This window comes from Bizionia hallyeonensis (assembly GCF_042657385.1).
Lineage (GTDB): Bacteria > Bacteroidota > Bacteroidia > Flavobacteriales > Flavobacteriaceae > Algorimicrobium > Algorimicrobium hallyeonense.
The window spans coordinates 519044-565094 of record NZ_JBHSLA010000002.1; the positions used below are offsets into that span (position 1 = coordinate 519044).

The 46051-nt window shown below is 34.5% G+C and carries 43 protein-coding genes, 3 tRNA genes and 1 other RNA gene (1 of these 47 only partly in view); 29 read left to right on the forward strand and 18 right to left on the reverse strand.

The window, feature by feature from the left end; translation table 11 throughout:
- The 11 genes from ACFPH8_RS07795 to ACFPH8_RS07845 all read left to right on the forward strand — a co-directional run.
- Positions 1–370 carry the 3' portion of an HAD family hydrolase gene (locus ACFPH8_RS07795; RefSeq protein ID WP_376859899.1) on the forward strand. Its footprint begins 296 nt before the window's first position, so only the last 370 of its 666 coding nucleotides appear in the window; the start codon falls outside the window, past its left edge; the stop codon is at positions 368–370.
- A gap of 140 nt (positions 371–510) precedes the next feature.
- Positions 511–594: transfer RNA gene (locus ACFPH8_RS07800), tRNA-Ser, on the forward strand.
- Positions 595–673: 79 nt separating this feature from the next.
- A tRNA-Pro gene (locus tag ACFPH8_RS07805) sits at positions 674–748 on the forward strand.
- 18 nt (positions 749–766) lie between these two features.
- Positions 767–840: transfer RNA gene (locus ACFPH8_RS07810), tRNA-Arg, on the forward strand.
- 149 nt (positions 841–989) lie between these two features.
- Positions 990–1550, forward strand: a complete 561-nt coding sequence (locus ACFPH8_RS07815) for a hypothetical protein (protein WP_376859901.1) — start codon at positions 990–992, stop codon at positions 1548–1550.
- A 131-nt stretch (positions 1551–1681) separates the two neighbouring features.
- On the forward strand, positions 1682–2488 hold the full coding sequence (locus ACFPH8_RS07820) for an SDR family oxidoreductase (RefSeq protein ID WP_376859903.1): 807 nt from the start codon (positions 1682–1684) through the stop codon (positions 2486–2488).
- A gap of 124 nt (positions 2489–2612) precedes the next feature.
- Complete coding sequence (locus tag ACFPH8_RS07825) at positions 2613–3734, forward strand: DUF2914 domain-containing protein (RefSeq protein ID WP_376859905.1); 1122 nt, start codon at positions 2613–2615, stop codon at positions 3732–3734.
- A gap of 99 nt (positions 3735–3833) precedes the next feature.
- A complete protein-coding gene (locus ACFPH8_RS07830) occupies positions 3834–3962 on the forward strand; it encodes a hypothetical protein (RefSeq protein ID WP_376859907.1) in 129 nt (42 codons plus the stop codon).
- Positions 3963–3980: 18 nt separating this feature from the next.
- Positions 3981–4424 carry an RDD family protein gene (locus tag ACFPH8_RS07835; protein ID WP_376859909.1) on the forward strand — a complete coding sequence of 148 codons (444 nt, stop codon included), beginning with the start codon at positions 3981–3983 and terminating at the stop codon, positions 4422–4424.
- A 152-nt stretch (positions 4425–4576) separates the two neighbouring features.
- Positions 4577–5437 carry a hypothetical protein gene (locus ACFPH8_RS07840; protein WP_376859911.1) on the forward strand — a complete coding sequence of 287 codons (861 nt, stop codon included), beginning with the start codon at positions 4577–4579 and terminating at the stop codon, positions 5435–5437.
- Between the two features lie 132 nt (positions 5438–5569).
- Positions 5570–7414, forward strand: a complete 1845-nt coding sequence (locus tag ACFPH8_RS07845) for a PLP-dependent aminotransferase family protein (RefSeq protein ID WP_376859913.1) — start codon at positions 5570–5572, stop codon at positions 7412–7414.
- A 157-nt stretch (positions 7415–7571) separates the two neighbouring features.
- On the opposite strand, the gene ACFPH8_RS07850 is transcribed toward ACFPH8_RS07845, so the two are convergent.
- On the reverse strand, positions 7572–9704 hold the full coding sequence (locus ACFPH8_RS07850) for a prolyl oligopeptidase family serine peptidase (RefSeq protein WP_376859915.1): 2133 nt from the start codon (positions 9702–9704) through the stop codon (positions 7572–7574).
- A gap of 88 nt (positions 9705–9792) precedes the next feature.
- Positions 9793–11841 carry an HD family phosphohydrolase gene (locus tag ACFPH8_RS07865; RefSeq protein WP_465251608.1) on the reverse strand — a complete coding sequence of 683 codons (2049 nt, stop codon included), beginning with the start codon at positions 11839–11841 and terminating at the stop codon, positions 9793–9795.
- A 129-nt stretch (positions 11842–11970) separates the two neighbouring features.
- On the opposite strand from ACFPH8_RS07865, the gene ACFPH8_RS07870 reads away from it, so the two are divergent.
- The 3 genes from ACFPH8_RS07870 to ACFPH8_RS07880 all read left to right on the forward strand — a co-directional run bounded on the left by ACFPH8_RS07870 (position 11971) and on the right by ACFPH8_RS07880 (position 14216).
- Positions 11971–13149 carry an acetyl-CoA C-acyltransferase gene (locus tag ACFPH8_RS07870; protein ID WP_376859917.1) on the forward strand — a complete coding sequence of 393 codons (1179 nt, stop codon included), beginning with the start codon at positions 11971–11973 and terminating at the stop codon, positions 13147–13149.
- A gap of 15 nt (positions 13150–13164) precedes the next feature.
- Entirely contained in the window at positions 13165–13920 is a 756-nt protein-coding gene (locus ACFPH8_RS07875) for a C40 family peptidase (RefSeq protein ID WP_376859919.1), read from the forward strand.
- An 80-nt stretch (positions 13921–14000) separates the two neighbouring features.
- Positions 14001–14216, forward strand: coding sequence for a hypothetical protein (locus tag ACFPH8_RS07880; RefSeq protein ID WP_376859921.1), 216 nt, complete (start codon positions 14001–14003; stop codon positions 14214–14216).
- A 149-nt stretch (positions 14217–14365) separates the two neighbouring features.
- Here ACFPH8_RS07880 and ACFPH8_RS07885 read toward each other — a convergent pair whose 3' ends face one another.
- Positions 14366–15610: a tetratricopeptide repeat protein gene (locus ACFPH8_RS07885; protein ID WP_376859923.1), complete on the reverse strand. Its 1245-nt coding sequence runs from the start codon at positions 15608–15610 to the stop codon at positions 14366–14368.
- A 9-nt stretch (positions 15611–15619) separates the two neighbouring features.
- A complete protein-coding gene (gene gyrA / locus ACFPH8_RS07890; RefSeq protein ID WP_376859925.1) occupies positions 15620–18202 on the reverse strand; it encodes a DNA gyrase subunit A in 2583 nt (860 codons plus the stop codon).
- Between the two features lie 259 nt (positions 18203–18461).
- Here gyrA and ACFPH8_RS07895 point away from each other — a divergent pair, with 259 nt between their 5' ends.
- Both ACFPH8_RS07895 and ACFPH8_RS07900 read left to right on the forward strand, forming a co-directional pair.
- Entirely contained in the window at positions 18462–21023 is a 2562-nt protein-coding gene (locus ACFPH8_RS07895) for an ATP-dependent Clp protease ATP-binding subunit (RefSeq protein ID WP_248399329.1), read from the forward strand.
- An 81-nt stretch (positions 21024–21104) separates the two neighbouring features.
- Complete coding sequence (locus ACFPH8_RS07900) at positions 21105–21473, forward strand: hypothetical protein (RefSeq protein WP_376859927.1); 369 nt, start codon at positions 21105–21107, stop codon at positions 21471–21473.
- Between the two features lie 49 nt (positions 21474–21522).
- Here ACFPH8_RS07900 and hutH read toward each other — a convergent pair whose 3' ends face one another.
- Positions 21523–23034 carry a histidine ammonia-lyase gene (gene hutH / locus ACFPH8_RS07905; protein WP_376859929.1) on the reverse strand — a complete coding sequence of 504 codons (1512 nt, stop codon included), beginning with the start codon at positions 23032–23034 and terminating at the stop codon, positions 21523–21525.
- A 117-nt stretch (positions 23035–23151) separates the two neighbouring features.
- Between hutH and ACFPH8_RS07910 the strand changes: the two genes are divergently transcribed.
- Positions 23152–24189, forward strand: a complete 1038-nt coding sequence (locus ACFPH8_RS07910; RefSeq protein WP_376859931.1) for a TlpA family protein disulfide reductase — start codon at positions 23152–23154, stop codon at positions 24187–24189.
- A gap of 180 nt (positions 24190–24369) precedes the next feature.
- Here ACFPH8_RS07910 and ACFPH8_RS07915 read toward each other — a convergent pair whose 3' ends face one another.
- Positions 24370–25950 carry an NAD(P)H-hydrate dehydratase gene (locus ACFPH8_RS07915; RefSeq protein ID WP_248399321.1) on the reverse strand — a complete coding sequence of 527 codons (1581 nt, stop codon included), beginning with the start codon at positions 25948–25950 and terminating at the stop codon, positions 24370–24372.
- 118 nt (positions 25951–26068) lie between these two features.
- On the opposite strand from ACFPH8_RS07915, the gene ACFPH8_RS07920 reads away from it, so the two are divergent.
- A complete protein-coding gene (locus ACFPH8_RS07920) occupies positions 26069–26584 on the forward strand; it encodes a GNAT family N-acetyltransferase (protein WP_376859934.1) in 516 nt (171 codons plus the stop codon).
- Here the strand turns inward: ACFPH8_RS07920 and ACFPH8_RS07925 are convergent.
- Entirely contained in the window at positions 26581–28215 is a 1635-nt protein-coding gene (locus tag ACFPH8_RS07925) for an aminopeptidase P N-terminal domain-containing protein (RefSeq protein WP_376859936.1), read from the reverse strand. The two genes, ACFPH8_RS07920 and ACFPH8_RS07925, sit on opposite strands and share 4 nt — an antisense overlap.
- A gap of 187 nt (positions 28216–28402) precedes the next feature.
- Between ACFPH8_RS07925 and gcvT the strand changes: the two genes are divergently transcribed.
- The 8 genes from gcvT (at position 28403) to ACFPH8_RS07965 (ending at position 35232) form a co-directional block, all read left to right on the forward strand.
- Positions 28403–29485: a glycine cleavage system aminomethyltransferase GcvT gene (gene gcvT / locus ACFPH8_RS07930; protein WP_376859938.1), complete on the forward strand. Its 1083-nt coding sequence runs from the start codon at positions 28403–28405 to the stop codon at positions 29483–29485.
- Positions 29486–29493: 8 nt separating this feature from the next.
- A complete protein-coding gene (locus ACFPH8_RS07935) occupies positions 29494–30408 on the forward strand; it encodes a glutaminase (protein WP_376859940.1) in 915 nt (304 codons plus the stop codon).
- Positions 30409–30429: 21 nt separating this feature from the next.
- Positions 30430–31260 (forward strand): sugar nucleotide-binding protein, encoded by an 831-nt coding sequence (locus ACFPH8_RS07940; RefSeq protein WP_376859942.1) that lies wholly within the window; start codon positions 30430–30432, stop codon positions 31258–31260.
- Positions 31261–31313: 53 nt separating this feature from the next.
- Entirely contained in the window at positions 31314–31610 is a 297-nt protein-coding gene (locus ACFPH8_RS07945; RefSeq protein ID WP_248399309.1) for a 4a-hydroxytetrahydrobiopterin dehydratase, read from the forward strand.
- Between the two features lie 87 nt (positions 31611–31697).
- A complete protein-coding gene (locus tag ACFPH8_RS07950; RefSeq protein WP_248399307.1) occupies positions 31698–32420 on the forward strand; it encodes a YebC/PmpR family DNA-binding transcriptional regulator in 723 nt (240 codons plus the stop codon).
- Positions 32421–32439: 19 nt separating this feature from the next.
- Positions 32440–33069 carry a hypothetical protein gene (locus tag ACFPH8_RS07955; protein ID WP_376859944.1) on the forward strand — a complete coding sequence of 210 codons (630 nt, stop codon included), beginning with the start codon at positions 32440–32442 and terminating at the stop codon, positions 33067–33069.
- A gap of 78 nt (positions 33070–33147) precedes the next feature.
- Complete coding sequence (locus tag ACFPH8_RS07960) at positions 33148–34632, forward strand: carboxypeptidase-like regulatory domain-containing protein (RefSeq protein ID WP_376859946.1); 1485 nt, start codon at positions 33148–33150, stop codon at positions 34630–34632.
- Positions 34633–34710: 78 nt separating this feature from the next.
- Positions 34711–35232: a hypothetical protein gene (locus ACFPH8_RS07965; protein ID WP_376859948.1), complete on the forward strand. Its 522-nt coding sequence runs from the start codon at positions 34711–34713 to the stop codon at positions 35230–35232.
- 66 nt (positions 35233–35298) lie between these two features.
- Here the strand turns inward: ACFPH8_RS07965 and ACFPH8_RS07970 are convergent, their stop codons facing one another.
- From ACFPH8_RS07970 to ACFPH8_RS07995, 6 genes are all read right to left on the reverse strand, one after another.
- Positions 35299–35847, reverse strand: coding sequence for a 1-acyl-sn-glycerol-3-phosphate acyltransferase (locus tag ACFPH8_RS07970; protein ID WP_376859950.1), 549 nt, complete (start codon positions 35845–35847; stop codon positions 35299–35301).
- Between the two features lies 1 nt (position 35848).
- Positions 35849–36931 (reverse strand): iron-containing alcohol dehydrogenase family protein, encoded by a 1083-nt coding sequence (locus tag ACFPH8_RS07975; RefSeq protein WP_376859952.1) that lies wholly within the window; start codon positions 36929–36931, stop codon positions 35849–35851.
- Positions 36932–37060: 129 nt separating this feature from the next.
- A complete protein-coding gene (locus ACFPH8_RS07980; RefSeq protein WP_376859954.1) occupies positions 37061–37765 on the reverse strand; it encodes an HAD family hydrolase in 705 nt (234 codons plus the stop codon).
- Complete coding sequence (kdsB, locus tag ACFPH8_RS07985; RefSeq protein WP_376859956.1) at positions 37756–38487, reverse strand: 3-deoxy-manno-octulosonate cytidylyltransferase; 732 nt, start codon at positions 38485–38487, stop codon at positions 37756–37758. Before kdsB ends, ACFPH8_RS07980 begins: the two co-directional genes overlap by 10 nt.
- 137 nt (positions 38488–38624) lie before the next feature.
- A complete protein-coding gene (locus tag ACFPH8_RS07990) occupies positions 38625–39191 on the reverse strand; it encodes a DUF4126 domain-containing protein (protein WP_376859958.1) in 567 nt (188 codons plus the stop codon).
- A gap of 11 nt (positions 39192–39202) precedes the next feature.
- Entirely contained in the window at positions 39203–40627 is a 1425-nt protein-coding gene (locus ACFPH8_RS07995) for an ATP-dependent DNA helicase (protein ID WP_376859960.1), read from the reverse strand.
- A gap of 121 nt (positions 40628–40748) precedes the next feature.
- On the opposite strand from ACFPH8_RS07995, the gene ACFPH8_RS08000 reads away from it, so the two are divergent.
- From ACFPH8_RS08000 to ACFPH8_RS08010, 3 genes are read left to right on the forward strand one after another with little or no spacing between them, the layout of a single operon-like run.
- The gene (locus ACFPH8_RS08000; protein WP_376859962.1) at positions 40749–41489 is read left to right on the forward strand and encodes a hypothetical protein; all 741 of its coding nucleotides are present in this window, start codon (positions 40749–40751) and stop codon (positions 41487–41489) included.
- Positions 41473–42294 (forward strand): DUF3822 family protein, encoded by an 822-nt coding sequence (locus tag ACFPH8_RS08005; RefSeq protein WP_376859964.1) that lies wholly within the window; start codon positions 41473–41475, stop codon positions 42292–42294. The genes ACFPH8_RS08000 and ACFPH8_RS08005 overlap by 17 nt, the downstream gene beginning before the upstream one ends.
- A complete protein-coding gene (locus ACFPH8_RS08010) occupies positions 42294–42848 on the forward strand; it encodes an RsmD family RNA methyltransferase (protein WP_376859966.1) in 555 nt (184 codons plus the stop codon). Before ACFPH8_RS08005 ends, ACFPH8_RS08010 begins: the two co-directional genes overlap by 1 nt.
- Positions 42849–42914: 66 nt before the next feature.
- On the opposite strand, the gene rnpB is transcribed toward ACFPH8_RS08010, so the two are convergent.
- From rnpB to ACFPH8_RS08035, 5 genes are all read right to left on the reverse strand, one after another.
- Positions 42915–43234: RNase P RNA component class A (rnpB, locus tag ACFPH8_RS08015), an RNA gene on the reverse strand.
- Positions 43235–43426: 192 nt separating this feature from the next.
- Positions 43427–43975 (reverse strand): hypothetical protein, encoded by a 549-nt coding sequence (locus ACFPH8_RS08020; RefSeq protein WP_376859968.1) that lies wholly within the window; start codon positions 43973–43975, stop codon positions 43427–43429.
- Positions 43965–44456: an RNA polymerase sigma factor gene (locus ACFPH8_RS08025; RefSeq protein WP_376859970.1), complete on the reverse strand. Its 492-nt coding sequence runs from the start codon at positions 44454–44456 to the stop codon at positions 43965–43967. The genes ACFPH8_RS08020 and ACFPH8_RS08025 overlap by 11 nt, the downstream gene beginning before the upstream one ends.
- A complete protein-coding gene (locus tag ACFPH8_RS08030; protein WP_376859972.1) occupies positions 44456–45304 on the reverse strand; it encodes an alpha/beta fold hydrolase in 849 nt (282 codons plus the stop codon). Before ACFPH8_RS08030 ends, ACFPH8_RS08025 begins: the two co-directional genes overlap by 1 nt.
- Positions 45305–45455: 151 nt before the next feature.
- Positions 45456–46051: IS3 family transposase (locus ACFPH8_RS08035; protein ID WP_376859974.1), on the reverse strand; the 596-nt coding region annotated here is incomplete at its 5' end.

Below are 46051 nucleotides of genomic sequence, written 5' to 3' on the forward strand. Positions count from 1 at the left end.
CCATCAAAACAATGTAACGTTGGTGCTGGCTTCATCCGCATCTATGCAAACCATTGAAAGTGTTTTCAACCGATTTGAATTGGACCCCTACTTTAAAGCCAAATTAAGTGGTGCCGATTTAAAAGCATCCAAGCCACACCCCGAAATCTTTTTAAAAGCTGCGGAAAGCTCCGGGTTTAAAAAAGAACAGTGTTTGGTGATTGAAGACTCTACAAATGGTATTAAAGCAGCTAATGCTGCGGGTATTTTTTGTGTTGGATATAAAAGCTTACACTCCAAAAACCAGAATTATGAGACAGCAAATCTCGTGATAGACGATTTTAAAAGCATTTCCTACCAACGTGCAAAAAACCTCTTATCAGTTCACTAATAGGTTGTTAATTGTTGAAATTTTAATCGGTAAATAAAAATTGCATTTTTTCGCGTAAAAAGTTTCAAAAATAGTTGCGTTCTTTATAATGGATGGTTACATTTGCATCCGCATTAAAAGAATGTTCTTTTATATTTAATGGAGAGGTGCCAGAGTGGTAATGGAGCAGATTGCTAATCTGTCGACGCGTAAGTGTCGCCAGGGTTCGAATCCCTGTCTCTCCGCATTTTTTTAGATAACCGTTTTTTCATGTTGCAGACACTCGAAATTTTCGAGTTAAACTGCATTTTTGAAAAAAAGTATCGGGGTGTAGCGTAGCCCGGTTATCGCGCCGCGTTTGGGACGCGGAGGTCGCAGGTTCGAATCCTGCCACCCCGACAAATTTTTTAGAGTTACGGGCTCGTAGCTCAGCTGGATAGAGCACCTCCCTTCTAAGGAGGCGGTCACAGGTTCGAATCCTGTCGGGCTCACTTAAAGACTTACTGTTTTCAGTAGGTCTTTTTTGTTTTTAGGCATTTCAATTAGTTTGCAATAACGTCCCTCCCATTTAAGCTTATTTATCCCAAATGTTAAGCGTAATAATTTAAGTATCTTTGATTTGCTTTTAAGCTCACAAATCATGAAAACGCATTTAGTAACCGTCTTTTTATACCTCGCTATACTTCCCCTTTTTGCTCAAATTATACCTTCCAATCAAAATCCGAAATTTAATTCTAGTTTAAATCCCAAGTTTAATTCCAACATAAATCCGGTATTTAACTCACAAATAAACCCGAAGTATAATTCCAATATCAATCCGAAGTATACAGCCAATATAAATCCCAAATACACGTCTAGCATTAACCCGAAATATAATTCCGATTTAAACCCGGCATTCAACTCAAAATTTAATCCTAAATATAATTTCCAACTCAACCCAAATTACGGGAATTGGGAGGGTTATTATATGTTCAATCAATCGGCTGAAATTATTGGGTTTCTCATTTATGCGAATTCCGATGTGTATTTGTATTATAACAATGATGGTACTTGGATGGGATTTTTTGTGCGTGCTGAATCCAATTTCAACCTGTTTACCTTAAATGGCCAATGGACAGGCAGCTATTTGTGCTCCGATTCCGAAAATGGTTATAACCTTTTTGATGAAGGCGCCAATTGGACTAAAAACTATGTAAAATAACAGCATCTAATCATTTAGATAAACTTAATTTCAAATATCCCATCCGCGCTATTTATAAGCCAATAGTTTTCTATATTTGGGAATAGGCTGTTCTTAATCAAAAATACTAACCAAACAAGGCTTAAAAACTCATGAAAAACTTCAAAGGGAAAACAGTATTAATAACTGGTGGAGCATCTGGAATTGGAAAAATCATGACACGCCTCATGTTAGAACGTCAAGCTCGTGTGGTTATTTGGGATATTAGTCAGGAAAATATAGATTTAACAACCAGCGAGTTGCAAAACAATCCGGCGCTTTTTAGCTATACATTAGATATTTCTAACATGCAACAGGTTCAAGAAACCGCTAAAAACGTCAAGCAAGAAATTGGAATCGTAGATGTGCTTATCAATAACGCGGGAATTATTGTCGGTAAGTTTTTCCATGAACATACGGAAGCCGATATAGAAAACACCATGAAAATTAACAGCCTAGCGCCTATGCATATTTCTAACATATTTCTAGACGATATGCTTCAACAGAATTCTGGACATATATGTAATATTGCCTCTTCTGGTGGTTTAATCTCCAATCCTAAAATGTCAGTTTACGCATCTAGCAAATGGGCCCTTATTGGTTGGTCTGATAGTTTGCGTTTGGAAATGAAACAACTCAAAAAAAACATACATGTTACCACCATCATGCCTTATTATATAAATACAGGAATGTTTGACGGTGTGAAATCTAAAATTCCCATATTAGAACCAGAAGCGGCATCTCTAACCATTATCAAAGCCATAGAAACAAATAAAAGAATGGTAACCATTCCAGGCTATATTTACCGAGTAACTAGATTTGGTCAAGCCGTTATGTCTGTAAATGTATTCGACTGGTTTACGGGCAAGGTATTGGGTATTTATAAAACCATGGAGCATTTTGTAGGGCGCCAAAAATAATCGGGTTATAAATTCAGATCAAGGCAAGTTTGTGGTATAAAAGTTTAACCCATTCCAATAAAAAACGCATCCTGACTACCGTAAAGTGCCAACTGTTATTTAATTTAACCCACAATCTCTCGCTATGCGTTTTAAAAGAACTTACGTTAAATTTAGAAATAGTGCTTTTCGGAATTTTATTCGGAGACATGAAAAATATGCGCCGTTACTGTTCTTTATTGGTGGTTTTATTTTCGATACTTTAACACTTGGCCGTATAGATCGGGTTTACGATTTAACGGTCCTATCCTTACACATGACATTTTTAACTACCATGTTATACTTGTTTAATTTAGCTGAAGATGGCAAATGGATAGGCACCTTTTTAGAACGTTTTCAAGAGTATTTTCCATTAGCCGTACAATTTTCGTTTGGTGGACTTTCCAGCGCGTATGTCATATATTTTTCCCGAAGTGTGTCCATGTCGAAAACCATTTCATTTTTTGTTATCCTTGTTTTACTACTTCTAGCCAACGAAGTATTAAAACGGCGAATCTCCAATAAATACTTACAATTCGGAATTTACTTTTTTATAAGCTTTACCTTTTTTGCGTTCATGATTCCTGTAGTATTCAAGGAAATGAGCACAACCATTTTTATAATTTCCGGATTATTAAGCCTCTCTATTACTTTAGGTTTAATTATTTTGGTATATATAAAAAGTCCGAGTACCAAAGCTGAAATTAGTATAACCAAAGTTATCGGGCTTGTTTTAACCTTATATCTGAGCATCAATTTATTTTATTATTTTAATTTAATTCCACCAGTACCATTAGCTTTAGATGAAGGTATTGTTGCTCATAGTGTTCAAAAAGAAAATGGCAACTATCTGGTTACTTACGAACGTGATGACTGGTATATTTTTTGGCGCGATCACCGATTACAATTCATTCAGCAACCGGATGAAAAGGTATTTGTTTTCACGTCTATATTCGCGCCTACTGCCATAAAAAAAGCCATCTTTCATCGCTGGAAATGGTATAATCCAGACAGCAAGGAATGGGAAGAAACCGATAAAATTGGATTTGATATCACAGGTGGCCGAAATGCCGGCTTTCGTGGCTACACCTATAAAAACAATGTCAAGCCTGGCACCTGGCAAGTAGATGTCATAACCGAAGAAGAACTAGTACTGGGCGTTATTGATTTTGAAATTATTATGAACCCTGATTTACAACCAAAACGGGTGGTTCAACGAAAGTTTTAAGACATACATCTAAAAACACTTACAATTTATGGGTATCCGTAAACTACTTGAAATTATTTATGGTATTTTCATGCTTATCAAAATAATACAGTTATCTATATGGAAAATGAATTTGAACAAGCCATGTCTGAACGTACTGATGAGGAGTTAATTAAGATTGTTACACTTGAAAAAAACCGATACAAACCCATCGCTTTAGAAGCTGCTGAAATTGAAATTGAGAAATGAAAATTAAAGATTAGTGAATTGAATGAAATAATTAGAGAAGCGAAAATAGAAAAAGATAACAAGCAGATTGTTAATTCTAATGTTGTTGGTTCAGGGGTTAGGTTCCTAAATTATTTAATTGATATTATTGCTACATATCTTCTTATACTTATCGTCTTTATAATTCTAGGATTATTTATAACACCATTTAAAGACTCCTTTTTAGCTGTATTATTGACTATCATAACAGTTTTTGGAACAGCCATGAGTTACTACACAATTATGGAAATTAAATTTCAAAAAACATTAGGGAAATTTATAACTAAAACTAAAGTGGTAAAGTTGAATGGAGAAAAGCCAAATCCTTCTGATATAATTAATAGAACTATATGTCGATTCATACCTTTCGATGGAATTTCGTATTTATTTGTAAAAAATGGTTTACATGACTATTTATCGAAAACTAAAGTCATTAAAGGATAATAGTATTAAAAACAATTTAATAAAATATAGGTAAATGATTACTTACGAAAACCTGTTTATGTGAGGCAGCTCTTGTATTTTATAAATTCTATTACTTCCTAAATTTGAAACAGCATCACGAAATCAAAACACTTAAAATCACTTAAAAAATTATGCCAAAAAGAAAGCCATCTGCAAAATTGAATTTATTGCTTATTGTATTAATAGCTTTAATTAGTTATTCCTGTTCAGACGATGACGTAGCTCAAACAGAAAGCCCAAGAAGTATTTCAAAACTAAAGCTTAAAATTTATAATTCGAATGAAGTAGAACGCTACTCAACAAGAGATTATGAAAATAACAGACCTAAAACGGATTCTTTTTACAATAATAATCATGAATTAACGTCTTATTTTGATATGATATATGAATATGGAATGCTGACAGACCGCAAAGGTTATTCGGCAAACGGCACATTAATCTTTAATGTAACTATTTCCTATGACAATATGAACCGGATAATACAAACCACTAACTCTAGTAATGCTTCAAATATTATAACGACAGATTTTACTTACAATTCTGACAATACGATATCAAGCCGACAGGAAAATAATAGCGGATTTTTAAATAAAACTTTTTATATAAATAGTCTGGGACTAATTCATAAGGAATTAAATGATGATGGAACTTCAGAAGTAATATATGATGCTGATAATAACGTCATAAGAAAAACAGAATCTGGAGTTACAAATTATTCTTATGACAATGTTAATCTTCCACCCGACAATTTTCCAGTCAATGAAAATTTCATGTTTGGAGATTATAAAAACAACCGAATTATTTATAACAATTCTATAAATGCTGCTACATATAATGAAGCATCTACACTACGAAAGTTTGGAATTGGATATCAATCTGGTACAAATGTGGTAGTAATTGATTGGGTTTTAGACAGTGATAATTATCCAATTTCAAAAAAATTCTACAGTGATGGTCATTTACAAATAGAATATGAATATCTCTATGATTAAGCGTAAAACATTATACTCAACGAACACAAATTATCATTGAAATACAACAATATTCCTAAAATATTCTAACCAATAACCTTCTTTAAAAAAAGCTATTTTCCGTACCTTGCAGCTCTATTTAAAAGTAAAAACATGCAAGACCCAAAAATGCTAAATTATATTGAAGCTGTTATTGAAAATATGCCAACAGACTGGCTGAATCTAACCACCCATCGACTAGATATTTATGATGAGTCGTTAGCAAAAACGGAATTTCTAAACGCGTTTGAACACTTATATAAAACCAATAATGCTACGACATCCGCATTAAGTAAATTACCAACGGCTTATGATTATATCCGCTTGGGTCACCCCCTATCCTGCGTGTTAGAATGGGGTATTGCAAACATAAACCAGCTTGATGCTAAACATGTCATCAGTTTTGCATCGCTAACCATTCCGGTTTTGGCCATTTTAAGAACCAATCTATTGGAAAATAAAAAAACACAAATCCTTTATACGGGAGACTTACCAGACTGTTTTGATGCGGAAACCATTAAAGAGGTGTATGGTTATAATTTCGAATTAATCCATGTTGATAGTTCAAAGGCGATTCTCGATTTTAAGGGAAGCACCATTTTCATAGCACATCAAGACACCATTACGCAAACAGATTTAAATGCGAATATTGATTTTTACGTGAATCTCCACGACCATTTGGGCAGTATATTACTCGTAAATGGCGAACAAAACGCATCATACATTTCGGATATTCAACATGTACGCCGTCGTGAAACCATTGCCATGACACCTGAAAATTCGCTTATGGCTTTAAAAGCGCTCGTCAACAAAACAGCTTTTCAGGCACCTTCCAATAAAATTGAACCCCATAAAAAACAGGTTTTAAAAAACATCAAAGACATTACAGGTACCACGTCCAAACCTTTGGTGGCTTCTAGTGGTTTATCTATGCAATACGCTATTATGATGGGACTCATTCACGACGCCCAAGAAAATCATAAAGGAAAAGCCATTAAATTTATTGTACCACCAAATTGTTATGGCGGAACCAATGACCAAGCCCGACGTGTGGCAGATTGCTTGGATCAAGTTGACGTTGTAGATTTACCAGTAGATGGTGATAACGATATGGTACAAAGTATTGATACCGTTTTGAAACGCATTGCCAAACAAGATGCGGTTCCATACATTATAGCCGAAATCCCAACAAACCCACGAGTGGAAGTTCCAAACCTTCAAGATTTAAAGGCTGCTTTAAGTAAAGTGCGAAAAACAGCAACGGGTGAAACAGCAATCGATCCTGTTTTTATTTTAGATCAAACCTTTTGTCCGAATGTGCACTTTTTAGGTGACGGGGAAATTCTATCCACGGTAAGAACCATTTCTTATGCCAGTGGCTCCAAATTTCCTAGTGGCGGAAAATGTACTGCGGGATACGCAGTAGGAAATAGCAAAACAGACGCCTTAATGGATAAAATAGCGAAGCATTTGATGCTTTGTGACAATGAAGCAACCACATTGCAATATAAGTTGCTAGCCCAACAATTACCATCCATGAATCAGCGTATTGCAGACGCCTATGTCAACACACGCCACTTTGTAAACTTTATCCATGAGGTTTTACCAGAAGCGAAAATCAATTTTGTATCTGATGACTTGGCAGAGCAAGGTTTTACACCATCCGTATTTTCATTAGATTTACCTACAAAAGGAAACACAGCTGAAGAAAAAGAAGCCCATAAACGCGCTTTAAACTTGAAATTAATCAACTTGATGATTACTGAAATCCCTGAAGAAAGCAAGTTTTGTGTGAGCTATGGTCAGTTAAAGGGTTGCTACTGGACTATTCCAGCAACATCCACCCAGGGCACTACCAAGGAAGGCGACAAAGATTATATTGTTCGTGCGTCTTTATCCGGTAACATGGATTTGGAACGTCATAAAGAGGTGTTTTTAGAGTTTGTTAAGAGCATGTAATATATTGCCATTAAAATATATAATGTCATTCCGACAAAGGAGGAATCTCAATTATCAAATTTAAGATTCTTTACCGTGCAAGCTTCGTTCTGAATAACAAAATCAAAAAGCCCAAACAAAAGTTTGGGCTTTTTCTATAAGATACAATATCAAAAGTTTATTTCAACTCCTTCACTCCCATATTATACAAAGCAAACGCTTGAATATCTACTTGCTCGTTAATAGTAGCTTCAGTAGATTTTCCGGCACCATGTCCGGCATTCACCTCAATTCTAATTAAGGTCGGATTCGCTCCTGTTTGCTTGTCTTGTAATTCAGCGGCAAATTTAAAACTATGCGCTGGTACTACACGATCGTCATGATCACCTGTAGTTACCAACGTTGCTGGATATTGAACACCTGCTTTTACATTGTGCACTGGCGAATACCCTTTAATATAATCAAACATCTCTTTACTTTGTTCGGATGTTCCATAATCAAAGGACCAACCTGCTCCTGACGTAAACGTATGGTAACGTAACATATCTAAAACACCCACTTGTGGAATAGCCACCTTCATTAAATCTGGTCGTTGTGTCATAGTTGCACCAACTAATAATCCACCATTAGATCCGCCTTTTATTGCTAAATAATCAGATGACGTATAGTTTTCTTTGATTAGGTATTCGGCTGCTGCAATAAAATCATCAAACACATTTTGCTTTTGCATTTGCGTTCCTGCATTATGCCATTTTTTACCGTATTCACCACCTCCACGTAAATTAGCAACAGCATACACACCACCATTTTCTAACCACACAGCATTGGCAATACTAAACGACGGCGTTAAACTAATATTAAAACCACCGTAAGCATATAGCATAGTTGGATTCTTGCCGTTTAATTCTGTGCCTTTTTTATAGGTGATAATCATTGGTACTTTGGTACCATCTTTAGAGCTATAAAATACTTGCTTAGACTCATAATCATCCGATTTGAAATCGATATTTGGCTTTTGGTAAACCGTTGATTCGCCAGTTTCAGGGTCATACGCATAAATAGTTCCTGGTGCCGTATAATTTGTAAACGAATAGTATAAGGTAGTTGCTTCCTTTTTACCACCAAAACCACCAACAGAACCAATTCCTGGTAAGCTAACATCACGTACTAAAGTGCCATCAAATTTGTATTGTTTTACAACAGAAACCGCATCTTTCATGTATTCCGCAAAAATATAATTTGCACCTTTAGATACCGATAGTACATTTTCAGTTTCTGGAATCACATCTTCCCAATGGGCTTGTTCAAATTTATTTAAATTGAATTTTACAATGCGTTTATTAGGTGCTTCAAAATCCGTAACCACGAAGAATGTTTGACCTTCATTATTTATAACATTATTACTACTTTCAAAATTATCAACCACTTTTACAATCGGTCCATTTTTCCGTAGGTCTTTAATATACAACTCATTTCCATAGGTGGAATTTGCTGCGGTAATCACCAAATAGTTTTCATCCTGCGTTACAGAACCTCCTACATAACGACGCTTTTCAGTATCGCCAAAAATAATTTTATCTTCACTTTGAGGTGTTCCTAATTTGTGATAAAATAAACGGTGTTGATCGGTTTTAGCTGATAACTCACTACCTTTTGGTTTCTCATAGCTGGAATAATAAAACCCTTCATTTTTGTACCAAGACATGCCACTGAATTTAACGTCCATAATGGTATCGCCAATAATTTCTTTATTTTCAGTTTTTAAAACGATAATTTTTCGCCAGTCACTTCCACCTTCAGAAATAGCATAGGCAGCCATAGAACCATCTTCCGTAAAACTTAAACCACCTAAAGACGTGGTTCCATCTTTAGAAAACGCATTTGGATCTAAAAACACTTCTTGGTTTCCATCTTTATCTGTTCTATATAAAACGGATTGGTTTTGAAGCCCATCATTTTTATAAAAATAGGTGTAATTACCTTCAATAAATGGTGCAGAAATTTTTTCGTAATTCCAAAGCGTTTCCATCCGTTTTTTCAACTTGCTTCGGAACGGAATTTGATCTAAATAATTAAACGTCACTTCGTTTTGAGCTTTTACCCATGCTTTGGTATCTTCAGCATAATCATCTTCCAGCCAACGGTATGGATCTTGAACTTGAGTTTCAAAATACGTGTCAACCGTGTCAACTTTTTTAGTTTCTGGATAAGTAATAGTCATTGAAACATCTTCTTTTTCAGTTTTGTTTTGGTCATCCTTACAAGCAACGATAGTTGAGAGTGCCAAAACGCATATTAATGATTTCCTCATATTATAATTGGTTTTAGTGTAATGAACAAAAATAAGGAAATACTTATAAAGTAATGTTAAAGAAAATACAAGGTGATAAATAAATGACCTATTCAGGATACTCTATACGTAAGTGGTAAATATTGGTCAGTTTCTGCTTCAATATCTTTTTAATAGATTGAATTTCTTTAAAGGTAATATTGGCATTTAAAAACTGATCATCATTCATTTGTTTGTTTAAAATGCTTTCTACAAAATCGTCAATTTTTGTGGACGTTGGTTCTTTTAAACTCTTGGAAGCCGCTTCTACACTATCACACATCATTAAAATAGCCGTTTCTTTACTGAAAGGTTTTGGACCTGGATACATGAAATCTTCTATTGCTATGAGCTCGTTGACTTCCTTTTCTTTCATATAGAAATAATATACCAAACTCGTTCCATGATGGGTTCTAATAAAATCGATAACACGATCCGGAAGATTATTTTTTCGGGCTATTTCAATTCCATCAATTACGTGATTGATAATAATTTGAGCACTTTCGGTTGGTGATAATTCATCATGCGGATTAATTCCTGTAGATTGGTTTTCCGTAAAATACGTTGGGTTTTTCATTTTCCCAATATCGTGATACAAGGCGCCAACACGAACCAACATAGCATTGGCTCCAATTTCGTTAGCAGCAGCTTCAGCTAAATTGGCCACATTTAAAGAATGGTGAAACGTTCCTGGCGCTTTATTTGATAATTCTTTCAATAATTTGGTATTGGTGTCTGATAATTCTAATAAAGATACATCAGACACTAATCCGAAGAGTTTTTCGTAAGCATAAATTAGCGGTTGCACAAATAAGGTTGCCAAGCCACAAAGCACAAACAAACCAAAAGTTTCCCATTGTAGGGTTTCAACACTTCCTTCATGAATGACGAAGAATGCAAAATAGGCAACAATATATATTAAGGTGATTTGCCCGACGGAAATAAATAAATTCGCGCGTTTGTATAATTCCGACACGGTTAAAATAGTAACGATTCCTGCAATAATTTGTAGGAACATATATTCGTAACTGTTAGGTACTACCAGTCCTAATAGTAAAACCGTTAAAACATGTGTGAACAGGCCCAAACGCGCATCAAAAAAGGCTTTTAGCACCAAGGGCAAAATACAAATTGGGACCACATAAATGTATTGCGAATTGTAATTAACCACCAAGGTTGTGATTAATACCATAAAGGCTACGTTAAAGAAAATAAAGGTCACTTTTACATTATTTTCAAAAACAGACATCCGATATTTTCTTAAAAATAACAACAGCATAAGTAAGGCTAATGCCACTAAAAGAGTGTAGGCAAAAACAATCCATATATAATTAGATTTGTTCCAAACTTGCGATTCATATTCAGATTCTAACGATTTTAAAATTTGAAACTTAACACCTTCTACAACTTCACCTTTAGAGATAATAAGCGTTTCCCGCTCAACACTTCCACGAATATATGAGACTTTATCGAGCTCTTCTTGAAGTACTCGGGATGAAAATTCCTTGTTAAATTCTAAATTTGGTTCTACTAAATCGAAAAACAACGATGTGAATTCATTTTTATAAGTCAACAAATCCTTACTTTCTAAAACCTTGACAATAATTGCTTTTAATTGATTTTCCTTAACTAGGTTTACAAATTGGGTTTGCTCCTTCTCGACGCGACCTTCTAAAATAATGACTTTTTTGGTGTCCGAATAATTATGTTCTTCGTTTAAAACACCAAAATGGTAGAGTTTATCAATTATTTGAATTCCAGCATCCTTTAAATCGTTTCTTGTATAGACGGGAATCGTATCTAAAAAAACCGATTTAAATTGACGTTGAAAATTATTAGTTATTGTGTTTGGAACCGATGCATCTAAATTAAAGTATAACGGTGACGCGTCCTTAATCTCTTGTTTTTCCGTGGTAATTTCAGCATCCGTTTTCTTAATGGCGAAATTAAAGGGTGCATAAAGGTTTTCTGATTGCCAAGGTTTTCCTTTTTCGAAATTGTATTTAAATTTACCACTTTTAGGAAATAAATACACAATTAAAAATGTAGTCGATATAAAAAGCAACAGCTTATAGCCTAACGAATGATTTCTATATAGTGTATTTATAAAGTCTTTCATAGATTGGTGAAATATTTTCAAATGTAGTAAAATATAGTCGAAAATTATGGGTGTATAAAATGCTAATCATTCTACATTCTATTAAAAAATGATTAATTTTGTGGGATTAAAAAATTAAACTAGAAAAACATGAGTAAAGAAGTCGTCATTGTATCAGCAGCCAGAACACCAATTGGTAGTTTTTTAGGATCCCTTTCAACTGTTCCTGCACCACGTTTGGGTGCTGTAGCTATTAAAGGTGCTTTAGAAAAAATTAATTTAAAGCCAGAATTAGTTCAAGAGGTTATTATGGGTCATGTTGTTCAAGCCGGGGCCGGACAAGCGCCTGCAAGACAAGCGGCAATTTACGCAGGAATTCCAAACACGGTTCCATGTACCACTGTAAATAAAGTGTGTGCATCTGGAATGAAAGCGGTTATGCAAGCAGCACAAGCTATTGCTTTAGGTGATGCCGACGTTGTGGTTGCTGGTGGAATGGAAAATATGAGTTTAATTCCGCATTATCTTCATGCTAGAACAGGTACTAAATTTGGTCCTGCTAAAATGGAAGACGGGATGCAACGTGATGGATTAGTGGATGCTTACGATCAAAACGCCATGGGTGTTTGTGCAGACGCCTGTGCTACTGAATATAGATTTTCTCGTGAAGATCAGGATGCCTATGCTATTCAATCGTATAAACGATCGGCTGCAGCTTGGGAAGCCGGGAAATTTGATAATGAAGTGGTTCCAGTTGAAGTTCCACAAAGAGGTGGTGATGCATTAGTTGTGGATACAGATGAAGAGTTCACCAATGTAAAATTAGAAAAAATACCAGCTTTACGTCCTGCTTTTACCAAAGATGGAACTGTTACAGCTGCCAATGCTTCAACTATAAATGATGGTGCGGGTGCTATGGTTTTAATGAGTCGCGAGAAAGCAGACGAATTAGGATTGAAAGTTCTAGCAACTATAAAAAGCTTTGCCGATGCTGCTCATGAGCCAGAATGGTTTACAACAGCGCCTGCTAAAGCCTTACCTAAAGCGTTAGATAAAGCTGGAATTAATATCAAAGATGTTGATTTCTTTGAATTTAATGAAGCATTTTCGGTTGTTGGTTTAGCCAATATGAAAATACTAGGCTTAAACGACGCCAATGTAAACGTGAATGGTGGAGCTGTTTCTTTAGGACATCCATTAGGTTGTTCAGGTGTTCGTATTTTAATTACATTATTAAATGTTTTAGAACAAAACAATGCAAAAATTGGTGCAGCCGCTATTTGTAATGGTGGTGGTGGTGCTTCGGCAGTTGTTATCGAAAGAAACTAATACCTTACTTTTTGCATGCAATACGGAATTTGTCATTTAAGCATTGTTCCATTACGATTGGAACCTAGTGATACAAGTGAACTTGTGTCCCAAGTATTGTATGGTGATTATTTTAAAGTGCTTGAAAAACGGAAGTCTTGGAGTAGAATCCGATTGGGTTTTGATACCTATGAAGGTTGGATTGATAACAAGCAGTACCTTGAAATTACAGAAGACAATTATAATACATTGCATGACGAAGCGCCTATTCTTTCAACGGATTTAGTTGAATTTATTGAAGACAGCGAAAGTCAACTATATCCTATTCCGTTGGGCTCAAGTTTAAACGGATTGGATATATTACAACATACACATGATGGGAATGCGGTTAGTGAAATAGCTACTAAAGCGCATATTTTAAAAACCGCATTTTCATATTTAAACGCTCCTTATCTTTGGGGTGGAAAAACACCCTTTGGTATAGATTGTTCAGGGTTTACCCAAATGGTTTATAAATTAAATGGTTATAAATTATTCCGCGATGCCTCACAACAAGCCACACAAGGCGAGGCGTTGAGTTTTATTGAAGAAAGCGATCCAGGTGATTTAGCATTTTTTGATAATGACGAAGGACAGATAGTCCATGTTGGTATTATTATGCCGGATAATTTTATTATTCATGCACATGGTAAAGTCCGCATTGATAGATTAGATCATTCCGGAATTTATAATGTAGATACACGCATGCATACTCATAAATTACGCGTTATTAAGCGGATTGTGGAGGGGTAAGTAAGTTCAAGTATTATTTAAATATTGAATCTGTTATTATAAAACGAACCCAAAAATCACCTCTTTAAACTCAAGAACCAATGAATGTCATACCAATAGCAATTGCATTATTCTTAATTATCGCTTTCCTTTTCTGGAAGCTTACCAACGGTCATTTCAAAAAGGAATATGGTAGTACATTATGGAATCAATGGGGAACACGGCTTTTTTATTGGCAAGGTGTTATATATACAAGTACCGGAATTACAATTTTAATCTTGTTTATTTTAAAATGGACAGGCATTTTGACTTTTTAGTTTTCTAGGAATTTAGCATACCATGGTTCTTATCAATTAAATTTGTTTCAAGCGCTAGTCATGGAAAACGAATTATTGGATTAACATAAAACAAAAAAAATGCTACTGAATTTCAGTAGCATTTTTTTATTCAATTAAACCTATTAGAATTATCCTCCTAAAGCTTCAACTTTAGCTTTCATTTTCTTGTACTTTTCAGTTTCCGCAATGGCACTATAAATATTCATTAGTGTTTTAGAAACCTCTAAATTTTCTGAATCTACTTCTAAAACAGCTTCTAAATAAGGAATAGCTGTTTTATAAAGCTCTTTACGTTCCGCCTTTAGTTCATCATAACGTTTGTTATCAGCAGCGGATGTTCCTAAACCATTCATTTCTTCAATAAGACCTTGCTCCTCACCTAGTATTAAAGCTGCAATATTGGTATGTGCATTTGTATACGTAGGATCCATTTCAATAACCTTGTTATAATATTCTTTAGCTTTGTCATTATACCCAGCTTCAGCCGAAAGAACACCTAAATTGTAAAACAAATCTACATTAGTTGGATCTAAATCAATTGCCTTTTCAATTAGCAACTTATATTCATCTCTATTACCCAGTTTATACTGTAAATTGGCTTCTGTTAAAATAATATTAACATCTGTAGGGTTTTGATCACGCGCTAATTTTATGGCCTTTAAAGCTTCTTCGGTTTTCCCTAAATTAACATAAATAAAGGCAATATTTTTTGTGATTTCATTTGCTTTCGATTCTGAAACACGTTCACCTGGTTTAATATAAGCGCCTGTTTTTACAAATAAATCTCTGTTTTCTTTATCAAAAACCTCTTCTTCACCTGTTTCTTTGTTGGTTGCAAAATACTCTTTAGTAATGCCAGTATAACCCAATTTATTTAATTCTAAATAATGTTTAAGGGCTTCGTCATAATCTTTACCACTAACAGCACTAATTGCTGCGTAATAAAGGTAGGTTGTATCTTGAGGAACAACGTTATATAATTGCTCAAATTTTATTGCTGCTTCCGAAAAGTTATTTGCTTTGTAGAAGCTATTTGCTTTCATTAAAAGCTCATTTTCCATGGTAGTTGTTAATTCAGACGCTTCTGAATCATAATTTTTTCCTACTAAAATTAAACTTTCAATGGCTTTGTTTAAGTCGGAATTATTTGCTGTACCTTGAGCATACATTGCTTCAGCTACTAATAAATGATATTGGGATTTTTGCTTATCATCCATTCCAGACATCATAGATTCTGCCTGATTCAATGCTGTTTTGGCTTCAGCATAATTTTTATTTTTTATTGCTTTCTCTGCTGTACGTAACTCTTTTTTTTGAGCAAAAGAAACAGTACTTACTAGAATTGCCAATGCAACTAAAATTGGGTTTCTCATTTTATTATTTTAATTATCGTTATTTAATTCGTTTTCATCCGTATCAAGAGTTGTGCCATTATCAGTATCTTGTTCATTTTCAATAATGTTACCATCTTCATCTAGCAAGGCTTCGTTTTCATCTTCTTCTTCCTTCATTACTTTTGCAACAGCCGCAATAGAGTCACTTCCTTTTAAGTTTATAAGTCTTACACCTTGTGTAGCTCGACCCATAACTCGTAAATCAGCAACAGCCATACGAATGGCAATACCAGATTTGTTAATAATCATTAAATCCTCTTCATCTGTCACCGATTTTATAGCCACCAAATGACCAGTTTTTTCAGTTATAGAAATAGTTTTAACTCCTTTTCCACCTCTGTTCGTTATTCTGTAAACAGCTTCACCATCTTCTGGATCATCAATATAAGTACGTTTTCCATATCCTTTTTCAGAAACAACTAATACGGATTCTTCTTGCGGATTTTCAATAGCAATCATACCTATAACTTCATCGGTATTCTCGTCCTGTAAGCGAATACCTCTTACACCCGATGCATTTCTACCCATTGGGCGAGTTTTGGCTTCTTCAAAACGAATAGCTTTACCAGATTTTAAGGCCAACATAACTTGACTGTTTCCAGTAGTTAATTTGGCTTCTAGTAATTCATCATCCTCTTTAATTGTAATGGCATTAATACCATTAGTTCGTGGACGTGAGTATTGCTCTAAAGCCGTTTTTTTAACTTGACCTTTTTTGGTTGCCATAATGACATAATGGCTATTGATGTAGTCTTCATCTTTTAAGTCTTGCGTACAGATAAAAGCTTTTACTTTATCATCCTGCTCAATATTAATCAGGTTTTGAATAGCGCGACCTTTAGATGTTTTACTTCCTTCCGGAATTTCATAAACACGCATCCAGAAACACTTCCCTTTTTGGGTGAAGAATAACATGTATTGGTGATTAGTTCCTACGAATAGATGCTCTAAAAAGTCTTCATTTCTTGTAGTAGATGCCTTTTGTCCTACACCTCCTCTATTTTGTGTTTTGTATTCTGTAAGTGAGGTACGCTTAATATAACCTGCATGCGAAATGGTAATAACCACCTGCTCGTCTGGAATCATATCTTCAATACTTAAATCGCCTCCAGCATATTCAATAACCGAACGACGCTCATCGCCATACTTATCTTTTACAACTAATAATTCGTCTTTAATGATTTCCATACGACGTTCTTTTTTCTCAAGAATATCTTTTAAATCAGCAATGGTAATCATTAACTCGTCGTATTCCGAACGCAATTTATCTTGTTCCAGTCCTGTTAACTGACGTAAGCGCATTTCTACAATGGCTTTGGCCTGAATTTCGGATAGTTTAAAACGTTCAATTAACTTCTCACGCGCTTCATCCGCATTTGATGACGCACGAATAAGCGCAATTACTTCGTCAATATTATCTGAAGCAATAATTAAACCTTCAAGTATGTGAGCACGCTCTTCTGCTTTACGCAATTCGTAAGTAGTTCTTCGTACAACCACATCATGTCTGTGTTCCACAAAATGGTGAATCATGTCTTTCAGATTCAATAGTTGTGGACGACCATTGACTAAAGCAATGTTGTTAACACTAAATGACGATTGTAAAGCCGTGTATTTATATAAGGTATTTAATACAATATTAGGAATAGCATCGCGCTTTAAAACGTAAACAATGCGCATACCGTTTCTATCGGATTCATCGCGAATAGACGCAATACCATCCATTTTCTTTTCATTTATTAAATCGGCTGTTTTTTTAATCATGTCAGCCTTATTCACTTGGTACGGAATTTCGGTAACAATAATAGATTCACGACCCTGTACTTCTTCAATACGTGCTTTTCCACGCATGACTATACGACCACGACCTGTTTTGAACGCTTCAATAACACCATCATAACCATAAATTGTTCCTCCAGTTGGGAAATCTGGTGCTTTAATATGTGTAATTAACTCATCAACTTCAATATCGGTATTTTCAATATAAGCTGTTATACCATCCACCACTTCACTTAAGTTATGAGGCGGCATATTAGTAGCCATACCAACGGCAATACCTGATGCACCATTAACTAATAAACCAGGAATTCGTGTTGGAAGTACGGTTGGTTCGTGTAAGGTATCATCAAAGTTTAATTTATGATCTACGGTTTCTTTATCTATATCTGCCAGCATATCTTCCGATATTTTACGCATACGAGCTTCCGTATAACGCATTGCTGCAGGACTATCACCATCAACAGATCCAAAGTTACCTTGGCCATCCACTAACATATAACGTAAACTCCATTCTTGAGCCATACGAACCATAGCATCATAAACAGATGTATCACCATGTGGATGATACTTACCTAGTACTTCCCCAACAATTCTTGCTGACTTTTTATGTGCGCCAGTTGCTCTAACACCTAGTTCGTGCATACCAAAAAGCACACGTCTATGTACTGGTTTTAAACCATCTCTTACATCAGGTAAAGCACGTGACACAATGACTGACATTGAATAATCAATGTAAGCCGATTTCATTTCATCTTCAATGTTAATTGGGATCAATTTTTCTCCTTCTGCCATATATATTACTAATTAGATTTTTGTAGGTTTACAAATCGTGCTAATATAACCATTTCATCAGCTACAGCAAGGGTTTCTTTTGTGTTTTTTCGGTTTTTTTATTAACAATTCAAACCCTGCTTTTCGTTAATAAGTATGATGTTAAATATTTTGTCTTTATAAACATTTTTTTGTCTATTAGCATACAAACTATTATTTAAGGTATGGTTTTTGTCCTTACTAATATGTTTAGTACATTTAATGCAGAAAGGAATTATTTATGGATGACAATTTTTCACCGAGAGTTAAAGACGTAATTGCGTATAGTAAAGAGGAGGCTTTAAGGCTTGGTCACGATTTTATAGGCACAGAACATTTGATGCTTGGATTATTACGAGATGGTAGCGGAAAGGCTATTGATATTTTAAGTGCTCTAGAAATAGATTTAAACCATTTAAGACGCAAGGTCGAAATTTTAAGTCCTGCAAATCCTAATATGGCAGTAACTTCTAATAATAAGAAGAACTTACATCTAACCAGGCAAGCTGAACGTGCCTTGAAAACCACGTTTTTGGAAGCGAAACTTTTTCAGAGTAGCTCCATTAATACAGCACATTTGCTCTTGTGCATTTTAAGAAACGACAACGATCCCACAACCAAGCTTCTAAATAAGCTGAAAGTGGATTATGATAACGTAAAAGAACAGTTCAAGTTTATGATAACAAACGACGAAAATTATCCTGATATTACAGGAGAGCCGAAATCAGAATCTTTTCCGGATGATGATTCAGCTTCAGATGACGACACATCAAAAGATAATTTATTTAATTCACCAACTGGAAAAACGAATAAGAAATCTAAAACCCCTGTTTTAGATAATTTTGGACGCGATTTAACAGCTATGGCGGAAGAAGGCAAACTAGATCCTGTTGTAGGTCGTGAAAAAGAAATAGAACGTGTATCTCAAATTTTGAGTAGACGAAAGAAAAACAACCCACTGCTAATTGGTGAGCCTGGTGTTGGTAAATCTGCCATTGCTGAAGGTTTAGCAAATAGAATTGTAAGCAGAAAAGTATCACGAATTTTATTTAACAAACGCGTTGTAACATTAGATTTAGCGAGCTTGGTTGCGGGTACAAAATACCGTGGACAGTTTGAAGAGCGTATGAAAGCTGTAATGAACGAGCTAGAAAAAAACGACGATATCATTCTGTTTATTGATGAAATCCATACCATTGTTGGTGCTGGTGGTGCCACAGGTAGTTTGGATGCGTCCAACATGTTTAAACCAGCTTTAGCAAGAGGTGAAATACAATGCGTTGGTGCCACGACTTTAGATGAATACAGACAGTATATTGAAAAAGATGGTGCTTTAGAAAGACGTTTCCAAAAGGTTATTGTAGAACCAACAACCGTTGATGAAACTATTGAAATTCTAAATAACATTAAAGATAAATACGAATCGCATCACCATGTGGAATATACACCGGAAGCTATTGAGGCCTGTGTGCGATTAACGAATCGGTATATGACAGATCGGTTTTTACCAGATAAAGCTATTGATGCTTTAGATGAAGCAGGTTCGCGCGTGCACATAACAAACATTAATGTTCCAGATCAGATTGTTGAATTAGAAGAACAATTAGAAGCTGTAAAAGCCACAAAATCTAGTGTAGTTAAGAAACAGAAATACGAGGAAGCAGCTAAACTTCGGGACGATGAAAAACGTTTGGAAAAAGAATTAGCCATTGCTCAAGAAAAATGGGAAGAAGACACCAAGTTGCACCGTGAAACCGTTACGGAAGATAATGTGGCTGACGTTGTTTCTATGATGACCGGAATTCCTGTAAATAGAATTGCACAAACCGAAAGTAATAAACTAGCCATTTTACCAGAATTAATTAAAGGTAAAGTAATCGGTCAAGATCAAGCGGTTGCCAAAGTAGTAAAAGCTATTCAGCGAAATCGTGCCGGACTTAAAGACCCAAATAAACCAATTGGATCATTTATATTTTTAGGTCAGACAGGCGTTGGTAAAACGCAATTAGCCAAAGTACTTTCAAAAGAATTATTTGATAGTGAAGATTCCTTAATCCGAATCGACATGAGTGAGTATATGGAAAAATTTGCCATTTCAAGATTAGTTGGTGCGCCTCCAGGATACGTAGGTTATGAAGAAGGTGGTCAATTAACGGAAAAAATTAGACGCAAACCTTATGCTGTCGTGTTACTTGATGAAATTGAAAAAGCACATCCAGATGTATTTAATATGCTTTTACAAGTATTAGATGATGGGTATTTAACGGACAGTTTAGGTCGTAAAATAGACTTTAGAAACACTATTATTATCATGACCTCCAATATTGGTTCTCGTAAACTAAAAGATTTTGGTACAGGTGTTGGTTTTGGAACGTCTTCACAAAAATCTCAAGAAGATGCCAATGCTAGAAGCGTCATTGAAAATGCGTTGAAAAAAGCTTTCGCGCCAGAATTCTTGAATAGAATTGATGATGTGGTAGTTTTTAATGCACTTGAAAAAGAAGATATCAATAAAATTATTGATATTGAATTAGATAAACTCATCTTACGCATTAAGGATATTGGCTATACGCTTAAATTAAGTAAAGCTGCCAAAGATTATATTGCAGACAAAGGCTTCGACAAACAATATGGTGCTAGACCATTAAAACGTGCAATACAAAAGTATGTGGAAGATGCCTTGGCTGAAGAAATAATCAATTCGAAAATTTCTGAAGGCGATAAAATCTCCATGGATTTAGATGCTAAAACCAACGAATTGAAAATTAAAATTGAGTCTGGAAAAAAAAAGACTGAATCTTAAAAAATAAATCGTATAATATTGAAAAACTCCACTTACATTTGTGGAGTTTTTTTATATCCTAAATTTTACTTAACTTTAAATATGTCTGTTGTAAAAACATATCCGTACGGAACCATTACCTGCCATAACCATTACATGATAGCAGTCATGAAGGAAGGCATAACCGTTTCAATTGATTTAAACAATGAACTTTATGATATTGCTAGAAACTATTTTAACAATAGAAAGTTTGTGTATATTACACACAGAATAAACTCCTATTCGGTAGACCCTAATGTTTATTTCGAAACTTCTAAAATTAAAAACCTTGTTGGTTTTGCTGTTGTCTTTGGCGATTCTGTTAAAATTGACAACACAGATTTTGAAAGTACTTTTATAAGTATTCCCTTTAAAGCATTTCAGTCTTTAGATGAAGCTATTGCTTGGTCTGACCAATTATGCAATGTATAAACTTGCCTTTCCTATAAATCCATAGAAACAGCAAAATTTTACGTAAAATTTATGCGTAGATTTCTTGCACATCTATTTCTAAATTCGATAAAAACGAAACTGAATTTTTAATATCAATATGTAATTCTCTATCATTAGAAACAAAGGACACATCTTGGCGGTAAGCCATTAAAACGGACTCTATAAATGCTGAAGATTTTAAAGGTTTTCTAAAGTACAAAGCTTGAGAGGCATTAAACAGTTCAATGGCTAAAATACGTTCTACATTATGTACTAAAGTATAAGCTTGCGTGGCGGCATTGGCTCCCATACTTACATGATCTTCTTGACCATTACTAGAAACAATACTATCTATACTTGCCGGACTCGCCAATTGTTTGTTGGCACTTACAATACTAGCAGCTGCGTATTGCGGGATCATAAAACCCGAGTTTAAACCTGGATTATCAACTAAAAATGTTGGCAAACCTCGTAATCCAGAAACTAATTGAAACACACGTCTTTCCGATATATTTCCTAATTCAGCCATGGCAATTTTCATATAGTCTAAAGCCAAAGCTAAAGGTTGACCATGAAAATTTCCGCCAGAAATAATTAAATCATCTTGGCTAAAAATGTTTGGATTATCGGTTACAGAATTAATTTCTGTTATAAATGTTTTTCTAACAAAATCTAATGTATCCTTGCTCGCTCCATGAACTTGAGGCATGCATCTAAATGAATAGGGATCTTGTACATGTACTTTATCTTGACCAACTAATTCACTACCCTCTAAAAACTCACGAATACGTTCTGCCGTTTTTAACTGACCTTTATGCGGACGCACCAAATGCACTAATTCATTAAAGGGCTCAATTCTTCCATCAAAAGCTTCTAAAGATGTACTTCCAATCAAATCTGCTAAATAAGATAATTTATAGGCTTTCATTAATAAATGAATGCCATAAGCTGACATAAATTGTGTTCCATTTAACAGAGCCAAACCTTCTTTAGATTGCAAGGTTATGGGTTCCCAATTAAATTTCTTCAAAATAGATTTAGCAGTATGAACAGCGTCTTCAAAATACACCTCTCCTTTTCCAATTAGCGGTAGTGCCAAATGTGCTAAAGGAGCTAAATCCCCCGAGGCTCCTAAAGAACCTTGAGTATAAATAACTGGTAAAATATCATGGTTATAAAAATCCAATAAGCGTTGTGCCGTTTCTAACTGCACACCACTATGTCCATAACTTAAAGACTGCACCTTTAAAAACAACATGAGTTTCACAATGGGTTTTGGAACCAATTCACCAGTACCACACGCATGAGACATTACCAAATTTTCTTGAAGTTTGGTTAAATTTTCTTTTGATATTTTTACATTATATAATGAACCAAATCCCGTGTTTATACCATAAATAGGCGAATCTTGATTTTTAAGTTTCTGGTTTAAATAATCCCGACAAGCTTGAATTTTTTTAACAGAACTATCTGCTAATTCCAGTGTTTTGCCTTCTTCTAAAATGGCTGAAATAGTTTCTAAATCAATGGTTTCTTGCGAAATATAATGGATTGGTCTCATGTGCATAAATGTTATCCCAAAATTCCACATTCATTATGTATTATGCAAACAAAAAATGACATTTCATTTATAATTCATGATAATATTCTATTTTTGAATAAACAAACTATTTTAACCATGAAAAAAACCTTAATTTTTGTTGCAGCATTATCCATTTTTGCCTGTAAAGAAGAAGCACCTAAAGACTATGTGACTTTCTCTGGAAAAATAACAAATAAAAACAGCGATTCATTACTTATTCGAACCCGTGATTATGCCAAAACAATATCCGTAAATGAGGATGGTACTTTTAGCGATACTCTAAAGGTTGATGCTGGTATATACAACCTTTTTGATGGTGCCGAATCTACATCTATATTTTTAAAAAATGGTTATGACATTGACATGACGATCGATACAAAAATGTTTGATGAAAGTATCAAGTACACAGGAACAGGTTCTGAACACAGTAATTTTTTAGCGGAAAAATCTTTAAAAGAAGAACAGCTAATTGATTTTGAAACTTTGAGTAAAATTTCGGATATGGAAACGTTAGAAACCGAGCTTGATAAGATTAAAACAGAATTAGGAGAGTTTTATAATTCCAATAAAGCCATAGATACAAGTATTACCAATAGTGCAAATAAGAGTTTGAAGCCCATGCTAAAATCGTATAAATCCTTTATTGGTCAAGCTATTGCTTTAAAAAAGGAGTTTCCAAAAGGCACGCCTTCCCCAACGTTTAACGATTATGAAAACTATGATGGTACAACAACCTCGTTGTCTGATTTAGCCGGAAAGTATGTATATATTGATGTATGGGCAACGTGGTGTGGTCCTTGTAAAGCAGAAATTCCATTTTTAAAAGAAATTGAAAAAGAATACCACGGAAAAGATATCCAATTTGTAAGTCTATCTATTGATGATGATAGAAGCCATAAAGGTTCATGGGAAAAAGCGCACGAAGCGTGGAAAGCCATGGTTGCGGATAAAGAATTAGGCGGTATTCAGTTATTTGCTCCAAAAGGATGGCAAACTGAATTTATCCAAGCCTATAAAATAAACGGTATTCCACGTTTTATTTTAATTGATCCTGCAGGAAATGTGGTTTCTCCAGATGCGCCAAGACCTTCAAGTGATGAATTCAAAGAACTACTAACAGAATTAAATATCTAAATTCTGAATACTTTCAAAATTAAAGAGTCGCAAAAAAATGCGACTCTTTTTTTATAATAAAGTTTACTATCTGCTTTAAAACAATGCCTTACAAGTTAGAATATGAGATTCTGCAACTTGTTAAGCATAACAACTAGTGGAAATCCTTATAAATTAGCTCATGTAAATAAGGTCTATCCTTTATTTGGTTTTAGACTTTTTTTCTTTTTTCTCTCCTTCCTTCTCCTCCGCTTCTACTTTGGGAGGTTCAGGCTGTTCAAACAAATTCAGATAGGCATCACCTAATGTATCAATTACATGTGTAGCAGTCATTGCTTCATAACCCAAACCTTGTACCGCAATATCCGCTGATTTTCCGTGTAGATATACTCCAAACACAGACGCAGCCAAAGAATCATAGCCTTGTGCAATGAGTCCGGTAATAACTCCCGTTAAAACATCACCAGTTCCGGCAGTTGCCAATCCTGGGTTTCCGGTTGAATTAATATATATTTTATCTTCTAAAACGGTTAACGTATAAGCGCCCTTAATCACCACAATTAGGTGATATTTTTTTGAAAATGCTTTAACCTTTTTCAGTTTATCAAAATCATCTTTCCACACACCAATTAGGCGTTCCAACTCTTTAGGATGTGGTGTTAAGACCGTATTCTGTGGCAATAACTTTAATAAATCTTTGTTTTTAGACAGCAGATTAATACCATCCGCATCAATAACTAAAGGTGTTTTGTTGGTAGTTAGAAACACTTGTAAAGCTTCAGCAGTTGCTTTTTCAGTTCCCATACCAACACCTAGACCAATAACCGTTGGAGTAATTGTAAATTGAATATTACTAATCCACTCCTCCTGTTCGTCGGTAATAATCATGGCTTCTGGAAAACTAGACTGAATTGGTATATAACCACATTTAGGCACAAAAGCCGTTACCAATCCTGCTCCAATAGATAGAGCCGAGCGGCTAGCTAAAATAGCGGCTCCTATTTTACCATAACTTCCACCAATTATAAGTGCATGACCGAAGGTTCCTTTATGCGAAAATTTATCACGGGGTTTATAAATGGGCAATACTTCCTGCTTACCTATTAAATCTACAGCTGTTTGGGTTTTTATTAAATATTCACGATCAAAACCAATATCTAAAACTTCCCATTGTTCCGTAAATTTAGCGGTGTCTGGTAAAAAGAAAGCGAGTTTTGTGGACTGGAAACTCAATGTGTGATTTGCCCAAACCACATTATTATCGTCAGCTGGAACAGCATCTGTTTTCATTCCGGAAGGAATATCAACGGATAGCGTAAATGCTTTAGACACTTTAAAATGTTGAAACAAATTAACCACCCAATCGTCTGCCGGACGATTTAATCCAATACCGAAAACGGCATCAATGATAATATCATCAGGACCAATTTCAGGAAAATCATCATCTGGACCTATAAGCGTAGGCCATTTTTTTGTGGTTTGTTTTATTAAGTCATAATTACACAGAAAATCCCGTGTTCGCTTATCACTGAAGTTAACCACATAGGTATTCACATGGTAACCATGGTTAATTAAATGCCGAGCTACCACCAAACCATTACCGCCGTTATTTCCAATGCCACAAAACACGTGAATAGGTACTTGAGCGCCTTGCATACGTAAATGCAACCAATTGAAAATTTGTATACCCGCACGCTCCATGAGTTCGGTGGATGTAATGTTTTGCTTTTTTGCCGTGAGTTTATCACCTTCGTAAATCTGCTTATCTGAAAATATTTTCATGGGTATTTATTACTTTATTTATATTAATAAAACGGACATGCTTTCAAAAATACAGTTAATTTTATTGTCTTTAAAATTATACTTTTATAACCTATAAATCAGTTACATTTTTTACCAAATGATTAAAATTATTAAAGCGAATGCCAACCATGCCGAAACACTCTCCTTAATTCGAAGGCAAACATTTTTGGAGTCTCATGGTATGAGTGCTTCTAAAGCTGATATAGATTCATATATCAATTTAAAATTCACTAAATCTGCTTTTGAAGCAGAACTGCTGGACACTAACACTATTTTTCATATGCTAATCTATAACGAAACACCAATTGGCTACTCTAAAATAATATATTCCATTTCTGAAAAGAACATCCCGTTTAAAAATGTAACCAAACTAGAACGTATCTATGTACTGAAAGCTTTTCATAATTTAAAATTAGGGAAAGAATTATTTGAATTTAATGTTTCAGTTTCAAAAAAACACAACCAATCTGGAATGTGGTTATATGTATGGATAGAAAACCATAGAGCCATTAATTTCTATAAAAAAGCAGGGTTTAAAATTGTAGGGAGTTATGATTTTAAAATTTCACAAACCCATTCCAACCCCAATCATCAGATGCTTTTAACGTATTAATCTAATGCAGGTAATACAAAATCATCCAGAGCGCTTTTCTCTTTCATCAAGGCTTCAATGTCTTTAGATGTTCTAGGCGCCTCTGCTGATAAATTAACGGGACCATTATTAGTAATTAAAATATCATCTTCAATCCTTACGGCAATTCCCCACCACTTTTTATCACAATTACTGCCATTTGGGATATAAATTCCTGGTTCAACAGTAATAACCATATTGTGCTCAAAAGCTCCATAAAGCCCAGGATCATGAACATCCAACCCTAAATAATGAGAGGTGCCATGTGGAAAGTACTGTCTAGCTTCTTTATCATTTTGGGCAATTCCTAAAGCAATTAATCCTTTATGAATAACAGCGCGACTAGCCGCATCAACTGCATGAAACCCATTGCCTACCTTGGCTGCTGCAATACCAGCATCTTGAGCTTCAAAAACTAAATCGTATATAGTTTTTTGCGCTTTGGTAAATTTTCCATTGGCTGGAATAGTTCGTGTAACATCTGCGGTATAACCATGATATTCAGCACCTAAATCCATGAGCACCAATTCATTATTTACGTGCATTTTACTATTTTCAATATAATGCAGCACACAGCCATTATTTCCGGCACCTACAATACTAGGATAGCCTTCGTACTCGCTACCATATTTTTTGTATACAAATTCATGAATGCCTTGTATTTCCATTTCGGACATGTTTGGATGCATAGCCTTCATAATTTCACGTTGTCCCATAGCCGAAATGCGAACGGCTTTTGTAAGTAACACCAGCTCTTCTTCAGTTTTAATTTGGCGCAAACCTGCCATTAGTGTGGATAAACTTTGGGTGTCCAAATTCGATTTTGGTGTCTCCTGCTCTATTTTTATAATTTGTTGTTTCAATTCCAAACGCACATTTGGATCTGTTGATTCTGCATAATCTGAAATCACTTTATCCTTTTTTAAATTAGGATAGTACTCCAAAGCACGACCAATATTTTGAGCCACATTGGCACTATTTTCAAGATCTGTGGCTTTAATCATTTCATAAATTCGAAATTTTATAGGATCTGGCAACGTATTTTCATCATAATTAGCTTGTTGCTTAAACTGTTCAATTAAGCTATGTAAGTCGGCTTGGTTGCGTTTAGAGTCGCGATAATCATTATTAAAATTATTAAATAAAACTTTATCAAATTGGGAATAATCAACACCTGAATTGTTAAAATCACTACCATTATACGCCCTGTCAAAACCCAATTGATTTTTCACACCTTCAATACCTAACCGTTTTCCGGTCCACTGCTCTGCTTGCGGATTTTTTTCCTGAACATAAATTATTTCGTTGTATACAACACCTTCCGAATTCGTTTGGTTTTCAGAAAATAAAACTAAAACAGCATGGGGTTCTTTATAACCCGTCAAATAATAAAAATCGGGGTCTTGATGATATACGTAATCCACATCATTGGCTCTATTTCTCACAGGATTTGCAAAAAAAACAGCGACAGAATTTTCAGGCATACCGCTGCGCAAGGCGTCACGTCTACTTTTATGAAATTCAGCTGATAAATAATCGGTTGGTAAGCCATCTTGTGCTGGCATATTAAGTGTTATACAAGCCGCAAATGCCGCCATAATAAAATGTTTCATGAGATACGCGTTTTAAACCAATGGTAAATTAAAAGATAAAATAGAACAGTCAGCTTTTAACTAAAAAAATTAACAAACTTTTAAGCCTAGATTAACCTTAAGGCAACTCTTTAAAACAGATAAATTTCAATACATTTGTGTCTCAATCGAAGTCTAATTAAAATGTTCGTTTAAACGGAATATACTTATGAAAAATATAGCTTTATCATCAACACATGAAGCATTAGGGGCAAAAATGGTGCCTTTTGCAGGTTTCAATATGCCAGTACACTATGAAGGCGTAAATGTAGAACACGAAACCGTACGAAAAGCCGTTGGCGTATTTGATGTCTCGCACATGGGTGAATTTTTAATCAAAGGACCAAAAGCCCTTGAGTTAATTCAAAAAGTCACAACGAATGATGCGAGCAAATTAACCATTGGAAAGGCACAATATAGCTGCTTACCGAATGAAACGGGCGGAATTGTTGACGATTTAATTATTTATAAAATTGAAGAAGAAACCTACCTTTTAGTTGTTAATGCGGGCAATATTGAAAAGGATTGGAATTGGATTAAATCTAAAAATGATGTTGGTGCCGAAATGGTAGATATTAGTGATGATTATTCACTTTTAGCCATTCAAGGGCCTAAAGCTATTGAAGCAATGCAATCCTTAACAAGTCATGATTTATCTGCCATTAAATTTTACAATTTCGTGGTTGGCGATTTTGCAGGGGTAGAAAATGTCATCATTTCTGCAACCGGTTATACGGGAAGTGGTGGTTTTGAAATTTACTGTAAGAATTCAGAAGTAAAACAAATATGGGATAAGGTTTTTGAAGCAGGTGCTGATTTTGGCATTAAGCCAATAGGTTTAGCAGCTCGTGATACGTTACGCTTGGAAATGGGTTACTGCTTATATGGTAATGATATTGATGATACCACATCACCCTTTGAAGCTGGTTTAGGTTGGATTACTAAATTTACAAAAACCTTTACTAATTCAGATAACTTATCTGAAGAAAAGAAAGGCGTTTTAAAACGAAAGTTAGTTGCTTTCGAGTTAGAGGATAAAGGTATTCCTAGAAGCGGTTATGACATTGTTGATGATGCCGGAAATTTAATTGGAAAGGTAACATCTGGAACCATGTCTCCAATGCTTAAAAAAGGAATTGGCTTGGGTTATGTTTCTCCAGACTACAGTGCATTTGATACTAAAATAAACATCCAAATTCGTAAGAATGCCGTTCCTGCAACGGTTGTAAAACTACCTTTTTACAAAGGCTAACATACTCTATGATAGATTACCAAGCCATTTTAAATAAAATTCATGCCAACGTAATTCAGGAAGCGGATAAAGGCCATATTGCGCGTTATATTCCTGAATTATCTCGCGTAAATCCGGAGCGTTTTGGTATGCACTTAAAGCTTATTTCTGGTGAAGAATTTGCGGTTGGCGATTCGGAAGTTGGATTTTCCATTCAAAGTATTTCCAAAGTTCTGACACTAGCCATGGCTATGTCTAAAATTGGAACACATATTTGGGATCGTGTGGATGTAGAGCCTTCCGGAAACCCTTTCAACCATTTATCGCTTTTGGAACTGGAAGAAGGAATTCCTCGAAACCCATTAATTAATTCCGGTGCCATTGTAATTGCAGATATTTTGGTTTCCCAATTGGAAAATCCAAAGGCTGATTTTTTAAAATATGTGCACGATATTACGGGTGATGATTCTATTTCCTATAATTTAAAAGTCGCACAATCGGAAAAAGAAACGGGTTTTAATAACTTTGCTGCGGCTAACCTATTAAAATCCTTCAACAATCTTAATAATTCAGTTGACGATGTTTTAGATTTTTATTTCCATCAATGTTCTTTGGAAATGACCTGCTCTCAATTAACAAAAGCTTTCTTTTTATTTGCCAATAAAGGGAAATGTTTAGCGCAAATGGCTCGCATTACAAAAAGTCAAGCCAAGCGCATTAACGCCATTATGCTTACGTGTGGATTTTACGATGAAGCGGGCGAATTTGCCTTTGAAGTTGGACTCCCTGGAAAAAGTGGTGTTGGTGGTGGCATTGTGGCCGCATTACCACATGAGTTTACAATTGCGGTTTGGGCGCCTGGATTAAACGAACGTGGTAATTCTAAATTAGGCATGAAAGCGCTGGAGCATTTTACAACGCTTACCAATCAATCTATTTTTTAATAAACAGTTCTAATTATAGCCATGTCGGCAATAGAAAACAAACATAGAATACTTATTTTAGGTGCTAGTGGTTTTATAGGAAATGCGCTTTATAAAGAACTCTGCTCCTATTTTAAAACATTTGGTACCTACCGAACCTCCAAACGTGAATTTGAAAAAAATCAACATTTTTTTCAATATGATGTGGAGGAAGATGATGTGTTTGAAATTTTAGAAATTGTTAAACCCACGATTATTATTTCAGCACTTCGTGGCGATTTTAATGCACAAGTTATTGCGCACGCCCATATAGCACAATATTTACAAATGCATAAAAGTAAATTGCTCTTTTTATCATCAGCCAATGTATTTGATTCCTACAGTAAATACCCAAGTTATGAAAGCGATAAAACCTTAAGTGATAGTGTTTATGGGCATTTCAAAATAAAAATTGAAAACATGCTATTGCGCTTGCCAAAGCGTCAAGTTGCCATTATTAGATTACCAATGGTTTTTGGAAATCAGTCGCCTAGAATAACCGAGATAAAGGAGTTCATTAAAAATAAAGAAGCCATAGAAGTCTTTCCCAATCTGATTATGAATATGACTACAGATGTAAAATTAACACAGCAAATTCATTATATCATTAACCGAAATAAAAGTGGCATTTTTCATATTGGCAGCACGGATTTAGTCCATCATGACGAATATATTCTAGAAATTATTAACGCATTAGGTTTTAAAAATGTGCTTCTAAAAAATGTGTATACTACTAATGACGACCGCTATTTAGCCGTTTTACCAAAATATAATCTCTTACCAAAACATTTACAGTTTACAAGCAAAGATTTTATATCAGAAATTGAAATTTAGTTGTTTTTCATTCGTAATTTAGCTATATTCTAGACACTATAAAATAACATACTATGAGTAAATTATTAGAAGAAGATATCGAGAAAAAATTATTGCGCTTTCCCGATTGGGAATATAGCGACAACGCCATCCATGCGGAATTTGAATTTGAAAATTTCAAGGACTGCTTTAGTGCGATGAGCCGAATTGCTTTTGAATGCGAAGCTTTAAATCACCATCCAGAATGGCGCAATGTCTATAACGTATTATACATTTCCTTGTCTACGCATGATGAGAATGGTGTAACAAACAAAGACTTTAAACTTGCCCAAGCTATTGATGCTATCGTCGTTCCTGAAGACGATGAGTAAAATTGTAAACGCTAAGCCATTGTGTTTACTTTATTTTTTTAAATTTGTCAATTAACAAACTATTAATATTTAATTCTTAATTATTTTATGGGAAGAGCTTTTGAATTCCGCAAAGCACGAAAAATGAAACGTTGGTCTGCCATGAGTAAAGCGTTTACGCGTATTGGTAAAGACATTGTTATGGCTGTTAAAGAAGGTGGACCAGATCCCGATTCTAACTCCCGATTACGTGCTGTAATTCAGAATGCCAAATCGGTTAATATGCCGAAAGATAACGTAGAACGCGCCATAAAGAAAGCGTCAGATAAAAGTCAAGGCGATTATAAAGAAGTTATTTTTGAAGGCTATGCACCTCACGGAATTGCTATTCTCGTGGAAACGGCTACAGATAATAATACCAGAACCGTTGCCAATGTGCGTAGTTATTTTAATAAATGCGATGGCAGTTTAGGAACATCTGGTTCGGTTGTTTTTATGTTTGATCATACCTGTAATTTCAGAATTGAAGCCGAAGGTTTAGACCCTGAAGAATTAGAGTTAGAGTTTATAGATTTTGGCGCTGAAGAAGTTTTTGCAGATGACGATGGCATCCTTATTTATGCACCATTTGAAAATTTTGGAGCCATTCAAGCCGAATTAGAAAATAGAAATATTGAAATTCTATCCTCCGGTTTTGAGCGTATTCCACAAGTCACCAAAGCATTAAGCGCTGAAGATGCTGCTGATGTAGAAAAACTTCTAGAGAAATTAGAAGAAGATGATGACGTGCAAAACGTGTATCATACGATGGAAGAAAGTACCGAAGACTAATTTAAATCCGCATTTAATTTTGAAAATAAATCACCTTCTTTTAGCATTAGCGCTTGTATTTTGTTTTTCAGCAAACTCAAGTTTCGCACAAAAAGATAATAAGAAGGTGATTTATCAGGATTTAGAAGGCGAAAAAATCTGTAAACGTAGATTTAAAAAACGTTTAGACGCGGCATCATTTGTGCAAACCAGAGAAACCGAAAACGTCATCATCAAACAATTACAACCCCGAATTATTGAAGGCCAACTTACAGCCATTGCGCAAGGGAGTATTTCTAAAATGGTTACTGCTATTGAAACTATTCTTCAGCAGAAAATAGATCCAGATAAAAATCTACTCCTTCACTATTATAAGCAAAACGATGACATTTTTAAAAAAGATGTCACAGATGCATTATATTGGGGCTTTATGGATAAGCACGCTTCCGAATTCGCTTCGTTTTTAATTGGTAGTAAAGACTCCGGCATCAGTCAAGATAAAGAAAAGCATGTTTTTATTGATGAAACCAACTATTTAGAATCCACCATTTTTTCGGAACCAAATATCCAATTATATCACCTTCTTATTAGGCCAAACGGTTCCTATAAACTGTATTATGGCGAATTTGATATCGTTTATACCATAAATGGTGTTTTAGAATATTATTAGCATAAAACACCCTTTTACACTTTTTTTTTCAAAATGTAACAAATAGTCGTTAAATTCGTCTTAACCTAAAACACGACTATGCTATCTAAACTTAAATTTCAAACACTTTTTACAGCTTGTTTTTTATTACTTACCTTTTCTAATTTTGGTCAAACCGTTACGGGAAAAATTTTGGATACTAAGAATGAGCCTATTCCTTTTGCTACCATTCAAATTGGCGAGGATTATGGTGTAATTTCCAACGACGAAGGCAATTTTAACATGCGTGTATCAGGTTTTCAATCTACCGATTCCGTGTACATTTCTTGTATGGGTTATGAAAAATTAGGATTTCAAGTTCAAGAGTTCGAATCCAAAGAATATGTTTTAAACGATCATGTAAACGAACTTTCAGAAGTCTATGTTACAGACAGAAAATTAGAAATTGATTCTATTTTATATTATGTGAAAACGCACGCTTCAAAAAATTATAGACTAGATCAAACGGCTTTAAAAATGTTTGGACGACGTACCGAATATGTGGATGGAAAATCAGCAGATTTTGAAATAGAAAAATCGTCTAATTTCAAAAAAAATCAATTGGACGCTTTTAATAAGGATTTTGATGAGTTAGAACAATCACTTCTAAATAACGAATCCAAACAATACACAGATATGGTTTCTACGCTATATATAAAAGATTCAGAAAACGCCAAGTTGAAAGTTGAAAAGGCGGTTAAGCTTTTAGATGAAACCAATGAGCAGTCATTAGAAAAAATGACCGATAAAGGCAACGATATTGTATTAAAACATTTGGACAAAAGTAAAGTGTATACCGTAAAATCGGGCTGGTTTACCGTTTCAGATTCCGTGTCGTTGGATAATAGAAGTGATAAAGTATCCGATTCTATAAATGCCGTTCGCTTTGTCCGCGAAGCTGCTTTTAATATGGTAAAAGAAGTAAATCCTATAACCGAAGAGCCCGAATTAGATTTCATTACGGATACCAGAAAATATGATTACGAGTTAAAAGGTTTAACCTTTTTAGATACGGAAATGGTTTATATTATAGATTTTAAACCAAGACGAGGTTCTGCAAACTACCAAGGAACCATGTATGTTTCCAATCAAACCTTTGCCGTATTACGTGCCGATTATGCATTTTATCCTGGACGCGTAGGCGAGAAAATTAATTTGCGTTTAATATTAGGGATTAAATTTATTGAGAATAATAAAGCCGGTTCTGTAGCTTACAAGAAAAATAGCGATGGTTACTATTATCCTTATTATATAAAAAGTGAATCAGATCGGTATTTTTACATCAACAGACCTATCAAGTTTATTGAAAATGACAATAGCCGCAATAAAACAGCCTTTAATTTTAAAGTTGAAGGAACTTTCAAAGAACGTACTGAAATATTAATGCTAGATGTAAATTCGGTAAATTCCGCAGGCTTTGAAGCCATCCAAGAAGGAAAAACCATGGATTTCGAAAAGATTAAGAAATACGATGCATCCATTTGGCAAGATTATAATGTGTTAGAGCCGCTTCAGGAAATGAAGGATTTTAAAGTTGAAGATTAATTAAAAAAGCCGATTTCATTCGGCTTTTTACGTACTATTTTGCACTATAAACTGAAACTTAAGGTATAATTTAAATCCATGAAAAACCTTCTAGCAGTATTTTGCTTTTTGATTATGACAAGTTGTGGCACGACTCTAACTGTTAATTCAGAAGTTGAAACCTTTATAAATTCTCAAAATTTTACAGTTGTAAAACCTGTAAAATGGCACGCTTTTAAAAATCATGGATATGTGAGTTATACACCCCTGTCTATAGATGAAAATCCCTATCAAAATTCGGTTTCAGTATTTCAATTTCTAGAAACAAACGACCACTCTTTTGAAGAATTTGTTCAAACTAGAATAAACGAAACGAACAAATCAAGAACCATTATCAAGCAAGAATCCTATTCCGAATTAACCCAATTGGGAACCATTTATATTCATAACCTGGAATCAACTTTTCAAGGTCATATTAATAAGGAATTTTTCGTGTATTTTGAACATAATGGCAACTATTATCATTACAATTATTATTCACGTAAGAATCTCTATAAAAAGCACCTTGATGATGCTATGTCTATTTTAAAGAGTATTGCATTTAAGGAAAATCAGGATTGATATTTATAGATATTTAAATCGTAATTTGATAATGAACAAATGTTCAAATAAAATCATGCGTTTATTTTAAGAATACGCAGTCACTTTCCCTTCCACGCCTTCAAAAAAGGCCTTCATAAATTTGAAATCTGCTTCCAAATCGTCTGTAGGATAAAAAGGCTCGGATATCTTATTTTGCTTGTTCTTGAAGTCTAATGTAAACATGATTATCGGCACGTTGGCAGCTTTGGCAATGTAGTAAAAGCCAGTTCGCCATTCGGTTACTTTTTTTCGCGTGCCCTCGGGAGCTAGCGCTAATCGAAACTCATCACGTTCATTAAATAATTGTGCAATAGCCTCTACCTTATTTTGTTTATTTCCGCGGTCTATAGGTGCGCCTCCAATGGCTCTTAAGTACCAACCTATTGGACCTATAAACAGTTCCTTTTTTGCAATAAAATTAGATTTTACGTGTGCTACTTGACGTAACAAGACTCCAATATAAAAATCATGCCAACTGGTATGTGGCACAGCAATAAGAACGGCCTTTTTTACCGTATCTTGAGAGAACGTTACATTCCCTGTAATACGCCAACCTATAATTTTAAAATAAATAAATTTAGCTAACCTGCGCATATTACATTTTAGAATATAGGTCTCTTAATTTTTGGCGCGTAATCACTTTTTGCCAGTTTTTACCAATGGCATTTTCCCAAAGCGGTTCTAGACTTAAAGCCACATCAATCATAATATCAAATTGCTCATCTGATAAATTGGCACAAATACCTTGTGGAATATTAATGTTGTGTTTAGCACGCATTTTTTTATACATGGCAACACCTTCTGGGTAATATTCTTCTAAATGTTCAAAAACAATACAGTTTCCAACACCATGTTTAACACCTAATAAATAACCTAAACCATAACTCATAGCATGAGCAACACCAACTTGCGAATAAGCAATACTCATGCCTCCATGCCAGGAAGCCATCATTAATTTATCGGCAGATTCTTTTTCGTCTAATGTATCTTCTAGAAAAATTTCTATACAAAGCTCTAATGCCTTTTCGCCATAGCTTTCGCTAAAGGCATTCAAATAGGTTCCTGTTAGGGATTCTATACAGTGTACATAACAGTCCATTCCTGTATAAAACCATTGGTCTTTAGGTACGCCTTTGGTTAATTCGGGATCCAGAATAACTTGATCAAAAGGTGTATAATCACTATTGATTCCTAATTTTCTAACAGGTCCTGTTAAAATGGTTGTTCTAGAAACTTCGGCACCTGTTCCGGAAATAGTAGGAATACCTACGTGGTAAATGGCCGGATTTTTAACCAAATCCCAACCTTGATAATCTTTAGATTCCCCTTCGTTTGTAATCATGATAGCCACAGCTTTGGCCATATCCATAACGGTTCCGCCACCAATACCAATAATTCCTGAAGGACGTTGTTTACAGGTAAGTATAATTTCTTCAACTAACGCATCTACTTGTGATGTTTTAGGTTCTTCGTCAGCAGAAATAAAAATAACGCGATCATCATAAGCTAATGGAATACGTCCTGATAGCGTTGCTTTTTTCTCAAAAACATCATCAACTAAAAAAATAAATGGTGCGGAAACACTTAATCGCTTGGGTGCAATGATATCTTCTAACTGACTAAAACTTCCTCGACCAAAAACAACTCGAGACACCATTGGGTAATTCTTGTAACTCATGTAATATTGTTCTGAAACAGCTTATCAAATGGGACTTATTTGACGCACTGTTTAATTAATCTTTCCTTATTTATTCTGCTATAAATTTCAATTGATAAATATCGCTATAATTATTGAAATCCACAGACACTATTGCAACAATTCCAGTAATTCATTCAAACTTTTAACTGTTTTATAAGCTTTTCCGTTCGTTTCATTCTCGGTAACTTGCTCATGAATCCACGTGGTATGAAAAGGCACATGAATAGCATGTGCTTTTAAATTTACCAAGGGCAATATATCCGACCTTAATGAATTTCCTATCATTAAAAACTGGGATGGTTTAATATCCAAATGGTTTAAAAGCCTGGAATAATTGGCTTCTTTTTTATCACTTAATACTTCAATATGGTGAAAATAATCTAGCAAACCTGATTTTTCTAATTTTCGCTCTTGGTCTAATAAATCACCTTTGGTAGCTAGAATTAATTTGTATTTTTTTGATAATTCTTTTAATACATTCTCAACACCATCCAACAATTCAATAGGTTTCTCCAGCATACCTTTTCCTATATCCAAAATAGCTTGGGTGGTTTTAGCCGATACATTATTGTTAGATAATTCAATAGCTGTTTCTACCATGGACAATACAAAACCTTTAATACCATACCCATAAAGCGGCAAATTTCTTATATGCGCTTTAAATAGTTCTTGGTCTATTTTATTTAAGGTTTCATAAGGCGATAATAGTTTTCCAAAGGCTACTTCGGCATCCCGAAAATAGGTTTCATTAACCCAAAGCGTATCATCCGCATCAAAGCCTATTACGTGTATGTTATTATAATTTATTTCCACAGCTTGTTGGCTAATTCCAAATCTTCAGGTGTATCAATTTCAACACCTTGAACATCGGTTTCTACCATTTTTATTTTTTTACTATATTCTAAATATCGGATACACTCAATTTTTTCAGACGCTTCCAACGGCAACATGGGTAAACGGTAAAAATCTAAAAGTGCTTGACGCCTGAACGCATACACTCCTTTATGTTTGTAGTATTTAACGGCTACATCCTTGTCTCTTGGAAACGGAATGGGGCTTCTAGAAAAGTATAAAGCAAAATTATTATTATCAACAATAACTTTAACGGTATTGGGGTTAGTAATCTCCTCCCATTCATGAATATGAACCATTAAAGATGCTAAATCAATTTCTTTTAGTGGATCATCATTAAAGACAGCAATTAGTTTTTTAAGCGAAGCGACTTCGGTAAAAGGCTCATCACCTTGCACATTAACCACAATATCTACATCGTCCATAAACTCGATAGCTTCGGCAATTCTGTCGCTTCCACATTCGTGTTCTTTTTTGCTCATAATAGCTTTTCCGCCATTATTTACAATTTCATTATAAATAATTTCACTATCCGTAACCACAAAAACGTCATCAAATAATTGGGTATTAACGGTGGCTTCGTAGGTTCGTAAAATCACCGTTTTGCCTGCTAAATCTTGCATGAGCTTACCTAGAAATCGGGAAGCTTTGTAACGTGCAGGAATCATGGAAATTATTTTCATGTGTTCTTTTTATAACTTAAATATGAACCAAGCAGATCATTAATAATCATTTCTTGGCATGCTAAAACTTTCAGCATGGTAGCTTCATATTAAAATAGTAATTAATAGTTTCAAAAATAGGATATTTTAACCTGATTTCAGGGTTTAGAGGTCCTAAACTTTTTAAAAATTTTGAATGATAGTCCTAAAATAACAAGGACTAAAATTAAGGCTAATACCGGCAATACAAGAGAAATGATTGTCATAAAAACGGCCATAACGGTTTCAATAGTAGAAACGATAGGATTAGCAAAACCTGCCGAAGTTGCTGTGGAGGCTAATCGTGTTGCGCTAGACGTACTAGCAATGGCTGTTGCTGATCCACCGCCTGCAATAATGGCTAATGACCAAGTTACAACAGGATTTAAATCTATAGTGGTAGAAACCACAATGGCTGTTCCGGCAATGGCTGCTAAAGGAATGGCTATGGTATCCAATAAGTTATCCAAGAATGGAATGTAGTAGGCAAATATTTCAAACAATGTGGCCACACCAAAGGTAATAACAGCCGTTAAACTTCCTAACCTCAGCCAAGACGTATTTAACTCCAAAACATTAAAATAAGCTGATAAACTTAAAGCAAATAGCGGCACAAAAACCCGAAACCCAACTGACGCGGCTAACCCGATACCCAAAAATATGCTTAATATGGTTTCTAATGTCATGGCGTACCGTTTTATTCTTGAAAAAATTCGTCTTTAAAACCAATAAGATACAACTTTTCTTTAGCTCTGGTAATAGCTGTGTATAACCAACGTAAGTAATCTAGCGTTATGCCATCTGGTAAATACGGTTGCTCCACGAAAACCGTGCTCCACTGACCACCTTGCGATTTATGACAGGTAATAGCATAGGAAAACTTAACTTGTAAAGCATTGAAATACTTGTTGTTCTTAACGCCTAAAAACTTTTTATAACCACTGGTTTCATGCTCATAATCTTTCATCACTTCTTGATACAAACGGTTAGAATCTTCATAAGGCAATGATGGTGTTTCTGCAGAAATGGTGTCTAGCATTAAAACGGTTTCAAAAGGTGTCATTCGCGGATAATCTACCATACGGATTTTTACTTCCGCAAAGCGAAAACCATATAAATCGATGATTCTAAAAATCTCTAAAATTTCAATAATATCACCATTGGCAATAAAACCCGCATCGGAATTTGGTTTTACCCAATAGTAATTATTTTTAACAACCATTAAGAAATCACCTGCCGATAATTCATTCTCATTAAAAAGAATCCGATTCCTAATTTGTTCATTATACAAATTTGCACGCTTATTACTTCTTACAATAAATGCCGTTTCCTCATTTCCCATGTCGCTATACGAATCGTTAATGGCATCCATAATTTCCTGACCATCCGTAAGCCTAACAATATCTTTAAATCCTCTTAAATCAAATTGAAAGCTCTCTAAAAAGGACTCGTCCATCATTTCACGCAGACTTGTAGCATTTACCAAGATACCAGAATCTTGTTCTTGACGCATGACTTCATCCAATTCCATTTTAGTCACCGTTTTATTATAGGTTAGCTCCAAAATATTTGCATCCAAAGCGGGACTTAATTCCAGTTTTACTGGTGGTAATTGGGCTGTATCTCCAATAAGCAATAATTTACAGTGATGACCAGAGTATACATAACTCATTAAATCATCTAATAAGGAATTGGCGTCGGAAAATTTTGAATCGTTTGGCGCATCAGGAATCATGGAAGCTTCATCCACAATAAAGATGGTGTTTTTATGCTTATTGGGTTGCATGACAAATTTTACGCCTCCTCCTTTTTCTTTTTTAGGGAAATAAATCTTTTTATGAATGGTAAACGCTTCTTTCTTGGAATAATTGGAGATAACTTTGGCCGCACGACCCGTTGGTGCCAACAATACGGCACTTTTTTTAGCCTTCCATAAATTGGACACAACCGTACCAATAATGGTTGTTTTTCCAGTTCCGGCGTATCCTTTAAGCAGATACAAGTCATTTTTCTTTTCTGAAAAAATAAATTCTGATAATTGCTGTAAAACAATGTCCTGTTTTAGGGTTGGTTGAAAGGGAAACTGTTGTTTTACAAGCGAATAAAATTCGTTAGAATTCATTAATACAGTGGGTTTTTAAAATTTAAGACAAAGATAACAATGATTTTTAGCCTCATTGGCTTTTACGATTAAAAAAAAATTGTAGATTTGCGTACAACCTTAATTCATTTAATTAAAAACTATGTTAACAATAATTCTAATTGTAGTTGCGGTAATCCTTCTAACCATTGGTTTAGTTTGGCTTGTAGATAAATTTATACCGTCAAAATTTAAACCTGTACTAATTGTATTACTTTGGGTTCTTATTGGCTTTTTAGGGTATCAAACATTTATGTCTGTTTACAAACCTATCCAATTCAACAAAGAAAAAGATAAGCGATACGCACAAGTTATTGAGCGTTTAATTGATATTCGTGATGCACAATTAGCTCATAGACAAGTAACTGGTGTTTTTGCGCCTAATTTTGATAACTTATTAAAATTTATCGACTCGGCTAAATATACCATTACACAACGTCGTGATACTTTAGTTTTAGATGTGGCCATGACAAAACGTTATGGTGGTGTGGAAACAATGAAAGATAGTACTATAATTGATACCTTAAACTTTGTACCAGTTAAAGATTCACTATTTGGAAATTCTACACGTTACAAAGACATGATGAATGTTCCTGTAGGAAAAGAAGGTGTAAAATTTGAAATGAACGCCGGATTTTTAGAAACTGACGATGTTAAAATTCCAGTATTTGAAGCGTTTGTTAAAAAAGCAGTAGTTTTAGATGACCAAGATCGTGATTTAATTCTTCAAGAAAACGAAGTTATCTCGGTTGATGCTGTGAATGGTGATGCTATTCGTGTTGGATCTATGACAGAAGTTAAAACAAACGGTAACTGGCCAAAAACTTATGGCGCTAACGAGTAATAACAAACATATTATAAGTAATAAGAACTTGTCCATTCAAATTAGTTTGAATGGACTTTCTTTTTGTGTTTTGAATACAGAAAGCAATACCGTTGTATTTCTAAAAGAAATATCTACCGAGAAACGCGAAACGCCTTATAAAATCCTCGATTTATTAATTGACGCTTTTGAAACCGAAAAGGCCCTTAAAACCGCATTTAATGATATTCAGGTTATTCATGAAAATGAATTAGCAACCTTGGTTCCAGATGAGCTGTTTCAAGAGGAAAATTTGGCCGATTATTTAAAATTCAATTCTAAAATATTACGATCGGATTTTATTAGTTTTGATAAAATAGACCGGAATAATAGTGTTAATGTTTACGTGCCTTATGTAAATATCAACAATTATATTTATGAGCAGTTTGGTGCGTTTTCATATAAACATTTTTCCACCGTTTTAATCCAACAAATTTTAGAACAAGAACAAGCAGAAACAGATACCAAAATGTATGTGCATGTTCAGAATACACATTTTGAAATTGTAGTAGTAAAACAAGGCAAGCTCCTACTCTATAATAGTTTTGAATACGCTACCAAGGAAGATTTTATTTATTATGTTCTATTTACAGCCGAGCAATTACAACTCAATCCAGACAGCTTCATTCTCCTGTTTTTAGGCAAGGTTACAGATAATGATGCGTTGCATAGTATTGCTTACAAATACATTAGGCATATTCGCTTTGCCAAGCGCAACGACACGTTTAAATATTTAGAAAAACCGAAAAGCAATCATGCTTTTTTCACATTAATACACAGTTTATAATGCGCATTGTATCAGGTCAATTTAAAGGCCGAAGAATTACAGCTCCTAAAAAATTACCTGTTCGTCCAACCACTGATATGGCAAAAGAAGCTTTGTTTAATATTTTAAACAACCTGTATTATTTTGATTCCGTTTCGGTGTTGGATTTGTTTTCAGGAACCGGAAATATCAGTTACGAATTTGCATCTCGAGGCACGGAACACATTACAGCAGTTGATGAAAATTTTGGTTGTATCAAATTTATAAATGAGACAGCAGATAGTTTTGATATGACTATAAACACCATTAAAAGTGATGTGTTTACATATTTAGAAAAAGCCAAAACGCCATTCACCATCATTTTTGCCGATCCACCTTATGATTTTCCTTTAGAAGAATTCAGCAAAATTCCAGACTTGGTATTTAAAAACAATTTATTAGAATCCAATGGTGTGCTCATAGTAGAACACTCCAAACACACCAAACTTTCCGAATTAGAACATTACAGCCATTCCAAAAGTTATGGTGGCAATATGTTTAGCTTTTTTCAAATAGCGTCTGACGAGGAAGAATAATGGTTAAAACAGACTAAACCAAACAGCATATAAAAGCAAAGCTCCCTGAAAATCAAGGAGCTTGTTTGTGTAAGTAAATCTATAAGCCGAATTCTGTACTCTTGAATTAAAAATTAAAAAGCCCTTATCATTTATCTGGATGCATTGTTACCAATACATTCTAGCTGCCTACCCTCCAACAATCGCACGTGCCGCGCTCAAACGTTGGTATACATGACATTGCACCACATAGAGTTTACCTGGTTTCACTACAGCATGACCTGTACATACTTTCTGTTGCACTTTTCCTAACCTCACGGCTGGTGGCTGTTAGCCACTATGTTTGCACTCCGGTGTTCGGACTTTCCTCCCCGAAATATATTCGGAACGATAAGGCGATTTACTTGGGTGCAAAATTACGATAAAGTCCTTTAGGTTTCTAAATGACGATGTGTTTTATTTTAAAAGTTTGCTTGAAGTTTATTAATAGCAGCGTTGCGTTTTTTAAGAACCATAAATTGCAAAGCGCAGTTTATCCATTTTTATTTGTTATATCTGGATGTTGTGCAACGTTTTTTTACTCCATTTGATATTTTTTATCATTTATTCAATTGTTTTAAAAATCGTTGTTCTTTGATAGTGCTGTTAATTATAATAGCAATAACAACAATAAGAGAAAGAATACCTGAAATTACAATGTAATTATAGAATGCTTGGGAAAAGTATTCCTTAAAGTAAGGTAGTAGCAAATAAAACCCAATTATGTATACTATAACACAGATTGGTGTAATGACATAATTTATCATTTGTCGAGCTTTGTAATACTTTTTCAGATAGGCGCGGTAAGCTTTTTGAGCCATTGAAATAAGTTGTTTTTCTTTGCGATATAAAAAAAATAACTCCAAGGCAATTCGGAATGTAAGACTTGAAATCATAAGAATTAAACCTAGATTAAAGGTATTCCATTGACTGAATGCATAATAAAAAGCATAGATTATCAATACCATCACTGTTAACGACATAACAGTGATGCTGATATATTGACTGTTACGTTGCTTCTTTGCTTTTGTGATTATTTCTTTGGGATTAAAGTTTGATATATCATTAGTTTGAATATCCCATAATTTATTTAAGTTATCATTTTCCATTTGTGATACATTTTAAAAGTGATTTTCGAATACGACTCAAGCGCGTTCTTAACGTTCCGTGTGCTAAACCAACTGTGTCTGCAATAGTAGTTTGCGGTATGTTTTCTAGCTCTAATAATATCAATGCTTTATTTTGCTCATTTAGTTGGTCAATACAGTGATACATTTTTTTGATATTTTTTTCATCATCGTTTTTGCTATCATCATAAATACTATTTGACAATAAGTCTTCATTAATAGTGATGTTTTTTCTTGGTTTACGTAAATCTCCTAAACAAACATTTACTGCAATTCTATAAATCCAAGTGTCAATAGACGATTTTCCTTTAAATGAGTTTCTATGTTTCCAAACCTTTATAAAAGTCTCCTGATGCCATTCTTTTGCAAGCTCATTATTTCCTGATGCATATCCTAAACATAACCGGTGGACTTTAGAAGCGTGTAAATTATAAATGTTAGTAAATTCTTGTTCTGTAATCATTATTTAGATGATAATATCGTTTGCATTTGTTTTAAAAACCATTCAGGTTTGTCAAGCATTATAAAATGGGCACTATCTTCCGCTATAATAAAATTGTAATCTTTTAAATTTGCATATTGATTTTTATAAGTTTGCTTAACCATTTCTTCACCATATGGTTGTGACGCTGCAATTATTGTAACCGGAATCGAAATGTTTTTTAAATTTTCTCTAAGATCTAATTTAAGGTAATCTGTATATCCATAAACATATGTTTTTCGGTCAGATTCTAGTATCCAGTTTTTAATTTTTTCTTGAGCTGATTCTTTAAGGCTCATACTTTTCGCCATTGCTGAAGCAGTTTGCTCAAAGGCTACATCATCCATTGCTAGTTGTTGATTGTTATATGGACTTTCATAAATCAAGTTTTCAGGGTTGAAATTAGGAATCATCAATGCACCAGAAGCAGGAAGCGCATCAATTAGTATGATTTTAGAAAGTTTTAAATCGTTTTGCGCAGCGAGCCAAGTGGCAATTGTTCCGCCCAAACTATGTCCAATTATGGTAGCATTTTGTAAATCGTTTTTTAAGATATAGTTTTTTAGAGACTCGTTGACTTTAGGTAGCCAAGGGAATTCTATTGGTTCTTTTTTTCCAAAACCAGCTAAAGTTACTATGTGACATTCATAATTCTTTTCCAGTTCTTTTACTAGTGGATTCCAAATGTCTCCAGGAACTGTAAAGCCAGGAATTAACACTATAGGTTTACCTTTTCCTGTAACTTCTACACTGATAGCTTGACCTCCATTGTTTGCATAAATTGATAAAGAAAATACGAATGAGACTAATAATAGAATAAAATTTTTCATTGTTTTTAAGTTTTGATTTCCCTTTAGATGCGGTAATCAAAAAATGTTACATTTTATTTTAAAAGTGACATATAATCAGATCCATTTATTCTTCGATAATGGTTGGTCTAAATGTCTCGTCCTGAAATATGGCTACAGGTTAAAATTGAATTTACGCTGATAATTGATATACCATATTAGGTGTTTTATAGTCTAAAGATAAATGTAATCTTATTTGATTGTATAAATTAATTGCATTTTTTGCAGCTCTCTTTGCGTGAGCTACGTTATCAAAGGTTTGATCGAGGTAAAATTCATCTTTTAGGATGCCATTTACACGTTCAGCCATGGCGTTTTCGTAACAATGATTTTCTTCAGTCATACTAATGTTTATCTTTTTTCTGTTGAGTATTTGCGTATATACATTGCTGCAATATTGTATTCCTCTATCAGAATGATGAATAAGTTGTTTAATGTTTTTAGCGTGATATATTGCTTTTTTAAGCGCTCTAACACATCCTTTTAGTTCCAAGCTATCACTTAAGTCATAGCCCACAATTTTACGGGAATACATATCTGTTATTAAAGCCAAGTAACAAAAGCCTTTTACGGTTCTGATGTACGTTATATCGCTTACCCAGACTTGGTTAGGTCTTTTGATTTCAAGGTCTTTTATAATGTTGTTATACTTGTAAAAACGATGATGCGAGTTGGTTGTTCTGGCACTGTATTTCTTTCTTAAAGTGAGCATTTGGTGTTCACGAAGTA

What these genes read in the sequence shown, in the direction of transcription:
- ACFPH8_RS07880 (WP_376859921.1), top strand. Translation starts at nt 14,001, where the DNA reads ATGAATGTCATACCAATAGCAATTGCATTATTCTTAATTATCGCTTTC.
- ACFPH8_RS08005 (WP_376859964.1), top strand. Translation starts at nt 41,473, where the DNA reads ATGGCGCTAACGAGTAATAACAAACATATTATAAGTAATAAGAACTTG.
- ACFPH8_RS07910 (WP_376859931.1), top strand. Translation starts at nt 23,152, where the DNA reads ATGAAAAAAACCTTAATTTTTGTTGCAGCATTATCCATTTTTGCCTGT.
- ACFPH8_RS07945 (WP_248399309.1), top strand. Translation starts at nt 31,314, where the DNA reads ATGAGTAAATTATTAGAAGAAGATATCGAGAAAAAATTATTGCGCTTT.
- ACFPH8_RS07840 (WP_376859911.1), top strand. Translation starts at nt 4,577, where the DNA reads ATGCCAAAAAGAAAGCCATCTGCAAAATTGAATTTATTGCTTATTGTA.
- ACFPH8_RS07960 (WP_376859946.1), top strand. Translation starts at nt 33,148, where the DNA reads ATGCTATCTAAACTTAAATTTCAAACACTTTTTACAGCTTGTTTTTTA.
- ACFPH8_RS07830 (WP_376859907.1), top strand. Translation starts at nt 3,834, where the DNA reads ATGGAAAATGAATTTGAACAAGCCATGTCTGAACGTACTGATGAGGAG.
- ACFPH8_RS07850 (WP_376859915.1), bottom strand. Translation starts at nt 9,704, where the DNA reads ATGAGGAAATCATTAATATGCGTTTTGGCACTCTCAACTATCGTTGCT.
- ACFPH8_RS07950 (WP_248399307.1), top strand. Translation starts at nt 31,698, where the DNA reads ATGGGAAGAGCTTTTGAATTCCGCAAAGCACGAAAAATGAAACGTTGG.
- ACFPH8_RS07940 (WP_376859942.1), top strand. Translation starts at nt 30,430, where the DNA reads ATGTCGGCAATAGAAAACAAACATAGAATACTTATTTTAGGTGCTAGT.
- gyrA (WP_376859925.1), bottom strand. Translation starts at nt 18,202, where the DNA reads ATGGCAGAAGGAGAAAAATTGATCCCAATTAACATTGAAGATGAAATG.
- ACFPH8_RS08010 (WP_376859966.1), top strand. Translation starts at nt 42,294, where the DNA reads ATGCGCATTGTATCAGGTCAATTTAAAGGCCGAAGAATTACAGCTCCT.
- ACFPH8_RS07965 (WP_376859948.1), top strand. Translation starts at nt 34,711, where the DNA reads ATGAAAAACCTTCTAGCAGTATTTTGCTTTTTGATTATGACAAGTTGT.
- ACFPH8_RS08020 (WP_376859968.1), bottom strand. Translation starts at nt 43,975, where the DNA reads ATGGAAAATGATAACTTAAATAAATTATGGGATATTCAAACTAATGAT.
- ACFPH8_RS07820 (WP_376859903.1), top strand. Translation starts at nt 1,682, where the DNA reads ATGAAAAACTTCAAAGGGAAAACAGTATTAATAACTGGTGGAGCATCT.
- ACFPH8_RS07995 (WP_376859960.1), bottom strand. Translation starts at nt 40,627, where the DNA reads ATGAATTCTAACGAATTTTATTCGCTTGTAAAACAACAGTTTCCCTTT.
- ACFPH8_RS08030 (WP_376859972.1), bottom strand. Translation starts at nt 45,304, where the DNA reads ATGAAAAATTTTATTCTATTATTAGTCTCATTCGTATTTTCTTTATCA.
- ACFPH8_RS08025 (WP_376859970.1), bottom strand. Translation starts at nt 44,456, where the DNA reads ATGATTACAGAACAAGAATTTACTAACATTTATAATTTACACGCTTCT.
- ACFPH8_RS08000 (WP_376859962.1), top strand. Translation starts at nt 40,749, where the DNA reads ATGTTAACAATAATTCTAATTGTAGTTGCGGTAATCCTTCTAACCATT.
- ACFPH8_RS07865 (WP_465251608.1), bottom strand. Translation starts at nt 11,841, where the DNA reads ATGAAAGACTTTATAAATACACTATATAGAAATCATTCGTTAGGCTAT.
- hutH (WP_376859929.1), bottom strand. Translation starts at nt 23,034, where the DNA reads ATGAGACCAATCCATTATATTTCGCAAGAAACCATTGATTTAGAAACT.
- ACFPH8_RS07815 (WP_376859901.1), top strand. Translation starts at nt 990, where the DNA reads ATGAAAACGCATTTAGTAACCGTCTTTTTATACCTCGCTATACTTCCC.
- ACFPH8_RS07825 (WP_376859905.1), top strand. Translation starts at nt 2,613, where the DNA reads ATGCGTTTTAAAAGAACTTACGTTAAATTTAGAAATAGTGCTTTTCGG.
- ACFPH8_RS07975 (WP_376859952.1), bottom strand. Translation starts at nt 36,931, where the DNA reads ATGAGTTACAAGAATTACCCAATGGTGTCTCGAGTTGTTTTTGGTCGA.
- ACFPH8_RS07900 (WP_376859927.1), top strand. Translation starts at nt 21,105, where the DNA reads ATGTCTGTTGTAAAAACATATCCGTACGGAACCATTACCTGCCATAAC.
- ACFPH8_RS07870 (WP_376859917.1), top strand. Translation starts at nt 11,971, where the DNA reads ATGAGTAAAGAAGTCGTCATTGTATCAGCAGCCAGAACACCAATTGGT.
- kdsB (WP_376859956.1), bottom strand. Translation starts at nt 38,487, where the DNA reads ATGAAAATAATTTCCATGATTCCTGCACGTTACAAAGCTTCCCGATTT.
- gcvT (WP_376859938.1), top strand. Translation starts at nt 28,403, where the DNA reads ATGAAAAATATAGCTTTATCATCAACACATGAAGCATTAGGGGCAAAA.
- ACFPH8_RS07915 (WP_248399321.1), bottom strand. Translation starts at nt 25,950, where the DNA reads ATGAAAATATTTTCAGATAAGCAGATTTACGAAGGTGATAAACTCACG.
- ACFPH8_RS07885 (WP_376859923.1), bottom strand. Translation starts at nt 15,610, where the DNA reads ATGAGAAACCCAATTTTAGTTGCATTGGCAATTCTAGTAAGTACTGTT.
- ACFPH8_RS07970 (WP_376859950.1), bottom strand. Translation starts at nt 35,847, where the DNA reads ATGCGCAGGTTAGCTAAATTTATTTATTTTAAAATTATAGGTTGGCGT.
- ACFPH8_RS07845 (WP_376859913.1), top strand. Translation starts at nt 5,570, where the DNA reads ATGCAAGACCCAAAAATGCTAAATTATATTGAAGCTGTTATTGAAAAT.
- ACFPH8_RS07925 (WP_376859936.1), bottom strand. Translation starts at nt 28,215, where the DNA reads ATGAAACATTTTATTATGGCGGCATTTGCGGCTTGTATAACACTTAAT.
- ACFPH8_RS07895 (WP_248399329.1), top strand. Translation starts at nt 18,462, where the DNA reads ATGGATGACAATTTTTCACCGAGAGTTAAAGACGTAATTGCGTATAGT.
- ACFPH8_RS07990 (WP_376859958.1), bottom strand. Translation starts at nt 39,191, where the DNA reads ATGACATTAGAAACCATATTAAGCATATTTTTGGGTATCGGGTTAGCC.
- ACFPH8_RS07935 (WP_376859940.1), top strand. Translation starts at nt 29,494, where the DNA reads ATGATAGATTACCAAGCCATTTTAAATAAAATTCATGCCAACGTAATT.
- ACFPH8_RS07875 (WP_376859919.1), top strand. Translation starts at nt 13,165, where the DNA reads ATGCAATACGGAATTTGTCATTTAAGCATTGTTCCATTACGATTGGAA.
- ACFPH8_RS07920 (WP_376859934.1), top strand. Translation starts at nt 26,069, where the DNA reads ATGATTAAAATTATTAAAGCGAATGCCAACCATGCCGAAACACTCTCC.